The 49,240-nt window shown below is 37.2% G+C and carries 43 protein-coding genes and 1 pseudogene; 29 read left to right on the top strand and 15 right to left on the bottom strand.

Going from position 1 to position 49,240, the window contains the following annotated elements; translation table 11 throughout:
- Nucleotides 1-403 precede the first annotated feature (403 nt).
- From JCM9157_RS16000 to JCM9157_RS16015, 4 genes and pseudogenes are all read left to right on the top strand, one after another.
- Complete coding sequence (locus tag JCM9157_RS16000; protein WP_035666283.1) at nucleotides 404-1,306, top strand: fumarylacetoacetate hydrolase family protein; 903 nt, start codon at nucleotides 404-406, stop codon at nucleotides 1,304-1,306.
- Between the two features lie 45 nt (nucleotides 1,307-1,351).
- A pseudogene (gene gucD / locus JCM9157_RS16005) lies at nucleotides 1,352-2,816 on the top strand (alpha-ketoglutaric semialdehyde dehydrogenase GucD).
- Between the two features lie 111 nt (nucleotides 2,817-2,927).
- Nucleotides 2,928-3,812, top strand: a complete 885-nt coding sequence (locus tag JCM9157_RS16010) for a fumarylacetoacetate hydrolase family protein (protein WP_235715036.1) — start codon at nucleotides 2,928-2,930, stop codon at nucleotides 3,810-3,812.
- Nucleotides 3,813-3,871: 59 nt separating this feature from the next.
- Nucleotides 3,872-4,636 (top strand): IclR family transcriptional regulator, encoded by a 765-nt coding sequence (locus tag JCM9157_RS16015; protein ID WP_035666285.1) that lies wholly within the window; start codon nucleotides 3,872-3,874, stop codon nucleotides 4,634-4,636.
- Between the two features lie 51 nt (nucleotides 4,637-4,687).
- Here JCM9157_RS16015 and JCM9157_RS16020 read toward each other — a convergent pair whose 3' ends face one another.
- Entirely contained in the window at nucleotides 4,688-6,667 is a 1,980-nt protein-coding gene (locus tag JCM9157_RS16020) for a YjhG/YagF family D-xylonate dehydratase (protein ID WP_035666287.1), read from the bottom strand.
- A gap of 307 nt (nucleotides 6,668-6,974) precedes the next feature.
- Here JCM9157_RS16020 and JCM9157_RS16025 point away from each other — a divergent pair, with 307 nt between their 5' ends.
- From JCM9157_RS16025 to JCM9157_RS16065, 9 genes are all read left to right on the top strand, one after another.
- Entirely contained in the window at nucleotides 6,975-8,078 is a 1,104-nt protein-coding gene (locus tag JCM9157_RS16025) for a Gfo/Idh/MocA family protein (RefSeq protein ID WP_035666288.1), read from the top strand.
- A gap of 159 nt (nucleotides 8,079-8,237) precedes the next feature.
- On the top strand, nucleotides 8,238-9,401 hold the full coding sequence (locus tag JCM9157_RS16030; RefSeq protein ID WP_035666290.1) for a Gfo/Idh/MocA family protein: 1,164 nt from the start codon (nucleotides 8,238-8,240) through the stop codon (nucleotides 9,399-9,401).
- A gap of 33 nt (nucleotides 9,402-9,434) precedes the next feature.
- Nucleotides 9,435-9,818: a VOC family protein gene (locus JCM9157_RS16035; protein WP_035666292.1), complete on the top strand. Its 384-nt coding sequence runs from the start codon at nucleotides 9,435-9,437 to the stop codon at nucleotides 9,816-9,818.
- A gap of 177 nt (nucleotides 9,819-9,995) precedes the next feature.
- A complete protein-coding gene (locus JCM9157_RS16040; RefSeq protein ID WP_035666294.1) occupies nucleotides 9,996-10,541 on the top strand; it encodes a D-lyxose/D-mannose family sugar isomerase in 546 nt (181 codons plus the stop codon).
- Between the two features lie 71 nt (nucleotides 10,542-10,612).
- On the top strand, nucleotides 10,613-11,296 hold the full coding sequence (locus tag JCM9157_RS16045; RefSeq protein WP_035666295.1) for a GntR family transcriptional regulator: 684 nt from the start codon (nucleotides 10,613-10,615) through the stop codon (nucleotides 11,294-11,296).
- A gap of 86 nt (nucleotides 11,297-11,382) precedes the next feature.
- The gene (uxaC, locus tag JCM9157_RS16050; RefSeq protein ID WP_035666297.1) at nucleotides 11,383-12,792 is read left to right on the top strand and encodes a glucuronate isomerase; all 1,410 of its coding nucleotides are present in this window, start codon (nucleotides 11,383-11,385) and stop codon (nucleotides 12,790-12,792) included.
- Between the two features lie 4 nt (nucleotides 12,793-12,796).
- Nucleotides 12,797-13,870, top strand: a complete 1,074-nt coding sequence (gene uxuA / locus JCM9157_RS16055; protein WP_035666298.1) for a mannonate dehydratase — start codon at nucleotides 12,797-12,799, stop codon at nucleotides 13,868-13,870.
- Entirely contained in the window at nucleotides 13,870-14,718 is an 849-nt protein-coding gene (locus JCM9157_RS16060; RefSeq protein ID WP_035666299.1) for an SDR family oxidoreductase, read from the top strand. Before uxuA ends, JCM9157_RS16060 begins: the two co-directional genes overlap by 1 nt.
- 238 nt (nucleotides 14,719-14,956) lie before the next feature.
- Nucleotides 14,957-16,558 (top strand): aspartate:alanine exchanger family transporter, encoded by a 1,602-nt coding sequence (locus JCM9157_RS16065; protein WP_035666301.1) that lies wholly within the window; start codon nucleotides 14,957-14,959, stop codon nucleotides 16,556-16,558.
- A gap of 37 nt (nucleotides 16,559-16,595) precedes the next feature.
- Here JCM9157_RS16065 and JCM9157_RS16070 read toward each other — a convergent pair whose 3' ends face one another.
- The 10 genes from JCM9157_RS16070 to JCM9157_RS16105 form a co-directional block, all read right to left on the bottom strand.
- Complete coding sequence (locus JCM9157_RS16070; protein WP_035666303.1) at nucleotides 16,596-16,781, bottom strand: hypothetical protein; 186 nt, start codon at nucleotides 16,779-16,781, stop codon at nucleotides 16,596-16,598.
- Nucleotides 16,782-17,042: 261 nt separating this feature from the next.
- Nucleotides 17,043-18,536, bottom strand: coding sequence for a S8 family serine peptidase (locus JCM9157_RS16075; RefSeq protein ID WP_035666304.1), 1,494 nt, complete (start codon nucleotides 18,534-18,536; stop codon nucleotides 17,043-17,045).
- 269 nt (nucleotides 18,537-18,805) lie between these two features.
- Complete coding sequence (locus JCM9157_RS16080; RefSeq protein ID WP_035666306.1) at nucleotides 18,806-19,906, bottom strand: Gfo/Idh/MocA family protein; 1,101 nt, start codon at nucleotides 19,904-19,906, stop codon at nucleotides 18,806-18,808.
- Nucleotides 19,907-19,936: 30 nt separating this feature from the next.
- Nucleotides 19,937-20,665: a ThuA domain-containing protein gene (locus tag JCM9157_RS16085; RefSeq protein ID WP_035666308.1), complete on the bottom strand. Its 729-nt coding sequence runs from the start codon at nucleotides 20,663-20,665 to the stop codon at nucleotides 19,937-19,939.
- Between the two features lie 21 nt (nucleotides 20,666-20,686).
- Entirely contained in the window at nucleotides 20,687-21,847 is a 1,161-nt protein-coding gene (locus JCM9157_RS16090; RefSeq protein ID WP_035666311.1) for a Gfo/Idh/MocA family protein, read from the bottom strand.
- A 13-nt stretch (nucleotides 21,848-21,860) separates the two neighbouring features.
- Nucleotides 21,861-22,163, bottom strand: a complete 303-nt coding sequence (locus JCM9157_RS25455) for a substrate-binding domain-containing protein (protein ID WP_235715037.1) — start codon at nucleotides 22,161-22,163, stop codon at nucleotides 21,861-21,863.
- A 26-nt stretch (nucleotides 22,164-22,189) separates the two neighbouring features.
- Entirely contained in the window at nucleotides 22,190-22,681 is a 492-nt protein-coding gene (locus tag JCM9157_RS25460; protein ID WP_235715038.1) for a substrate-binding domain-containing protein, read from the bottom strand.
- Nucleotides 22,682-22,755: 74 nt separating this feature from the next.
- A complete protein-coding gene (locus tag JCM9157_RS26125) occupies nucleotides 22,756-22,929 on the bottom strand; it encodes a LacI family DNA-binding transcriptional regulator (RefSeq protein ID WP_369384767.1) in 174 nt (57 codons plus the stop codon).
- Between the two features lie 180 nt (nucleotides 22,930-23,109).
- On the bottom strand, nucleotides 23,110-23,316 hold the full coding sequence (locus JCM9157_RS16100; RefSeq protein ID WP_035666313.1) for a heavy-metal-associated domain-containing protein: 207 nt from the start codon (nucleotides 23,314-23,316) through the stop codon (nucleotides 23,110-23,112).
- A gap of 120 nt (nucleotides 23,317-23,436) precedes the next feature.
- Complete coding sequence (locus tag JCM9157_RS16105; protein ID WP_035666315.1) at nucleotides 23,437-24,807, bottom strand: MATE family efflux transporter; 1,371 nt, start codon at nucleotides 24,805-24,807, stop codon at nucleotides 23,437-23,439.
- A gap of 276 nt (nucleotides 24,808-25,083) precedes the next feature.
- On the opposite strand from JCM9157_RS16105, the gene JCM9157_RS16110 reads away from it, so the two are divergent.
- Genes JCM9157_RS16110 through JCM9157_RS16125 form a run of 4 tightly spaced genes read left to right on the top strand, consistent with a single transcriptional unit; the run spans nucleotide 25,084 to nucleotide 30,528 of the window.
- Nucleotides 25,084-25,770 (top strand): ABC transporter ATP-binding protein, encoded by a 687-nt coding sequence (locus tag JCM9157_RS16110; RefSeq protein WP_035666317.1) that lies wholly within the window; start codon nucleotides 25,084-25,086, stop codon nucleotides 25,768-25,770.
- Complete coding sequence (locus JCM9157_RS16115) at nucleotides 25,754-26,788, top strand: efflux RND transporter periplasmic adaptor subunit (RefSeq protein WP_035666319.1); 1,035 nt, start codon at nucleotides 25,754-25,756, stop codon at nucleotides 26,786-26,788. Before JCM9157_RS16110 ends, JCM9157_RS16115 begins: the two co-directional genes overlap by 17 nt.
- Nucleotides 26,789-26,800: 12 nt before the next feature.
- Nucleotides 26,801-29,650 carry an ABC transporter permease gene (locus tag JCM9157_RS16120; protein ID WP_035666321.1) on the top strand — a complete coding sequence of 950 codons (2,850 nt, stop codon included), beginning with the start codon at nucleotides 26,801-26,803 and terminating at the stop codon, nucleotides 29,648-29,650.
- Nucleotides 29,650-30,528, top strand: coding sequence for an ABC transporter ATP-binding protein (locus JCM9157_RS16125; RefSeq protein WP_035666323.1), 879 nt, complete (start codon nucleotides 29,650-29,652; stop codon nucleotides 30,526-30,528). Before JCM9157_RS16120 ends, JCM9157_RS16125 begins: the two co-directional genes overlap by 1 nt.
- A gap of 61 nt (nucleotides 30,529-30,589) precedes the next feature.
- On the opposite strand, the gene JCM9157_RS16130 is transcribed toward JCM9157_RS16125, so the two are convergent.
- Nucleotides 30,590-31,798: a helix-turn-helix domain-containing protein gene (locus tag JCM9157_RS16130; protein WP_035666326.1), complete on the bottom strand. Its 1,209-nt coding sequence runs from the start codon at nucleotides 31,796-31,798 to the stop codon at nucleotides 30,590-30,592.
- 344 nt (nucleotides 31,799-32,142) lie between these two features.
- On the opposite strand from JCM9157_RS16130, the gene JCM9157_RS16135 reads away from it, so the two are divergent.
- The gene (locus tag JCM9157_RS16135; RefSeq protein WP_035666328.1) at nucleotides 32,143-33,114 is read left to right on the top strand and encodes a LacI family DNA-binding transcriptional regulator; all 972 of its coding nucleotides are present in this window, start codon (nucleotides 32,143-32,145) and stop codon (nucleotides 33,112-33,114) included.
- 86 nt (nucleotides 33,115-33,200) lie between these two features.
- Here JCM9157_RS16135 and JCM9157_RS16140 read toward each other — a convergent pair whose 3' ends face one another.
- Complete coding sequence (locus JCM9157_RS16140) at nucleotides 33,201-33,797, bottom strand: YesL family protein (RefSeq protein ID WP_035666330.1); 597 nt, start codon at nucleotides 33,795-33,797, stop codon at nucleotides 33,201-33,203.
- Nucleotides 33,798-33,978: 181 nt separating this feature from the next.
- On the opposite strand from JCM9157_RS16140, the gene JCM9157_RS16145 reads away from it, so the two are divergent.
- The 9 genes from JCM9157_RS16145 (at nucleotide 33,979) to JCM9157_RS16185 (ending at nucleotide 44,913) form a co-directional block, all read left to right on the top strand.
- Entirely contained in the window at nucleotides 33,979-35,259 is a 1,281-nt protein-coding gene (locus JCM9157_RS16145; RefSeq protein WP_035666332.1) for an ABC transporter substrate-binding protein, read from the top strand.
- A 79-nt stretch (nucleotides 35,260-35,338) separates the two neighbouring features.
- Nucleotides 35,339-36,313, top strand: a complete 975-nt coding sequence (locus JCM9157_RS16150; protein WP_081734215.1) for a carbohydrate ABC transporter permease — start codon at nucleotides 35,339-35,341, stop codon at nucleotides 36,311-36,313.
- A gap of 16 nt (nucleotides 36,314-36,329) precedes the next feature.
- Nucleotides 36,330-37,172 carry a carbohydrate ABC transporter permease gene (locus JCM9157_RS16155; RefSeq protein ID WP_035666335.1) on the top strand — a complete coding sequence of 281 codons (843 nt, stop codon included), beginning with the start codon at nucleotides 36,330-36,332 and terminating at the stop codon, nucleotides 37,170-37,172.
- A gap of 247 nt (nucleotides 37,173-37,419) precedes the next feature.
- Nucleotides 37,420-38,388, top strand: coding sequence for a sugar phosphate isomerase/epimerase family protein (locus JCM9157_RS16160; protein ID WP_035666337.1), 969 nt, complete (start codon nucleotides 37,420-37,422; stop codon nucleotides 38,386-38,388).
- A 33-nt stretch (nucleotides 38,389-38,421) separates the two neighbouring features.
- Nucleotides 38,422-39,447, top strand: a complete 1,026-nt coding sequence (locus JCM9157_RS16165; protein WP_035666339.1) for a Gfo/Idh/MocA family protein — start codon at nucleotides 38,422-38,424, stop codon at nucleotides 39,445-39,447.
- 22 nt (nucleotides 39,448-39,469) lie between these two features.
- Nucleotides 39,470-40,216, top strand: coding sequence for a sugar phosphate isomerase/epimerase family protein (locus JCM9157_RS16170; protein WP_201768903.1), 747 nt, complete (start codon nucleotides 39,470-39,472; stop codon nucleotides 40,214-40,216).
- A gap of 107 nt (nucleotides 40,217-40,323) precedes the next feature.
- Nucleotides 40,324-42,372 carry a beta-galactosidase gene (locus JCM9157_RS16175; RefSeq protein WP_035666341.1) on the top strand — a complete coding sequence of 683 codons (2,049 nt, stop codon included), beginning with the start codon at nucleotides 40,324-40,326 and terminating at the stop codon, nucleotides 42,370-42,372.
- A gap of 414 nt (nucleotides 42,373-42,786) precedes the next feature.
- Nucleotides 42,787-44,253, top strand: a complete 1,467-nt coding sequence (locus JCM9157_RS16180; RefSeq protein WP_035666343.1) for an alanine/glycine:cation symporter family protein — start codon at nucleotides 42,787-42,789, stop codon at nucleotides 44,251-44,253.
- Between the two features lie 177 nt (nucleotides 44,254-44,430).
- Entirely contained in the window at nucleotides 44,431-44,913 is a 483-nt protein-coding gene (locus JCM9157_RS16185; protein WP_052013198.1) for a hypothetical protein, read from the top strand.
- On the opposite strand, the gene JCM9157_RS25810 is transcribed toward JCM9157_RS16185, so the two are convergent.
- Nucleotides 44,914-45,042 (bottom strand): hypothetical protein, encoded by a 129-nt coding sequence (locus tag JCM9157_RS25810; protein WP_268870956.1) that lies wholly within the window; start codon nucleotides 45,040-45,042, stop codon nucleotides 44,914-44,916.
- A 141-nt stretch (nucleotides 45,043-45,183) separates the two neighbouring features.
- Between JCM9157_RS25810 and ppnP the strand changes: the two genes are divergently transcribed.
- Nucleotides 45,184-45,498: a pyrimidine/purine nucleoside phosphorylase gene (gene ppnP, locus JCM9157_RS16190; RefSeq protein WP_035666345.1), complete on the top strand. Its 315-nt coding sequence runs from the start codon at nucleotides 45,184-45,186 to the stop codon at nucleotides 45,496-45,498.
- Nucleotides 45,499-45,558: 60 nt separating this feature from the next.
- Here ppnP and fumC read toward each other — a convergent pair whose 3' ends face one another.
- Nucleotides 45,559-46,947, bottom strand: coding sequence for a class II fumarate hydratase (fumC, locus tag JCM9157_RS16195; protein ID WP_035666347.1), 1,389 nt, complete (start codon nucleotides 46,945-46,947; stop codon nucleotides 45,559-45,561).
- A 614-nt stretch (nucleotides 46,948-47,561) separates the two neighbouring features.
- Between fumC and JCM9157_RS16200 the strand changes: the two genes are divergently transcribed.
- Nucleotides 47,562-49,178 (top strand): flavin monoamine oxidase family protein, encoded by a 1,617-nt coding sequence (locus JCM9157_RS16200; protein WP_035666350.1) that lies wholly within the window; start codon nucleotides 47,562-47,564, stop codon nucleotides 49,176-49,178.
- The last annotated feature ends 62 nt before the right edge of the window (nucleotides 49,179-49,240 follow it).

The raw sequence follows: 49,240 nt of genomic DNA on the forward strand, positions 1-49,240 counted from the left end.
ATTTAGGGGTGCTTTTTTTGTTTCAATTAAACGGTCTTAGGTATTTATGAATTTTAACCTATTATTAAATAATTTTACTAAAATCAAATATTGTTGTTACAACAAAAAAACAGTAGTTTAAATAATTTTCTGCAGAAACTCTTGAGAAAAATTACTAAATCATATAACATAAATGATAAGTGATATTGCCAGACGATTCAGTCATTTTTATCACTTGAGTTTTGTAAGCGCATACGATAAGACATCACTTTAAAACAAAACTGTGTTTTACATTATAAAACAATTGTGAGGGTAGATAAAATAATATCTAGTAACCTTCATAATTAAAAAAATAATGTTAACACCAATATTATCTTTAAAACTACTAAGTTTTCTAACATTTTATTAATAGGAGGATTTAAAAATGAGGATTATTCGTTTCTTACAAGACCAAAAAGCCGTATTAGCAGCCGTGTCAGATGATGAAAAGGTTTTCGTACTGCCTCACAACGATTTGTTAGAACTTGTTAAGGTGGCAGATGATAAGGGTGTAACACCACTTGAAGTGGTCCAGGTCATGATTGCCGATCAATTACCAATCGCAACTAGTTTGGGAGAGTTAGAGTTGCTTGTTCCGATTGAGGCACCAGAGGTTTGGGCAGCTGGAGTCACGTATGAAAAAAGTAAGGAAGCTAGAAACTACGAGGCTACTGGAGGAAAGCTTGATGCGACAACTTTCTATGACAAAGTCTATGACGCTAAGCGCCCAGAGATCTTCTTTAAATCTACACTAGCTAGAACAAAAGGCCCTGATCAAGAAGTGTACATAAGAACAGATTCAAATTGGCAAATTCCTGAACCAGAACTTGGTTTAATTATTAATCATAAAGGAAAGGTCATTGGGTATACAGCCGGTAATGATATGAGCAGTCGCGACATTGAAGGAGAAAATCCACTGTACCTTCCGCAAGCTAAAATATGGAAGCACTCTTGCTCAATTGGACCCGCAGTTCGTTTAGCTGAAACCGTTATTGATCCTTATTCGTTTGAGATTACCTGCCGAATTTATCGAGATAACGAGCAAGTTTTCGAAGGTAAGGCGAGTACTGGTCAATTAAAGAGAAAATTTGATGAACTAGTATCTTATTTGGTGAAAGATAATGAGATCTTTGATGGTACAGTTCTTCTAACGGGAACTTGTATTGTGCCACCAAATGAGTTTACATTAGCAGATGGGGACCTGATTGAAATTGAAATCTCAGATATTGGTATTTTGAAGAACCCAGTGAAAAGTCAGGTAAATAAAGCAATTTCCACATCGAAATAAAAATTCTATTAATCCAGTAATTGATTCTAGAAAGGAAGAGTGTATATGACGGTACAAACAAATGTAGAGACGTTTCTTAATTACGTAAACGGCGAATGGGTTGCAAGTTCAAGTAACGAGGTAACATCTAGTTTAAACCCTGCAAATAAAAATGAAGTGGTTGGCCTTGTACAGAAATCTACGAAAGAGGATTTAGATCAAGCGGTTGCTGCAGCCAAACAAGCACAAATTAGCTGGAGAAAACTCTCAGGAGCTGCACGTGGCGAGTATCTTTATAAAGTAGCAAACATACTTGAAGAAAACCTCGATGATATTGCTATGACAATGACGAAAGAAATGGGGAAAACGTTCCCCGAAGCAAAGGGAGAGACTGCACGTGGTGTGGCTATCCTCCGTTATTATGCAGGGGAGGGTATGAGAAAGGTGGGTGATGTCATCCCGTCAACAGATAGCGATGCGTTAATGTTTACAACTCGCGTCCCTCTAGGTGTTGTTGGGGTAATTACACCTTGGAACTTCCCAGTAGCGATTCCAATTTGGAAAATGGCGCCTGCCCTTGTCTATGGTAATAGTGTTGTATTAAAACCTGCGAGCGAAACTGCTGTAACAGCGGCGAAAGTTGTGGATTGTTTTGCTCAAGCTGGTTTCCCTGAAGGTGTCGTTAATATGGTGACAGGATCTGGATCGGTCATAGGTCAAGGAATTATTGACCACCGTGATATTAATGGTATTACTTTCACTGGGTCCGACCAAGTTGGTAAACAGGTAGGCCTTGGTGCAGTTGCTCGTGGAGCAAAGTATCAATTAGAAATGGGTGGAAAATCCAGTTATTGTGGCTGCAGATGCAGATTTGGATTTAGCTGTTGAGGCGACAATTAGTGGAGGATTACGTTCTACAGGTCAAAAATGTACGGCAACTAGTCGAGTAATTGTTCAACAAGAGGTTTATGATGAGTTTAAAGAAAAACTTCTAGCAAAAGTAAAAGAAATTAAAGTTGGAGACGGACTTGATGGTGAAACATGGATGGGTCCTTGTGCGAGTGAAAGCCAATTAAATACCGTTCTTTCTTATGTTGAAAAAGGTAGAGAGGAAGGAGCAACTCTTTTATTTGGCGGAGAAAGACATAAAGAATTAGGTCTGGAGAATGGATTCTATGTTCAGCCAACAGTCTTTGAGAATGTATCTAGTCAAATGAGTATTGCACAAGAAGAAATTTTTGGTCCAGTACTGGCGCTAATGAAAGTAAATTCGATTGAAGAAGCTCTTGAAGTTGCTAATGACGTAGAATTTGGATTAAGTGCTTCCATTTTCACAACAAATATTTCAAATATGCTTTCGTTCATTAAAGATATGGATGCTGGTCTAGTCCGGATTAATGCAGAGAGTGCCGGAGTTGAGTTACAAGCTCCTTTTGGAGGAATGAAACAATCTAGTTCTCATTCTCGTGAACAAGGTCAGGCTGCAATTGAATTCTTCACAGCAATTAAAACGGTGTTTGTAAAAGGGTAAAAGTTGTATAGAGTTACTTAATGTTTTGAGGTTGGCTCGAAAGGTCATAAACGACTTTTTGTGAGTCAACCTCTTTTTACAGGATGTTTTAAGAGAGAGGGGAAATCACAGGTGATTACAGTAAGTATGGTTAGAGAAGATAAGATGGTTTTAGGTGTGAGAACAGAAAACGGCATTTTTGATGTGGAAAAGGCGGTCGCAAAAATTCCAGAGCAAACAAACATTCCAAGGACTGTTCAAAGTTTGTTAAAGTCAGGAGAACAAGGTCGTTTTGCCCTGGAGAATCTAGTAAAAGAATTAAGTGGAAATCAAGAATTCTTTCTTGAAGAAACTGCCATAACCTTTGGTCCTTGTGTGCCTGACCCAGAGAAGATTATTTGTGTTGGATTAAATTATAAGCAGCATGCAGATGAGTGTCAGATGGATTATCCAGAAACTCCTATTTTATTTAGTAAGTTTGCCAATGCTCTTTCTGGCCATCAGCAAGATATAAAGCTACCAGAGAAGGGAACCCAATTTGATTACGAAGCTGAACTCGTTCTTGTAATAGGGCGAGAGGCGAAAAATGTTTCAGAAGAAGATGCTCTTTCCTATGTGTACGGTTATTGTAATGGCAATGATTTATCTGTCCGTGATTTGCAATTTAAAAGTACACAATGGTTGTTAGGGAAAACGACGGATGGTTTTTGTCCAACTGGTCCATATTTAGTAAGTAAAGATCGAATTGAAGATCCTGATGATCTCAGAGTTACATTAACGTTAAATGGTGAAGTGCGCCAAAACTCCAATACATCGGATATGATTTTTAACTGTTCTCAGATTATTAGTTATATTTCGCAACATATGACACTTAAGCCTGGAGATCTTATATTAACAGGTACTCCAGAGGGGGTCTTGATGGGAATGAAAGAAGAAGAACGAGAGTGGTTAAAAGCAGGCGACGTTGTTACCGTTGAAATAGAAGGGTTAGGAGCACTAACTAATAGGTTTAAGTAGAATTAGATGTTATAGTAAAATAAGAGATAGTGGATTTGTTTATGTAAAGGATGACAGATATGCCAATTATTCAAGCAGTTGAACGCGCCCTCCGAATCGTCGATTTATTTAATGAGTATGAGACGGAATTGAAAATTACCGACATTAGTGAAAGAATGCAGCTTCATAAAAGCACCGTTCATTCCCTATTAAAGACGCTACAAAAGCATCATTATATTGAACAAAACCCTGAGAATGGTAAATATCGTCTAGGTTTAAAGTTATTTGAACGTGGCAATTTTGTTATTCAGAGTTTGGATCTTCGTACCCTGGCAAAAGAGCACCTTGTTGCTCTTTCGAAACAAACTGGAAAAACCGTTCATTTGTGTATCCTTGATGGAAAAGAAGGAGTTTATATCGATAAAGTAGAAAGTGCCAGCTCCATGATTCTGTATTCTAAGATTGGTCGCAGAGTTCCGGTTCATTCAAGTGGAGTTGGTAAGGTGTTAGTTGCATGGAAGACTGAAGAAGAATTACAAGCTATTTTAGAAGCTTACGAGTATACGAAGCAAACACCTTACACAGTTGAAGATAGAGAGAGTTTTTTAAAAGAGCTCGAAAAAACTCGTGAACGGGGTTTTGCCATTGATAATCAAGAGAATGAAGCCGGTGTTATTTGTGTGGCGATTCCAGTTAGAAACTTCACAGGTCAAGTAGAAGCGGCTATAAGTATGTCTACAACCGTGTCAAAAGTTAACGAAGAAGAGTTAAACCAGCATGTTGAACTATTAAAACAGACTGCAAAAGAATTATCACTAAAATGGGGATATGGTGTTACAAGTTAAAAAAACAAAAGCCGAAGACCTTCTATGAATAAAGGTCTTCGGCTTTTTAGTTTATGATTCTTTGCTTAAAGCTCGCTTTCCTGCTTCTAACGTTTCAATGATCATGTCAACATCGTAGACGCTTCCCCGCCATGTTCCGCCACTTACGGATTGAAGGGCTGCCCATAGTCTTGTGTCGTCAGGAAGCTCTGGATCAGGTCTTAAGTCTGGATGAGGATCACGCTCTTCTAAAACTTGAGCTCCTTTTTCAGCACTAAATGTTTTTCCTGCACAACCGATAAAATTAATGCTTCCTTGCAATTCATTACGGTCAACTATGATCTCAACTACATCCCCGTTCCTTAGCTTACCAATGGCTCCTCCTGCGAGCGCTTCAGGTCCGATATGGCCAATACAGGCTCCTGTTGATACGCCAGAAAAACGAGCGTCTGTTATGAGAGAAACGTATTTACCATAAGAAAGGTGCTTAAGTGCAGACGTTAGCTGATAAGTTTCTTCCATTCCTGTACCAGAGGGACCACGTCCAATAACCGCCATAATATCACCTTTTTTGATTTCTCCAGATTTGATAGCTGCGATGGCACTTTTTTCTGTTGTAAATACCTTTACTATACCGGTATGACGATAAACACCATCCGGATCAACAACGGTAGGGTCAATAGACGTAGATTTAATGACGGAACCCTCTGGAGCAATGTTTCCAATTGGAAACGCTACAGTAGATGTTAATCCACGACTTTTAGCTTTTTCAGGAGTCATAATGATATCGTCCGGGTTAATACCATCCTCTTCTTGCAGACGTTTTCTAATTTCTACTCTTCGTTCAGAAGTTTCCCACCAATCAAGAACGGTGCCAAGTGTCTCGCCTGTTACTGTCATAACATGCTCTTTTAGGATATTAAGTTTTCTTAGTTTAAGCATAACCTCCGGAACACCACCAGCTAAAAAGGCACGTACGGTTGGATGATGTTCTGGTCCGTTTGGTAGAACACTTACAATTCTTGGAACTGAACGATTAATTTTATTCCAATCCTCTACCGTTGGAATTTGACACTTCGCTGCATGAGCTACAGCAGGAATGTGAAGCAATAAATTAGTTGATCCACCAAAAGCAGCATGAATGACCATTGCATTATGAATGGCATCATCTGTGACAATATCTTTCGTTTTAATTCCTAACTCCTCCATTTTAATGGCCGCTCGAGCTGACTGTCGCGCCATTTCTTCCCAAATTGGCTGTCCCGAAGGTGCAAGAGCCGAGTGTGGAAGAGACATACCTAATGCTTCAGCGATGACTTGAGCGGTGGCAGCTGTTCCTAGAAATTGACACCCTCCTCCTGGAGTGGCACAAGCACGACAGCCTAGGTCTGCTGCGTCTTGTAATGATAATTCTTCATTTGCAAAACGCGCTCCTATCGTTTGAATTTTCCCAGCATCTTCGCCTTTTGTTGGAGGAAGCGTAACGCCACCTGGTACGATGATAGTAGGAAGATCTAGCATCGCAGCTAATGCTATCATTGTAGCAGGCAGTCCTTTGTCACAAGTTGCTACTCCAATAACAGCTTTTCTGGTTGGGAGAGAACGGATTAACCGTCTGTAAACAATTGCAGCGTCATTACGATAAGGAAAAGAGTCAAACATGCCTGTCGTCCCTTGGGAACGTCCGTCACAAGGATCGCTCACATATCCTGCAAAAGGAACACCACCTTTGGCTTTGATTTCTTCTGAAGCCGCTTTCATAAGTAAACCAACTTCCCAGTGACCAGTATGATAACCTAAAGCAATTGGAGTACCGTCTTCAGCCCTTATCCCACCCTGCGTACTTAATATTAAAAATTGCTTACCGTTTAGTTCGGTTGGTTTCCAGCCCATGCCGACATTTTGAGATAACCCAAACAAATCTCCACTTGGAGAATGAAGTAACATTTCTGGTGTTAACGGAAGAGAGCCAGTCGGACCTTCAGCATGTGTTTGAACCTCATAAATCTCTTTTTTTTCATTTCCGAGTATGTAGTTTAAATTGGAAGTCATGTATTAGCTCCTTTTTATAATTTGTTTAAGAATTTACTAAAAAGAAAGAATATTGAATTTACATATCATTTATTCTATCATAATATTAGCTATAGATGGATATTTCTAAAGAAACCGATGGAGCAATATTTGATAGAAAAGAATAAAAAAACATAATGTTATATGAGAGATGTGGTATGAAAAGATGTTCTATCTCAGCGTATTACACATAGAATAAATATGTTTACATAAAACTACCATACTAGTACGATTAAGATGCTAGTGTCTTAGTTTTTTCAAGTGAATGTTAAAAAAGGGGGCTATACAAATGAGTAAGAACGATGGTATGAATTATGCACCAAAAGGAAAAGTGTCAAAGGTAGTAGCTGAGGGTGAATTTATATTCGCAGCAGTAGGTTTAGATCATGGACATATATATGGAATGTGTAACGGTTTATTGGAAGCAGGTGGAGAATTAGTTGCTGTATTTGATCCTGATCTTAAAAAAGCACAAGCCTTCATTGAAAAATATCCTGGTGTAGAAATTGCTGCTTCTGAAGAGGAGATTTTAAACAATCCTGCTATTCAGTTGATTGCATCAGCGGCAATCCCTGCAAATCGTTGTGAGATCGGACTTAAAGCTTTAGATCACGGGAAACATTATTTTGTGGATAAACCAGCTTTTACTACATTAGAGCAAGTTGAAAAAGCTAGGAAAAAGACAGAAGAAACAGGCCTTAAGTGGGGTATTTATTATAGTGAGCGCCTACATGTGGAAAGTGCCATTTTTGCTGGTCAATTAGTTGAACAAGGGGCAATTGGACGTGTCATCCAAGTAATGGGAACTGGTCCACACCGGGCTAACGCAAAAAGTCGTCCTGACTGGTTCTTTGATCCTGAAGCTTACGGAGGGATCTTATGTGATATTGGAAGTCATCAAATTGAGCAATTTCTTCATTATACAGGAGCGAAGGATGCAAAAGTGCTACATAGTAAAGTCGCAAACTACAATTTTAAGGAGTACCCTAAATTTCAAGACTATGGTGATGCTACACTAGTGGCTGATAATGGGGCAACTTTTTATTTCCGTGTAGATTGGTTCACTCCAGATGGTCTTGGCACTTGGGGAGATGGTCGAGTAACAATACTTGGAACAGAAGGGTATATCGAAGTTCGCAAGTACATTGATATTGGTCGTGATTCTGCAGGTGATCATTTATATTTAGTGAACCAAGAAGGAGAAAAGCATTTCGAGTGTACCGGAAAAATCGGTTACCCTTTCTTTGGAGAATTTATTTTAGACTGTTTAAACGGGACGGAAAATGCAATGACGCAAGATCATGCATTCAAGGCAGCTGCATTATGCATTGAAGCTCAAAATCAAGCTATTTTTGTTGAAACAGCCGAAACACCAGTTCCAACCAAATCATAGGTTTGAAATCTATCTAGTTAATAAAGTAGAAATTTTGAAAACTCGACTGAAGACGTCATAGAGATAAAAAAAATCTGCACTAACTTATTAATGAAAGCGATACCAAGTGATGTTTGATTATCTAGTGTACACTAAATCTATTAAAGAGGAGCTAAAACAATGTTAAAAGTAGCAATTATTGGTGCTGGAGCGATTTCATCTGCACACATTAAAGCGTATCAAGAATTCTCAGATCGTTGTGAAATTATTGCCCTTTGTGATATCTATCCTGAAAAAGCGGAAGAAAAAGCTAGGAAATACAACTTAAATGTAAGTATTTATGAAGATTATAAACAAATTGCTGAAAGAGAAGACATTGACTTGGTTTCTATTTGTACACCACCATACACTCATGCTGAGACTGCAATTACTTTGATGGATGCAGGCAAGCATGTGATCGTTGAGAAACCTATGGCATCGTCTTTAGAAGAGTGTGATGCCATGAATGAAGCAGCAGAGCGTAGCCAAAAAGTCTTGTCAGTTATTGCACAGAATCGTTTCCGAACGCCAATGATGAAGTTGAAGAGTGTGTTGGAAACAAAGCTAATGGGCCCAATTGTTCATACACAAGTAGATTCCTTTTGGTGGAGAGGTCACAGTTATTATGATTTATGGTGGAGAGGAACATGGGAAAAAGAAGGAGGAGGTTGTACGTTAAATCATGCAGTGCATCATATTGATATTTTTCAGTGGATGAACGGAATGCCTTCTGAAATAACGGCAATTACCAGTAATACTTCTCATGATAATGCCGAAGTTGAAGATTTATCAATTGCGATCTGTCGTTATGAAAATGGAAGTTTAGCTCAGTTGACGAGTTCTGTTGTTCATCATGGAGAAGAACAACAATTAATCTTCCAAGGCAAAAATGCTAGAGTCTCTGTTCCATGGAAGCTTAAAGCTTCGAAATCACAGGAAAATGGATTTCCTGCCGACGACCATGAACTTGAGGAAAGGCTCCAATCAGTTTATGATGAACAACCTGAATGTCTATATGAAGGCCATGAAGGGCAAATTAATGACGTACTCCTTGCTATTGAAGGACAGAAAGAAGTATTAGTTGATGGAATTGAAGGAAGAAAGACGTTAGAGTTAATAACGGCTATTTATCAATCATCAAGCTTAGGAGAAAAGGTTACATTACCGTTAACAGGGGATAGTCCATTTTATACTCGTGAAGGTGTCATGAAACATGCAACTCACTTCTACGAAAAGAAAAATAGTATTGAAAACTTTAGTGACAATACAATTACAACTGGTGGGAACTATACAACTGATAAATAAAAAGCTCAATTATTATAGTAAGGGGTAACTTTAATGTTTAAAATTGAAAATATTCATCATGTGAGTCTTTCCATTACCAATTTAGAAAAGGCAAAACATTTTTACAGCAATGTTCTTGGATTTCAAGAGATTAAGCGTCCGGATTTCGATTTTCCGGGAGCTTGGTACCAGATTGGAAATCAACAATTACATTTAATTGTTCATCCTATATCTAACACTTTGCGCGGGGACGCTCCGATTCAGTCTCGAGATGGTCATTTTGCTATTCGAGTTAAAAACTATCATGAAACCCTTGCATATCTGAAACAAACTGGAATGGAATTAGTAGAAAAACCAAACAGTAAAAGTGGATTTGCACAAATTTTTTGTGCTGATCCTGATGGTAATTTAATTGAATTTAACGTAGATCAGAAATAGAAAATGAGGTCGAGGGTTATTCCAAGAACTTTAAGGAGTAACCTTTAAAAAAGGCGTGTAGATTAGCTAAAACGTTTATAGATTAGTTATATTAAAAAGTTCAAAGTGAACAAAGTCTTTTTCAGGGCGTGTTTTATGGGACATTTCTTGAGAAGATTTTAATAGGAGGATACAAATATGGTATCAAAATCAGAATTTCTAGAAGCGCGCGATAAAACAAAGAAATTGTTTGAACAAGCTGGAATTATACTTACAAAAGAAGAACAGGAAAACATTGAAGTCGCTGATTTTGGTTTAGACGAGCTAGAAATACAGGGGTTAGAATTGTTAACTTATATTAATAATGAGTTTTATTGCGCGAAGGAATTAGTGTTATTTCCTAATCAAACATGTCCAGAGCACAAGCACCCACCAATTGGAGAATTAAACGGTAAAACAGAAACGTTTCGTTGTAGAGTTGGAAAAGTTTATCTTTATGTAGAAGGAGAACCAACAAAACATTTGAAAGCTATAATCCCTGAAGAAAGTAAGGCCTATTACACAGTATTTCATGAAATTGAATTAAATCCCGGAGAACAATATACGATTCCACCTAATACACTTCACTGGTTTCAATCTAGTGAAGAAGGAGCGATTGTATCTGAATTCTCAACAACGAGTAGGGATGAATATGATATCTTTACGGATCCACGTATTAAAAGAATACCTGAGATAAAAGGGTAAGAGATTCGCTTTTGAGACTACCATACAACACTACTTGTATGGTAGTATAGGAGTTGAGGGGGTGACGAAAATTGATTCTAGAACTTGGTGAAAGAAGCAAATTTTCTTCAACACGAGATTATGTTTATAACGTTCTAAGAGAAAACATAATATCTTTGAAGCTTGAGCCTGGTTTATCTATATCTGAAAAAGAAATCTCTGAAAAACTACAAGTCAGCAGAACTCCAGTTAGGGAAGCTTTTGTTAAATTAGTTCAGGATGAACTACTTGAGGTTTACCCGCAAAGAGGTTCTTTTGTTGCTTTAATTGATTTAAATCATGTTGAAGAGGCAAGGTTTATTCGCGAACATTTAGAAAAAGCAGCAATTGGTTTGGCTTGTAAAACGTTTTCTCCTGAACATTTAAATCGCTTAGAATTTAATATACATATGCAAAAGCGTTGTGTGGAAATTAAGGATTATAAAAAGTTTTTTGAACTAGATGAAGAGTTTCATGAGACTATTTCAGAAGGTTGTGGGAAAAAACGGATTTGGGGAATTATTCAACAGATGAATGTCCATTTAAATCGAGTTAGAATGTTAAGTTTAACTGAACAACATAATTGGGAAGTTATCTTAAGGCAGCATGAGGAAATGATTGAGGCAATTAAAGATCAAAATGTTAAACGTGCCAAAAAAGTAATTAGGGAACATCTTACACTTGTCAACGATAATCAGTCCCAGCTGAAAAAAGCATTTCCTACGTATTTTAAGTGATTTTAATAAATGACCAGTTTTAACTGGTTGTTTGTTCAAATAGATGAAAGCGTTCTCTTATGAGTTTGCGATAACGAGGTGATAGCATGGTTCCTTTTATGAACAAGGATTTTTTGTTAGAAACTGAAACGGCTAAAAAGCTTTATCATGAATATGCAAAAGAAATGCCAATTATCGATTACCATTGCCATTTAACGGCTAAAGAAATTGCTGAAAATAAACACTTTTCTTCTTTAACCCAAGCGTGGTTAAGTGATGATCATTATAAATGGAGAGCCCTTCGTGCGAATGGTGTGTCAGAAGAATTTGTGACAGGGGAAGAGAACGATTCTGATAAATTTCAAAAATGGGCAGAAACGGTTCCCAATTTAATTGGCAATCCGCTTTATCACTGGACTCATTTAGAATTGCAACGTTGTTTTGGTATTACTGATATATTAACTCCAGAAACAGCTGAATCAATTTGGAATGAATGTAACGCCATGTTACAAAAAGATCAGTTAACCCCAAAAGAAATTATTAAGCAATTTAATGTGAAAGCACTTTGCACAACTGACGATCCAATCGACTCATTAGATCATCATAAATCATTAAAAGAAGATGTTGATTTTCCGGTTCAAGTATTGCCTACTTTTCGTCCGGATGGGGCCTTAAATGTTGATAAAGGTACTTTCGTGGATTGGGTGAAAAAATTAGAGGGTGTTACTGGTATCAAGGTGCAAACTTATTTAGATTTTACAAAGGCGTTAGAACAAAGGGTCGATTACTTTCATGAAGTTGGTTGTAGGTTATCTGATCATGGATTAGATTCAGCTTTCTTCAGTAAGACAACGGTAACGGAAGTTCAGACGATTTTTACGAAAGCGCTCAATCAAGAAGTTTTGAATGAAAAAGAAGTCATACAATTTAAAACAGCTGTTCTCATTTTTCTAGGCAGATTGTACGCACAGAAAGGTTGGGCGATGCAGTTACATATTGGGGGGCTTCGTAATACCAATACTAGAATGATTGAAAAAGTTGGCCCGAACACAGGATATGATTCAATTGCCGATTTCACGTATGCGCGGGATTTAGCTTGTTTTCTAGATGAACTGGAAAAAACGAGCGAATTACCTAAAACGGTGTTGTATTGTTTAAATCCAAGGGATAATTATATGGTCGCTACTTTGGCTGGGAATTTTCAAAGTGAAGTACCGGGAAAAATTCAATTTGGAACAGCGTGGTGGTTTAATGACCAGCGTGATGGCATGGAAGATCAAATCAGAACGTTAGCCAACGTTGGAGTTTTATCCAATTTCGTTGGGATGCTAACCGATTCTAGAAGTCTACTTTCTTATACGAGACATGAATATTTCAGAAGAATTCTTTGTAACGTTATAGGGAAATGGGTAGAGAACGGCGAATATCCAGCTGATTTTGAACACCTAGGGAAAATTGTAAAGGATATTAGTTTTAATAATATAGAGCACTACTTAGCATTGGATAAGGAGATGTAAGCAGATGAGAATGGTATTTCGTTGGTTCGGAGAAGGAAATGATTATATTCCACTAGATCATATTAGACAGATTCCTGGAGTAGAAGGGATTGTTTGGGCTCTTCATGATATTCCTGCAGGAGATGAATGGCCATTAGAGCGAATAAAAGAAGTAAAGGAACAAGCTGATCGCTACAATCTAAATATTGACGTCGTTGAAAGTGTAAATATCCATGAAGATATTAAGTTAGGACTTCCGAGTAGAGATGTATACATTGAAAATTATAAGAAAACGATTGAAAGACTAGCACAAGTTGGTGTAAAAGTAATTTGCTATAATTTTATGCCTGTCTTTGACTGGACCAGAACCGATTTATTTAAAGAGCTGGAAGATGGATCAACGGCATTGTTTTTTGAAAATGCGAAAATTAAAGATATTGACCCAATGGAATTAGTGAAAGAAATCTCTGAGAATTCTAGTCTAACAATGCCTGGTTGGGAGCCTGAGAGATTAAAATCATTATCGAAGTTATTTGAACAATATAAAGAAGTAACTGAAGAAGATTTATGGAACAATCTACAATACTTTTTGGAGCAAATCATCCCTGTTGCCAAAGAACACAATATTAAGATGGCGATTCATCCAGATGATCCTCCTTTTTCGGTTTTTGGCTTACCTAGGCTGATCATTAACAAGGAAAATATTCAGCGCTTTTTAAAGCTTGTTGATGATCCATATAACGGACTTACTCTTTGTAGCGGATCACTTGGTGCAAACTTAAATAATGATGTCGCCGATATGGTGAGAGAATTTGCGGATAGAATTCATTTTGCTCATATTCGTAATGTGAAAACCTATGAAAATGGCGATTTTGTTGAAACATCACACCGTTCCAAAGACGGTACTGTTGATATATTAGAAATAATGAAGGCTTACCATGATATCGGCTTTACAGGGTATGCAAGGCCAGATCATGGTCGACATATTTGGGGAGAGAAGTGCAGACCGGGTTACGGATTGTATGATCGTGGTCTCGGTATTATGTACTTATGGGGAGTATGGGATTCACTAGAAAGACTAAAAAAGGAGGAAGCATAATGTTACCTTTAAATGAAAATTTAAAAGGGAAAGTTGCGGTAATCACAGGTGGGAGTGGTGTCCTTTGTGGAGAGATGGCTCGTGAACTTGGAAGACAAGGAGCAAAAGTAGCAATTTTAAATCGTCAACTTGAAAAAGGAAAAAAAGTAGAACAAGATATCCGTGAAGCTGGTGGTACAGCTCTAGCCGTTACCTGTGATGTGTTGGATGTAGAAAGTGTAAAACAAGCTGAGAAGTTAATTACGGAGGAACTTGGAATCTGTGATATTTTAATCAACGGTGCTGGTGGAAACCATCCTGATGGATCAACAACAAATGAAACATTAAAACTAGAAGATCTAGAAAATAAAGATTTAAAAACGTTCTATGATTTAACAACTGAAGGATTTCAGTTTGTTTTCAATTTAAATTTAATTGGTACGATTATTCCAACTCAAGTATTCTCGAAGAAAATGTTAAATCGCAAGGGCGCTACGGTGATTAATATGTCTTCCATGAGTGCTCCTTCACCAATGACAAAAGTTCCTGCTTACAGTGCTGCAAAAGCGGGCATTGATAACTTTACGCAGTGGTTAGCCGTTCATATGGCTGAAATGGGAATTCGCGTTAATTCAATCGCACCAGGATTCTTCTTAACAGAGCAAAACAAGCGTTTGTTAACAAATGAAGATGGGTCTTTAACTGAGCGCTCTAATAAAATCTTGACTCATACACCGATGAATAGATTTGGAAAGCCTGAAGATCTGTTAGGTACATTAATTTGGCTAGCTGATGAGAACATGTCTGGTTTTGTAACAGGAATTACGGTGCCAGTAGATGGTGGTTTCTTATCGTATTCTGGGGTATAACAATAGAAGTAAATTGAGAAGATCAAATCAACGCTTTATCGTTGGTTTGATCTTTTTATTTGTAAAAGGGTTATTCCTCCATTAACATTTTTCTTAAACTTCAAGAACCTTGATGATTTAATGATTTTTCATTCGCTCACTTCATTTGTGACCTATATCACTTACTCTTAGAAATAAATTCATATAATGAAGGAAACTAATAAGAATAGGAAAGAAGCGACTGTTTCTTAGATGGAGGATGGAAGTGGATTTATTTTCTTTATTAAATGAACCATTATTATTATTATTTATTATTTTATTTTTAGGTTCTCTTCTTGGTCAAGCAAAAATAAAAGGAGTTAGTCTTGGAACCTCAGGGGTGTTATTAGTAGCCATGTTGTTTGGACATTTCGGTTATCAAATTTCACCTACCGTGCAGAATTTAGGATTAAGTTTATTTATAGTAGCAGTAGGATTACAAGCTGGGCCACGTTTCTTTCGAATGATGCGCTCAAGTGGAATCATTTTTGGAATTATAGGTATATTTATTGTATTAATGGCTGCTGTGACAACCATAATTGTCGCAAAAATGTTTCATTTATCGCCAGCTTTAAGTATTGGATTAATGACTGGAGCACTGACGAGCACACCTGGTTTAGCCGCGGCGCTTCAAGCAACAAACGATCCGTTAGCCTCTGTTGGTTATGGTATTGCTTATCCATTTGGAGTCATAGCTGTGGTATTATTTGTACAGCTTTTACCAAGAATGTTGAACGTAGATTTAGTAAAGGACTTAAAAGAGAAAGACGATCCTGCACGAACGGAGGGATCTCCAGAGGTCATGACGATTGAAGTTAACCATTCTTCCGTTCACAAACGAACATTAAAAGAATTAAAATTCAACCGTTATAAATCAGTTGTTATTAGCCGTGTGATTCGAGGAGATCGAAATATTATTGCTTTAAATGATACGGTCATTTTAATAGGAGACCGTTTAGTTGCTGTTGGTTTACGTCCTGATTTAGAGGAACTTTGTCACGATATCGGAAAAGAAGTGAGATCGGACTTCAGCAATTCAGACCACGTTCAACTTCGTAAGGTCGTAGTTGACTCGGAAGAAATGATCGGTAAAAGTTTAAGGGAGCTTGAATTAAGAAGGAGGTATGGTGTAACCGTTACTCGGATGGAAAGAGGTGGGTTTGAATTTAACCAAAGTTCCAAGTGGCGATTAGAGAGAGGAGATACACTTACCCTTGTAAGTAGCGAAGATCGTTTAAATTCAATTGAAAAGCTTTTTAGTAAAAAAACGTTGACTGTAACAAATGTTCATATTTTTTCATTAAGTTTAATTTTATTAATAGGTATTGGAGTTGGAATGATACCGGTTCATTTACCTCATTTAGGCACAATCACGTTTGGAGTCGCTGGAGGCCCATTGTTTGTCGCTTTGATTATAGGCCATTTTGGGAAACTTGGACCTGTAAGGGCGCGGTACTTTCAACCTTCGAATCAAGTTATTCGGGATATTGGACTTGTATTGTTCTTGGCGGGAGCAGGCACAACGGCCGGACAGGGTATTGTCGAAGTCGTTCAAAGAGAAGGAGTAAGTCTTTTAATAGGAGGAGCACTCATAACAATCGTTCCTATTATATGCGGGTTTTTCATAGCTCGAAAATTCTTTCAATTAAGCATGGTCCATTCATTAGGAGCCCTTTGTGGAGGGTTAACAAGTACGCCAGGCCTTGGGGCAGTTAATCAGTTGATTGATTCTGAAGATCCATCTATCGCTTATGCAGCAGCATACCCGTTTGCCTTAATCTTGGTCGCGATCATTTCACAAGTGTTGGTGTTTTTCTTATAATAAAAAACCCGGTTATCTTTACCGGGTTCCTGTTTGTTTATGATCTTTGGATACTTGAGTTGGTATAACTTTGTACCAACTTATGTAAATCTTTGTGAGCTTCTCTTACTTTAAGTGTTTCTTCAAGTATTCGTTGAAACCCTTCTAGATCTTTATCAGATGCGTTTAGAACAGTTTTAGTTAACCCGTCAGCAATTTGTTGAAGTGTGAAATCACGATTCATTATCAATTCAACCTTTCTTAACTTTTTTATTTACCTAGTAGGCGGTGGATAAAAAGGGGGGAGAAATAGAACTGCTTTTTATTCTATTAACTTTATAGTAAGCCTTTTTCTAAAGATCGAATAGGGAACCCGCAACTTTATCATAAGGCTTGTACAATCTTACAAACAATTTGAACCTTTTTGATTATTTTTAATGGAAATGTAAAAAAGGGATATCTAAAAGTTGAAGCTCAACCTGAAGATATCCCTTTTTTGAAATCATTACTTTCTAATATTTAATAAAGCACGTTCAGCATTAACAATTCCATGTCCGTAAAATTCATCATATCCATTTTTTCCTGCATCTACTGCCGTTTGCTGTAGTCTTGCTTGCACTTGGTTCGGAGAAGGCTTTTTACCTGTTTCTGCTAATACTTGAGCAATGTAAGCTGCTGCGACACCAGAAACTTGTGGAGCAGCCATTGATGTACCGCCTTTCCAGCCATAGCCCTTTCCAAATAATGCTTCGGCTTCAGGACCTCTTCCTCCAAATTCCATATATGTTGGAACGGCACTTAAAACTAGATATTTACTTCCTTCTGTACGAGTAGGACCTAAATCTCCACCAGGAGCTCCAAGGTCAATCGCGCCGTTACCGTAATTGGAGTAAAATGCTAAGCGATCTTCCGTACCGAATCCACCACCAGTTGCCGAAACTGTGATAACACCCGGAATTTGAGCTGGCACAAAGAAAACAGCTCCTCTAGCTTCCCAACCATCATTACGATTCGCATTTTGCCAATCTGCAACTTTAGCTGGACTCTTTAAATCTTGTTCAGAGTTACCAGCAGAAGATACCACTGTTACTCCTTTGTTAACCGCATAACGAATTGCGCGAATATAAGCTACAAAATCAGCTGCACTATTTCCACCACGAACTTTCTCGCCTGTCTCAGGATCTGTATAGAACCATTGACCAAGAAGTCTAGTGCCACCTAAGCTCATGTTAATCACATCAGCACCATCATCTGCAGCTGCCATAATAGCATCTGTAATCCAAATTTGCTGAGCTCCACCACTAGCACCGAATACACGGTATGATCTTAAAGTGACTCCAGGAGCAACACCTTTCATGCTACCATCAGCACCAATCGTTCCTGCAACATGTGTACCATGACTGTTATAGTCCCAAGAGTCTGTAACACCTTCAGTTCCAGGGACGAATGTTTTTGAGTTCTCTAGATCTACATTGTCCTTCAAATCAGGATGGTCAAAATCAAAGCCACTATCAATAACCGCTACAACCACTTCACTTCTAGCATCTTTATAAAGGTCATGACTAGCACCATTGTTGGTAACTTGTTCAATATCCCACTGATAGCCAGATTCCCAAATGTTATTTATAGGAGGGGGTGTTTGAGTTGTTTCTTCATTCACTTCATTAAATTCTGGTAAATCAAGGCTAACCTCTTGAGAAGGTCCGATAGATAGAACGTCGCGATTGTTCATCATTTCTTTTAGGAAAGAACCAGGAGAATTTGTTTCTACTTCAATAACTCCAATTTTTGATACTTCATATGTAATTTCACCACCTGCTGCTGCGACGATCTCTTCCACATCACCTGGTAAACTCTCTGATTTAAAAACAACTAAAAGACGTTCGGTGTTTCCTTTTGTTTTAACTGAATCAGTTGCAAACACAGGAAAACTCATAGTGGATAAAGCTAATACAAATACTAGAAATAGGATAGACGTTTTTCTAAGCACTCTGTTCATAATAAAACTCCTTTCAATAGTAGGGTAGTAGTGTTAGTCTGGGCCTCCTTTAAAATGAATTAGTTTAAGTGTAAAGGAAACCTGTTTTTATTTCGCATTACGAAGGACTTAATTTTCTGAATACGATGTTAGGAAAATGGAAAGATATTTTTCTGAATTTTGTCTAAGTATTGATTTAAATAGGAAGGAAGTAGGGCAGAGGTCATAGACTATAAATACCGATAAACATAAAAAACGGAGAGCAGGGGACCCGACTCTCCGTTTATAACTTATGCTTTATTAGGAAACTGAAAATCTGTAGCCAAAGGTTGTGGTTTTGCGCATGTGCTTTCCATTTTATAATACGTACCACTAGCACCAGCATCATGAAAAGCATGCATAGCTTCTAAGGCATGATAAGCAAGCTCACCATTTGCTCTGTGTATACGGCCTTCTTTAATCGCAAGTGCCATATCAGCCACCCCAATACCGCGACTATTATCGTCGTATCCGTGTGTTAAAGGAATCTCGACAAAATGCTTCTCGTCTCTTTTTCTAATTTGAACAGGACCACCAAATGTATTTGGATCTGGAACTAATAAGGTCCCCTCGCTACCGTAAATTTCAATAGGAGGAAGACTAGAGCCACCAAATGCGTCAAAGCTGGTCACGATTGTTCCAATCGCTCCAGAAGTAAATTCCATCACTCCAGAAATATGAGTTGGTGTTTGTACTGTAATTTTTTCGCCAGCTTTTGGTTCACTTGTGATCGTACGTTCTGGATAACTAATTCTAGCAGCGCCAGAAATACGGTCAATAGGGCCAAGCATTGAAATCAAAGCTGTTAAGTAATAAGGACCCATATCAAACATAGGGCCACCACCAACATCATAATAGAAGGCTGGATCTGGATGCCAGTGTTCATGACCACGGTAAATCATAAAAGCGGTGGCCCCAATTGGAGTTCCAATTTCCCCTTTTTCGATTAATTCAATCGCGGTTTGAATTCCGCCACCTAAAAAGGTATCTGGTGCACTGCCAACTAGAAGACCTTTTTCACGAGCAACCGTTAGGATTTGTTGACCTTCTTCACGAGTGACAGCGAGTGGCTTCTCTGTATACACGTGCTTTCCAGCTTCTAATGCTTGAATACAAACTGTTGCATGTGCTTTAGGTATTGTTAAATTGATAATTAAGTCAATGGTAGGATCAGCTAATATATCCTCAACACTATAAGCATTAACATTGTATGTCTCAGCTTGTGCTTTAGCGCGTTCGATATCTAAATCAGCACATCCAACTAAATGAATGTGACCAAATTCTTGGCAGTTTTTTAGGTAAATCGAACTTATATTTCCACAACCAATGATACCAACATTTATTTTCTCCATGACCAATCCTCCAAGTAGACAAGTTTATTGTTACTGACTATCTCCCATACCCGTATAAGATCTGCCATTAGATGATACAGGTTGAGCTCCGTACAATGTTTTTCCTTCTGCAGCCCATAGGAAACCACGGCGCATAATTTTTGAAACTTCTGGCATGGCAACAATGTTTGCTACATGGCCCAGTGAGTTGTAGAATACACGACCTTGGCCCCAACGCTTCGTCCAAACGACAGGCATATCAACTGCTTTGTTCATTGCATGTGGACCATCCACAACCGGGAAGCGAGTGGTGGCTAGAACTTCAACAGCTGGGTCAACATGTAAGTAATACTGTTCACTTACCACTTTAAAATCAGACATACCTTCAAGAAGAGGGCTTGACGAGTGTTTAATATTTACCATATACTCAACCCCATCATTACCAGGGTGAGCAACCCAGTTACCACCGGTCATGAATTGCCAGTCGACATTGTTTCTAAATGAATCGCACATCCCACCGTGGCAGCCCGCTAGACCAACGCCGCTCATAATAGCTTCTGAAATATTTAATACATATTTCTTTTCGATTTCGCCCATTGTCCAGTGGGGGACGATTAAATCAAGTGATTTTAACTTTTCAACATCCGCATACGAATCAAGTGAATGAGACACTTCCACTTGGAAGTTTTCTTCTTCTAGAATTCCTTTAAAAATGTTAGCAATTTGATCAGGTTCGTGACCATCCCAGCCACCCCATACGATTAATGCATTCTTTTTCATTTAAAACAGCCCCTTTTTTAATTAAAGTTTTGAAACGTCAACCCAACTACGTTCGTTTATAGAATGTTCTACAGCTTCTAGTACTTGCTGGCACTTAACTCCATCATGGAAGTTAGGAACCGGTTGGCGATCCTCTTTAAGCGCTTCCATTAGTTCGACAGCTGAATGGATAAATGTGTGCTCATATCCAATCGTATGTCCAGCAGGCCACCATACATCTGAATAAGCGTGAGCAGCATCTGTTGCTAATACTCGACGGAACCCTTGAACATCTTCTTTATCATCGACGAAGTAAACTTGCAATTCATTCATGCGCTCAAAGTCAAAGATGACACTTCCTTTGCTACCGTTAATCTCAAACGAATTCGTACTACGGTGTCCTGTTGCAAAACGTGTAGCTTCAAAACTACCAATTGCTCCATTTGCAAAGCGAGCTAAAAATAACGTGGCATCATCGACGGTCACTGGACCTTTTTCACCACCTTGACTTCCGGTTGCTGTAAGACCAGTCATGTTTGATGGAAGAGGGCGCTCTTTAATAAACGTTTCACTCATCCCCATTACTTCGCTAATATCACCAATTAGATAATGCGCCATGTCAATAAGGTGAGCTCCTAGATCGCCATGTGAACCAGACCCAGCAATTTCTTTTTGTAGACGCCAGACAAGAGGGAAGTCAGGGTCAATAATCCAATCTTGTAGAAACCAAGCACGAAAATGATAAATCTCTCCTAATCTTCCTTCGTCAACGAGTTTCTTAGCCAACATAACGGCAGGGGCAAAACGATAGTTAAAGCCAACCATATGTTTAACACCTGCCGCTTCAACTGCTTCAAGCATTTCTCTAGAATCCTTTAATGTAAGCGCTAACGGTTTTTCGCAAAAAACATGTTTACCTGCCTTTGCCGCTTCAATGGCAATCTCTTTATGTACATCACTAGGTGCATTAATATCAATTAAATCAATATCATCTCGTTTTATTAGTTCTTTCCAATCAGTTGTGTATTCTTGCCAGCCAAACTGAGTCGCCGCTTCAGCAACGTCCTTTGGATTACGACCACAAATCACTTTCATTTCGGGATGAATATGTTTTGGGAAAAACATAGGAAGATCACGGTAAGCATGACTATGAGCTTTACCCATAAACTTATATCCGATCATACCAATATTAATTTTTTCCATTTTATTTACTCCTTTATTTCAATATAGTTCGAACAGATTCCCGTTCCATAATTGTAACAGGTAATCGTACACGAAGTTGCTCCGTTGGTGGCTTTTCTAACATTTCAAGTACTTTCTCAGCGGCAATTTGGCCTAAGTCAAAAAGGGGAACCTTCACAGAGCTTAGTTTTGGAATAGTCATTGTCGCGATGTCTGAATCATCATACCCTATAATTCCGTAATCTTTTCCTGCATGAAAACCGTATTCCACCAATCCTTGCATAAGACCAATAGCCATTCGGTCATTGGCAGTAAAAATAGCATCAATTTGGTCCATCTTTGCGGCAATTTCTTTTGCGGCCTTTAGCCACTTGTTCGACTGTAATTACCTTCAAAAATCAAATCAGAGGTAAGTTTGAGTCCCGACTTCTTCAATGCGTCTTGATATCCGGATAAGCGTTCACTACTGTTAGAGAACCGAATTGGTCCATTTAAGAAAGCAATCCGCTTGAATCCTTTTTGAATAAGCAAAGTAACAGCATCGAAGCTTCCTTCATAATGCATAGCGTCAATTGAATGAAAAGGAAGATTAGCGTAAGTTTGATTAACTAGGCAATAGGGAAAGTGCCTCTCATGTAATTTCTTTAGTTGCTCTAGCTCACCTGGTGTCTCCTTAGCGCCAAGAATAATACATCCATCAACTTTTTGTGTCTGAAAAAGTTGCACGTAATCTTTTGGTTCAGTAGAAGATTGGAAGAGAAGTAGCAAACCGTAATCCTTTTGCCCTAAAGTAAATCCAATCCCACTTAAGATTTCTGAAAAATAATTAGTAGTTAATAAATGTACTTTTGGCATATAAGGAACGATAACACCAATGTTACGGCTTTTTCCTTTTGCAAAACTTTGAGCTATTGCATTAGGGTGGTAATTTAACTCATTAGCAGCTTCAAGAACTTTACGCTTTGTTTCTTCCCGAAGTGTGTAACATTGTTAAAAACTCGTGATACGGTTGCTTCGGAGACTCCGGCTAGGTTGGCAACATCTTTTCTTTTAGCTATGGTAATCTCCTCCAAGTAAGTAGTTAGTAATGTACACGTGTTCATTATATGAGCAATTAATCAAATAATCAATCATTTTTATTAACTTTATAAAATCTTTTAAATTCTTAGAGAGCTAAACCGTGTAAATTGTAAAAAGCATTATAGATCTTGTTAGAAGGTAGAATGAATTTTTTAGAAAAAGCTACTTAGAAAGAACCCTTAGCAGTATGCTAAGGGTTCTTTCTAGATAATTAGGTAACCTGATTCCCGTACGGCATCTTGAAGCTCATATAAATCAGTTATTGTTTCGTCGTATTGCACTTGGACAAGATCATTATTCTCATTTCCTTTTACCATAATAACACCATGAACGGTCATTAATGCCTCTTCAACAGTTGGTATACAATGACCACAACTCATTTTTTCAACTTGCAGTGATACGTTCTTCAAATAGATCTCTCCTTGAGTTCTTTTTCTTATTTTTTTAAAGTTTTTATTTTTCTATACAAGAAATGTGTTGTAAAATAAATCACCCCCACAAGGTCAAGTGTCCTTGTGGGGGTAGATAAATTAACCTGTAACTTCAATCTTTTTCTTCTCATGCTTAACAAGAACTTTTTTCTCCCAGACCCGGCTTCGCCAACGGCGGTATAGTACTAAGCCCCTTAGCCATTCGTCGGCAATAAATGCAATCCAAATGCCGAACAAGCCAAATCCCCAGTGGATGCCTAGGAGGTAGTACATCGGGACGCTAAATCCCCAGATAATGATGAAAGAGCACATCATCACAAAGCGAGCGTCACCTGCCGCTTGAATTGCTTGACCAAGAACAATGTTAAAACACCGACCTGGTTCAAGAAGAAGGCCCATGATTAGTAATGTTGCACCGGTATAAACAATAAGAGGATTATCTGTAAAAATCCCCATTAACTGTTCTCTAAATAAAGCAATCAATGTAGCAGCTCCTAGAGCAAGTAGCATACTTAGCTTTAAATTTCTCATTCCTTCTTTATAGGCTTTATCAAACTCGCCTGCCCCTATTAAATGGCCAACAATAATTTGAGTTCCTCGTCCTAAAGAAAGCGAGAAAATGATAATGAAAAATAAGATATTTAACGTGTAAATTCTAGTCGTTAACAGTTCGGGGCCTAAAACAACAATAAAACCAGTCGTTACAATTTGGCTCATAGAGTAGGATAATTGACCAATAGCTGTAGGAATTCCAACACCTAAAATTTTATAAAAACGGTCCTTTTGCCAATCAATCATGTCTTTAAATTTCAGCTGAATATCAACTCGTTTAAACAAAATCATAAAATTAACGATTAAACCTAAAAATTGACTGACAACAGTTGAAATGGCAACACCAGTTACCCCTAACTGTGGAAAACCAAACACTCCGAATATGAGCACGTAATTACCTATAATATTAATAATATTCATCCCTACGGTTACAAACATCGTATCCCTTGTATATCCATGGGCTTGAATAATAGAAGAGAGTGTTAGCATTAGTGCCTGCAATACCAAACCTCCACCAACAATAACTAAAAAGATTCTTGCTTGATCAAATAACTCTTTCTCAAGCTGAAAGAAACTAAGGAAGAAGCCGCTAAAACAGATCATTATAATACTAATAACTAATCCAAATAAGAAATTAAACGTAATGGCATTCCAGGCCAAACTGCGAATTTCATTATATTTCTTCGCACCTAGATACTGAGCAACTACAACGGCAGCACCAGTTGCCCCAACTTGAAAAAGAAAGAAAAGAAACATAACAATCTGATTAGAAACTCCAACAGCTGCAACGGCGTCATCAGACACTTTACTTAACATAAACGTGTCGGCTGTTCTTAAGGTCATATGGAGGAAGGTTTCAATAAAGATAGGCCATGTAATTGCAAAAAGAGAAAGCTTTTTAACATCTTTTTTATCCATAAAAATCTCCTAAGTTTAATTATAGTTTAATAGAAAACGTTAATCATAAAAGTTAGTTTATTCACTGAACTATGTTATTATTCTTTTAATAGTAATACAGAAAACGGAAATAGCAACAAGAATTTTATATTTAATTCTGTAAAAAAGAATTCTTTAAGCGCCAGATAATGAGTTAGGTGTTATAATACTTACAATTCACAACTAACGAAATATTCTAATATTTATTCAGTGGTGTGGAGAAGAAGATTGATAACTCAAGAGGGGCTGTGATAGCCAGTGGAGACAATTGTAAAAGCAGTAAATCTTACAAAAAGTTTTGAAAGCGCTAACAAAAAAGTGGAGGTGTTAAAGAATCTTGAATTCTCGATCATGCCACATACGTTAACAGCTTTAAAAGGAAGATCAGGATCAGGAAAAACAACATTATTAAATTTAATTGGAGCTTTAGATCAGCCCACTGAAGGAGAGGTCTATTTTGAAGAGACTCCAATAAGTAGATTAAAAGATAAGGAAAGCTCTGAACTCAGAAGAGTAAAGATGGGTTTTATTTTTCAATCGTTTGGTCTTGTTCCTTTACTAAGCGTTGAAGAAAATGTTGAATTTGGACTTCGTGTAGCTGGAGTACCGCGTAATGAGTGGAAGGAAAGAATTCAAGATGCAATTGATTTAGTAGGCCTCAACAAACGGGCAAAGCACAGACCATTTGAATTATCTGGTGGTGAGCAACAAAGAGTTGCAATTGCCAGAGCGATAGCGCCTAAGCCAGTTTTACTATTAGCTGATGAACCAACTGCTGAGCTAGATAGTCGGATGGCTTTTCACATTATTAACGTTTTTCAAGAACTTGTTCAAAACAAAGAAACAACGATTATTATGACGACACATGACCCTGGTATTTTAGACATGCTTGAGAATGTGTACACATTGGAGGATAGGAAGGTTTCTTATGAAAAAAAACTCTAATAAACTAAAAGCGATTGTCCGAGCGAGTTTAGGAACGGTTATATTAATTAGCGCAACAGGTTGTTCACTTCTTCCAAAAGAAGAAGCTGCTCTAGCACCACCTTTAGTAGAACCTGCTCAAATTGAATATGACGTTGCAGAAGTAGAGTTAGGAGACATCACTACAGCAGTAAGAGGAAGCGGGAATTTCATCCCATTGGAGAGCCACGACCTTTTTTATACTCAGGATGGAGGACGTTTAAAAAACATACATATTTCTGAAGGAGAGCTTGTTGAAAAAGGTCAACTTTTAGCGGAAATTGAAACTGGCACCCTGTTATTTGATATTGAGCAGCTAGAAATAGAATTAAAAAAAGCGAAAATTAGACTGCAACAACTTAAAGCACAAAAGGCAGACACGTATTCCTTACAAATAGGGGAATTAGACCTAGAAGGTCTAGAGTTACGATTAGCACAACTTCAATCCATTTTGAATAAATCTAAAATCACCTCACCAATTGATGGAGTAGTTACTTTTGTAACAGATTCAAGACAAGGTGAAATATTAGGTGCCTATCAATCTATTATCCAAGTTGCAGACACAACAAATCTACTGTTTATTTACACAGCACTTTCAGCAGATGTTGTAAATGAAGTGACAATTGGCATGGAAGCAACGATTGATTATCGTGACTCTGAATTGAAGGGAAACGTCGTACAAACACCCAACGACATTCCAAGCGATATTTATGAGACGAATCCAGATTTATATGGGAGAAGTATTTTAGTTCGTCTAGAAGAACTCCCTAATGAGATTGGAGTAGGGGAGCGAGCTGATATTGAACTGATTACAGCAGAAAAAGAAAATGCATTACTCATACCTAAAAGCGCTCTTAGAACAGCAGTGGGTCGTTCTTATGTACAGATAGTGGATGGCCAAACTAAAAAAGAGCAAGACATTGAAGTTGGTATTATATCAACAACCGAAGTTGAAGTAATAAAGGGATTAAATGAAGGTGATAAAGTAATTTTAAGATAGGAGGAGTAAGTGGTGGCTATTTTTAAAGTAATTTTAAGGAAAATGATCAATAACCGTTGGCTCACCGGAAGTTTATTCCTCGGCTTAATTATTACGGTTTCACTTGTCTCAAGCATTCCAACTTACACTTCAAGTATTATGCAGAAGTTACTAATAAATGAATTTGAAGATCATCAAAGAAAAAACAATCAATTTCCAGGAGAATTTTATTTTACTGATAATTTTTCAAAGGATGTGGTTCCTAGTCCTAAGGAGGCACTGTCGGAAGTTGAACAAATAAATGAAAATCTGACACACAAAACCGGTCTCCCTATTTTAACGTCCACACAGGTTGTTTTTACATCACCTTTAAAAATTGAATTTGAACAAGAAGATAGAAATACGACATCGCAAAGACCAGCTAGAATGTTAATGATGACAGGTATTTTTGAACATATTACTTTAACTGATGGAAAATTACCGAGTCCAACATTGGTGGATGGGGTTTTCGAGGCAATAGTGCCCGAATCAGCATTGCTAGAGAGAGAAATGGTCTTAAACACCGTTTTTAAGGCAGGAGAGAACGAAAAATCATTTTTTATTAAACCAGTAGGAACATTTAAATTAAAAGATGAGCAAGATCCATATTGGACAATGAATCCAGATCTTTTTAATCGAGATTTTATTATTCGTGAAGAGTTGTTTCGAGGTGAGTTATTAGAATCGCATGATGAAGTGATTGGTTTAGCGAGGTTTAGCACATCATTTGATTATCATGCAGTAAATAACGAACATATCTCAACTCTGTTACAGCTTGAAGATCAAATTAAAGTCGAAATTGGAAAAGTGAAAAATGGCACGATTATGTTTCATTTTCCAATTAAAGATATTTTAAAGAGGTATGAGACAAAAGGCAACCAATTGACTGTTATGCTCTGGTCATTAAATGTCCCTATCCTAGTTATGTTGGCGATTTACTTATTTATGGTTTCAAGGTTAATTATTAGTAGGCAACTAAATGAGATTGCTATTTTCGCCAGTCGTGGTGCAAAAAGAAGTCAGATATTATGGATTTATTTTATTGAAATCGCGATATTAGGTTTTCTGGCTTTCTTAATTGGACCATATTTAGGCTTATTACTATGTCAATTATTAGGTTCGGCAAATGGATTTCTTGAGTTTGTAGATCGGTCATCGTTACCAATTACTCTCATGCCGAAGTCATACTTGTATGCTTTCCTTGCGGTTTTAGCAGCGATAGTTATGGTTATGATTCCTGTTTTTCAAGCTTCAAGGCAAAGTATTGTTAGCCATAAACAAAAAATGGCAAATAGGAAAGATAAATTCAATTGGTATACAATTTTAATTGATATAGGGTTACTAGCTATATCCTTATATGGTTTAACTACTTTTTATAGAAGACAAGAACAATTATTTTCAATGGGGGGAAATTATAATGAGTTATACATTGACCCACTCTTATTTTTTATCCCAGCTCTTTTTATTATTGGGTTTGGATTGTTCATTTTAAGAATTTATCCATTCTGTCTACAAGCGATTTATAAATTAGGAGAGAAAATATGGTCGTTGTCTTTATATAGTACCTTTCTTCAAGTTAGTAGATCGACAAAACAATATCAATTTTTAATGCTATTTTTAATCATGACGATTGCAATCGGAGTTTTTAGTGCAAGTGCAGCAAGAACGATTAATAGTAATTTAGAAGAACAGCTACGTTATCGAAATGGAGCTGAAGTAACAGTTGATGTCTTATGGCAGAGTAGAAGAGTTTCCTTACCGGCGCTTGCTTCTGCTACGGAAGAAAGCACAGATGTAACTCCAGTTTTAAATCTAGCAGAGGTATCTTATACAGAACCTGCATTTGAGCCATTTATGAATTTAGCAGGGGTAGAAAGTGTTACTAAAGTATTTAAAAAACAAAATGTGACAGCGATTAGTGAGGGAGTTACTCGTCAGTCAATAGAATTTATGGCGATAGAACCAAAGGCATTCGGAGAAACAGCTTGGTTTAAATCATCGCTTCTTCTACACCATTGGTACGAGTATTTGAACCTCCTAGCAAAAGAACCTAGTGCTGTTTTGATTTCAGATACAGTTGCTTCTTCATTGGGGGTTGAGACAGGTGATTATCTGACAGTTCAGTGGGACGGCTCTTCTACTGGGGAATTTGTAGTTTACGGAGTGATTGAGTATTGGCCCACCTTTAATCCGATAAATAGGGATAATGAAGGGGCGGACCCGGCACTACTCGTAGCCAATTTACCTTACGTTCAGAATATGATGGGGTTAGAACCATATCAAGTGTGGATGAAAGTAAAGCCAGAGGTGACTAGATCCTCTATATATGATGAAATTAAAGAACTGAAACTCCCAATTACTCAATTAAGTGATGTGCAACCAAAAATAGTCGAGTTGAAAAATAGTGCCTTGTTATTAGGAATTAACGGAACGATGACTCTTGGCTTCCTGATCTCAATATTAATCACGTTTATTGGATTTCTCCTATACTGGGTGATCACGATTAAATCCCGGACTTTGGAGTATGGGATTTACCGAGCGATGGGAATGCCGATGCCGAAACTGGTTAGCATGATGGTTTGGGAGCAAATTCTGACTTCAGGTATGGCATGTTTGTTAGGAATCGTGATTGGAGGAGTAACAAGTAGGTTATTTGTCCCTCTATTTAAATTGTCATTAAATCCCACCGAGATGGTTCCACCATTTTCGGTAGTGTTCGATCCTCAAGATGAACTTAAAATTTACTTGTTTGTTTTATTTATGTTAACGGTGGGCCTAGTGGTATTAGTAATGTTCCTTAAGAAAGTAAAAATTCATCAAGCGATAAAGTTGGGTGAGGACTAATGATTGATTGTCAAAATTTAGTTAAAATTTATAAAGTAGATGATGATACAGAAGTAATGGCCCTGCAAGGTCTTGATCTAAAAGTTGAAAAAGGGGAATTAATGGGGATCATTGGCAACAGCGGTAGTGGAAAATCAACACTCTTAAACATGCTTGGAGGCTTGGACAGACCAACAGCTGGAAAATTGCTTGTTGACGGCAAAGACTTACTTAGAATGTCTGATAAGGAGTTGGTTCAGTATAAACTTGAAACAGTAGGTTTTGTATGGCAAAACAATGCTAGAAATTTAATTCCATATTTAACCGCAGTTGAGAATGTTGAGCTTCCTATGCTGTTTAAGGGGAGACGTAAACGTGACCATGCGATTGCCTTACTTGAGCAGGTTGGAATGGGTCATCGCTTACACAGTCGATTAACGGCTTTATCTGGAGGAGAACAACAACGAGTAGCGATTGCCATCTCCCTTGCCAATAATCCAAGTCTCTTACTAGCGGATGAACCAACAGGCAGTGTCGATACAAAAACAGCTGATATCATTTTAGATGTATTTAGAGATTTAAATAGAAACTTAGGAGTAACTATAATCATTGTTACACATGATACACAATTAACAAGAAAAATGGACAGAGTTGTTGCGATAAGAGACGGGAAAACGTCTAGTGAAATACTTAGACGCTCATTTTTTCTTGAAGAGGAAGTTAACCAAGGTCAAGAAGAATTTGAGGATACACATGTTGAACTGACCGTTGTAGACAGCGCTGGTCGTATCCAAGTGCCAAGAGATTATCTTGATGCAATTGGAATGAAAGGTGCCAATAAATTACGCGTAGAATTGAAAGAAGGGAAAATCTTATTAGTAAATCCAGATGAAAAATAAAAAATAATAAATTCAAGCAACGCAGTTGGGTTACTCAACTGCGTTTTCTCATGAGATCTCATTAAGTATGTACGGAGTGTAAGATTCGGTATTGTTTAGGGGTTAAACCAGTAAATTTTTTAAATATTTTAGTGAAATAGCTCTGATCCGTGAAATTTAACCAAGCATAAATCTCAGTTAGGGAATCATTTGTTAAAGTAAGTAGATTTTTAGCTTCTTCAATTTTCGATTTTTGAATGAACTCAGTTAAAGATATTCCTACTTCCTTTTTAAATAAAACAGATAGATAACAAGGGTTTAAGTCAACTAGATCGGAAAGATCTTTAAGAGTAATTTCCTCATATAAATGTTTAAAAATGTAATTTTGACAAGTGGTAACTGCTATAGAATAAGTTTGCCCTTTTTCCTCAGCCACCCGTTCGGCAAACGTACACAATGCATTTTCCATTAATTTTTCTATGTCTTTTATTTCTTTGAATTCTTCAAGACTTTGAATAAACAAGTCACTTAGGGTATAAGCCAATTCAGGATTTACCCCACCTTCCATTGCAGCTCGTGTTGCTAGTGTGATCGCGGCAATGCAAATGTTCTTTTGATTACGTACAAAACTTTTTTTGGACAAGGTTCCAAAGCTACCATTTTCAGGAAGATTAAGGAGGCAATTTAGAACTTGATCTTTCTTACCATCTTTAATGGCTTGGAGGAGCTTCTTTTCAAAACATCTTCCATAGTGAAACGTCACATTTTGTCTTTTTTCAGAAAGAGATAAGGCAGTTTGTTCTGGGGGTATACAAGGTTCGAGCATCTTATTTTGTTTCATAATGGTTTCTACATCTAAATGACGTTTAAATAACACAAAGTAAAATAGGGCACTTGTTTGGATCAACTTTTGCTTATTGAGAACTGGGAGTGATTGATAGTAGCCAATAAATCTATTGGTATTGGTAATAGGTAGATCATTGATTAAACTAAGTAGATGGTCTTCAGACAATTTTGAGTAAACAGAAGGTCCAACAATTACGGTTCCTTTTAAAGGTTTGTTCAGATGAATAAAGAAATAATTCTCTAATGTATCAGTTGAGTGAATAATAGGTACATGAAACGCATTATGACATGCGCTAGTGGCTAAAACAGGGGATGGAGTAAAATCAATTGGATATTTCCATAATACATTACCATTATTATCTAAAAGTTGAATAGGGATTTCAAAAGTATCGTATAAAACTCTAAAAGTCATTTGTAATTCTTCGGTATCTGAAATAACGAACATATCAAATCACCCCTAAATTGAAATCGCTTTCATTATTTTTAATGATAAATAAATAAACTTCTAAACTTCTATAAATAATACCATAATTTCTTTTGGAAAAGGAATAAGATAATTTTGAAATTAAAAATTGTTAGTTGTCAGTACTATTTTAAGTTCCGAAGTGTTATTTTTACAAAAAAATATCATTTATCAATTATTACAGCGGAATTCGAACTAAACATTTTGAATTTTGTTAATTTTCTAAAAGTGTATTGACGAACGCCGTAACTAAGCTGTAATATAACAAATGTAAGCGCTATCTTAAAAGAGAAAGGATCTTTCAAATGTAAAGGATAGTGAAGGAAATGGCGACAATGAAAGACGTCTCGAAAAAAGCTGGGGTTTCTGTAATAACTGTTTCAAGAGTGATAAATACACCAGAAAAGGTAAAAGAGTCTACTAGAAAAAAAGTTGAGAAAGTTATGAAGGAAATTGGTTTTCAACCAAATCATACGGCTAAAGCGCTGGTAACAAACAAAACGAGAACTATACATCTTTTTCATCCACAAGTGTTTGATACCTCTGATCCGTTTATAACAAAGTTAATAGGTGGAATAAGCTGTGAATTAAGTCATAATCACTACTCCTTGTTGTTTCGAAAAGATTGGGATTTTCCTTATAAGTGTGACGGAGTCATAGCGATGGGATTAGGAAAAGGGGATGACTTACTCTTAAAAGAGAAGATGAAGGTACCATGTGTTTTATTCGGAGAAACGAAAGGGATAGATTGGGTTAACGTAAATGATGTGAAAGGCGCTTATAAAATGGCCCAATACATCATAAGCCAAGGTCATACACAAATCGGAATGCTTGTCATTGATTCCCCTGAACCGTTTGCTGAACAACGTTTTGAGGGTTACCTCTTAGCTCTAGAAGAACATGGAATACCTGTAAACCTTAATTACATAAGATACACATCAACCTTAGAAAAAGACGGTTACCAAGCAACACTAGATCTACTGACTAAAACAGACATCACTGCTTTATTTTGTTCTACGGACCTAATTGCTCTCGGTGCTATCCGAGCAGCTCGAGAACTAGGTAAAGATATACCAAGTGAATTTTCAGTTAGTGGATATGATGGTGTATGGTTAGATAAAATTGCAGAACCACAACTGACAACAATTCGACAACCTGTTTTTGAAATTGGTCAGAATCTTGCAAGACTACTAATTGCGAGAATTGAGTGTCCAGATAAATCGGTTGAAAACATCTTATATGATCCTGAGATCATTATTCGAAACTCAATCAGTTTCAATCAACAGCAAAAATGTTAGCGTTATCATCAGTGACCATTCATTATAATTAATAATGTTAACGCTAACATCGACTGTTTATAATGTTAACGTTAACAAAGTTCAACCTAGGAATTTTCAACTGGGAATGTTTTATGACATACTCGGTAAACAAAATAAGCAACTAAGCTAAAAGAGATTAGGATAGTAAGTGTATAAATAAGAAATAAAGCAACTCCAGCAGCTACAAAAAGTAAACACAAAAGACAAACATGTAGTTTACTTAATGAATATAAAAAGGAATTCTTAATTACTCCAACTATTGGAAGCTTGAAGTGTACCATAACTGGAAACAGGTAAAAGCTAGTAAACAGAAAGAGAATACTAAAGATAGCTAAAAAAGGTAGCATGATCGTATTTAATGTAGGTGTTTCAATTGAAGCGAGCAGCTGAAAGTTAAACACGATTGAGTAAAGGACAGCAAACCAAATAATTCCAATAAGAAAACTTTGTTTAAAGTTATCTTTAAAATGAACAAAGAAAGGCTTAAACACACTAGAAGAGTCTTCTTGTCTAATCCATTGACGAACAACAGCAAACATAGCTGCTGTTGCTGGGAATATCGTTACAATTGGAATACACATGAATAACCAGAGAATGTTTAATAGAAAGAAACTAGTGAATTTTTCTAAAACGAACATGAAGCGACTTTGAAAAAGATCCATAATATCACCTAGAATTTTAAATTTTATGTTAATAAAAGCTATCATACCATGTAACCCAAAAAAAGATAACTTCTTTTCACACTTTGAGAGGGGGGATGCCCTACCTTATAGAGCTAATGCAAGTCTGTTGGTTGAGTTTTTGAGTTCAAATTGTAAGCGATTACAAAAGGGGGATCTTAAAATGAGTAGACAAGTTAAAAAGGTTTTATTCGCTTCACTAGCCTTATTCATGATGATTGCTTTAACTGCGTGTGGTGGTTCTAATTCATCATCTTCATCTTCGGATGGAAAAGTAGAGTTAACAATGTGGATTTGGCCAGGAATGGGGTTAGAAGAATTAATCGCACAGTATGAAGAAGAAAATGAAAACATTAAAGTTAACATTCAAACTGCAGAATTCAATGATGTTCATACTAACTTGACAACAGCTTTAGCGGCAGGTAGCGGGGCTCCTGACATCTCAGCAATTGAAGTTAAAGGAATTGACCGTATGAAAGGTACGCCTCAACATTTCAATAACTTATATGACCTTGGAGCTGAGGAGTTAAAAGGTGATTACTTAGATTGGAAATGGCAACAAGGCGAAACAATGGATGGAGAAACTTTACTAGGTATTCCTACAGATATTGGTCCTCAAGCTATGGTATATAACCTTGAAATTTTTGAAGCAGCGGGATTACCAACTGATCGTGAAGAGGTTGAAGCTCTTATTCAAACATGGGATGACTATGTAAGAGTAGCTGAGCAAGTAAAAGAAACAACTGGTAAATACATGCTAGATGCTGCAACTGGTATGTTCGCAGTAATGAAAGGTCAAGGGAAAGAAAAGTATTTCAACGCAGATGGTGAGCTAATTATCGATAGCAATCCTCAAATTGAAAAAGCTTGGAACTATACGCTTCAAATGATTGAAAAAGATCTTGTAACTCCTTTTGACCAATGGTCAACTGAGTGGAGTACTGGTATTGCAAATGGTGATTTCGCTACTATCTTAGCACCAGCTTGGATGATGAACACGATTCAAGATAACGCTCCTGATGGCGCAGGTAAATGGGACATTGCAGCTCTACCTGAGGGTTCTGGTAACTGGGGTGGATCATTCTTAACAATTCCTAAAGAGTCAAAGCATCCAGAAGAAGCATATGCGTTAATCAAATGGTTACTTTCACCTGAACAACAATTAAAAACATTTGAAATTTATGGTAATTTCCCTTCAACTCCTTCAGTTTTTGACTCTGAAGCAATGGTAAATTACACAAACGATTACTTTAACGGTGCTCCTGTAGGACAAATCTATGCAAAAGCTGCAGAGCAAGTGCAACATGTAATTGAAGGTCCTGAGTCTATTCAAGTTGAGTCTATTTTGAATGACGCAGTTAACCGAGTAAGAGATGGGCAGCAAGATCCTACAACAAGTTGGCAAACAGCGTTAGATCAACTTGAAAGAGAAATCGGACGTTAATTAAAAAATTTAGGGTGACTAAGACGAAATATTACTTTCGAGTCACCCTTCATTTATAAGTTGATAGGAGGGGAGCTTTATGGAGCAAAATGCTAGAGTTGAAAGTCAAAATCATTCTATCGTTCCTAAGCAAAAGAAACAAAGTCCAATTGAGCCAAAACCTAAAAAACATTGGAAGCAAAGTACAAAAGATCATATTTCAGGCTATCTTTACATTTCTCCTTTCTTTGTACTGTTTGGTATTTTTGGTGTATTTCCTATTATCTTCACGGCCTATATTTCATTTCATAGATGGAACATACTCGGTGAAAGAGAGTTTATAGGATTAGGAAACTATGCAAATCTAATGAATGATCCGCTATTTTGGAAAGCACTTGGTAACACCTTAAGTATTTGGGTCTTATCAACGGTTCCTCAGCTAATAATGGCATTAACTCTAGCTTTTATTCTTAATCAGGCGTTTTTGAAAGGGAAACAATTTTTCCGTTTAGCGGTGTTTGTACCTAATATCACTTCAGTAGTAGCTGTTTCAATTGTATTTGGAGCGATTTTTGGTCAGCATTACGGAATTATTAACTATGTCCTATCATTTGTTGGGATTGATCCGATTAACTGGAGAAGTTCTTATCTTGGGGCACATGTCGCAATCGCAACAATGGTCATGTGGAGATGGGTTGGCTACAACGCTATCATTTATTTAGCAGCACTTCAAAGTATCCCAAATGATCTGTATGAGGCAGCTACCATAGATGGAGCTACTAAGTTTCAACAATTCCTTCATATAACGATTCCGATGATTCGCCCAATGATTATATTTACGGTTATCTTATCAACTATTGGTGGAATGCAAATCTTCGCTGAGCCGCAAACGTTTTTAGGTGGTGGTGGTGGTGCAATCAATCAAGGTCTTACTTTAACGCTATACTTATATGAGGAAGCATTTGTAAGAAATGCCTTTGGTTACGCATCATCTATTGCTTGGTTATTGTTTATCATTATCGTTATTTTCTCTTTAATCAATTTGTTCTTCTCTAACAAAATAAAGTCGGCATAGTTAGGAGTGAAGTTATATGAAAGAGGTTGGAGTTAAGCCATATAGTTTAAGTCGAATACTAGTATACGTAGGTCTTGTGTTGTTTACATTCTTCTCTGTATTTCCATTCTATTGGATGTTTGTTATTGGTTCCAACACAACAGCTGCTATCAATAAATTTCCTCCAGCTATGTTACCAGGAACGAATTTTATTGGAAATATGAATAATGTCTTCTCGAATATACAATTCTTCCAAGCGCTAGTAAATTCATTTATCGCTGCGAGTGCGATTACACTATGTGTTTTATTTTTCTGTTCATTAGCAGGATTTGCATTTGCTAAGTTACAGTTTAAAGGGAAAAATGGACTGTTCTTCTTTATTATTGCGACAATGATGGTTCCAGTTCAACTAGGATTAATTCCGTCGTATATGATTATTGCTAAATTAGGGTGGATCAATAGTTTAAGTGCCCTTATCGTTCCCGCCATGGTAAATGCGTTTGGAGTCTTTTGGATGAGGCAGTACATTTCTTCTACCATTCCAAACGAGTTAGTTGATGCAGGACGTATTGACGGTTGCTCTAACTTCCGCTTGTACTGGGCAGTTGTTCTACCTGTTGTAAAACCAGCATTAGCTACTCTTGGTTTAATTACGTTTATGAATGTTTGGAATGACTATTTGTGGCCGTTAGTCGTTTTAAAAGATCGTAGTATGCACACAATTCAAGTGGCTTTAAGAACGCTAAATGGGGCTTATTCACAAGACTTTGGAATGATTTTAAATGGTACATTCCTAGCAACATTACCTTTACTTGTTGTTTTCTTACTATTCAGTAAACAGGTTATTGCGGGTCTAACAGAAGGATCTGTTAAGCACTAGGGGGTAAACAGACGGATGTCAATTGGTAGTAGGTTCGGCTAATCCATAGGAAATCTTACCTGTTGGATATGGATTAGCCAATATAAACTTCAACTTTGTTTACAAAACCTATTACAAGTGTTTGATGGCTTTATATTTTAATTGTTTCTATTTAAACGGGTGTGTTCAATAGGAAATTATTAATTTACTATTCGAAATTTTGATCAAGCAGTCTAAGTAGAATCTCACTTAATTTAGGAGGGTTATTATGAAATTAGGCGTATTTACGGTTCTATTCTCAGAGAAGCCATTTGAGGAAATGTTAGATTATGTAAAAGAAGCTGGAGTTGAAACGATTGAGTTAGGAACAGGAGGTTATCCTGGCAATGCTCATTGTAATCTCGATGAATTACTAAATGACCCTGCAAAATTAAAAAAATTTAAGAAGGCCGTCGATGATAGAGGGTTAACGATTAGTAGTTTAAGCTGCCATGGTAACGCTCTTACTCCTGACAAAGAATTCGCTTCTCAATGTCATGACACATTTGTGAAATCTGTACAACTAGCAGAGCAGCTTGAAGTTCCAGTTGTCACTACTTTCTCAGGTACTCCTGGAGCTTATGAAGGAGCTCAAGTTCCAAGCTGGTCACTTGCGCCATGGCCAACGGAATACGCAGAAATTTTAAAATGGCAGTGGGAAGAGAAGTTGATTCCATATTGGCAAAAATGGGGACAGTTCGCGAAAGATCATCATGTTAAAGTTGCTTTAGAATTACATGGGGGCTTCTTAGTACATACACCTGCAACATTATTAAAGTTAAGAGAAGCAACGTCTGAAGCGATCGGAGCAAACCTTGATCCAAGTCATTTGTGGTGGCAGGGTATTGATCCAGTAGAAGCAATTAAAATATTAGGTAAGAAAAATGCGATTCACTTCTTCCATGCTAAAGACACTTATATTGACCAGAATAACGTAAACATGCATGGTTTAATGGATATGCAATCATATGCAAATATGCAGGATCGTGCTTGGACTTTTAGAACGGTTGGCTTCGGCCACGATATGAAAACATGGGCTGATATTATAAGCGCCTTACGGTTAGTTGGCTATGATGGCGCAGTGAGCATTGAACATGAGGACGGTCTAATGTCAATTGAAGAAGGATTTAATCGTGCGGTTCAAAACTTAAAACCAGTTATTATGAGAGAACCATTAGCTGAGATGTGGTGGGTTTAATTTAAGCTCAAAAATTTTGAGAGGGGTAAAAGAATGACAAAAATTAAAGTGGCTGTAATAGGTTGTGGTAGTATCGCAAAATACCGTCATATTCCAGAATATGCAGCTAATCCAAATGTTGAATTTGTAGCGTTTTGTGATTTTAATAAAGAGCTCGCATCAGAATATGCAGAAATATATGGAGCTAATGCTTACACCGATTATGAGGAACTACTTGCTAATGAGCAAGTAGATGCAGTTAGTGTTTGTACACAAAATGTCGATCACGCGAAAGTATCAATAGCTGCTGCAAATTCAGGAGCACATGTATTATGTGAGAAGCCAATGGCTACTTCGTTAGAAGAAGCAGAAGCGATGATCAAGGCCGCATATGAGAATAAGGTGTATTTGATGATTGGTCATAATCAACGACTAATGCCCCCTCACGTAAAAGCTAAAGAAATACTTGATTCTGGCAAACTTGGAAAGGTGTTAACCTTTAAGACTACTTTCGGGCATGGTGGTCCGGAGCGTTGGAGTATTCAAGGTAAAGACAGCTGGTTTTTTAAAAAAGACAAAGCGATTGTAGGCGCAATGGGGGATTTAGGAGTTCATAAAACGGACTTGATGCGCTACCTGTTAGGGGAAGAAGTAGTGGAAGTTGGGGCCTTTGTTGAGACGCTACATAAGCATGGGGATGTAGACGATAACGCTACTTGCATTTTAAGAATGGAAAGTGGAGCAATCGGAACAATGGCTGCAAGTTGGACGTATTACAAGGGAGAAGATAACACAACAACAATTTATTGTGAAAATGGTGTGTTAGAGATAAAAGATGATCCTAATGTTCAAGTGGTCGTAAAATTACTTAATGGTGCTGTAGAGCAATATAAGGTAGGGGGAATTGCGACGAATGAGGAAGGTGGACAACTGGCAAGTGGCGTTATTGATGAATTTGTTGAAGCCATCGTTACTCGAACACCACCAAGTATCTCAGGTGAAGAAGGAATGAAATCATTACATGTTGTTTTAGCTGCTCTTGAATCAGCCAAGAAGCGAGTATTTGTTTCTTTACAATAATCCGGTTAAGAGGTGTCCTAAAATGATATCGTTACCACTTGGAATCCAGCTTTTTACATTACGAGAGGAAATGGAAACTGATTTTCTTGGAACTTTAAAAAAAGTAAAAGAAATAGGTTATGAAGGAGTTGAATTTGCAGGATTTGGCGACTATTCTGCAGCGCAAATAAAAAACGTATTAAATGGCATTGATTTATTAGGTTTTTCAAGTCACGTTCCTTTAACTCAATTAGAAAACAATCTCTCAAATGTAATTGATTTTCATTCGGAACTGGGTGTCAATCATATCGTTTGCCCTTATATTCCAGAAGAGTATTGGAAGTCTAAAGATAAATATCTGGAGCTTGCTTCGTTGTTTAATCAAGTCGGAGAACAATGTAAACAAGCTGGAATTGAGTTTAGCTATCATCATCATGCTTTCGAATTTGAACAATTTGACGGTGAGTTTGCGTTAGATATTTTGCTCTCAAACACGGAACCGGATTTTGTTCAATTAGAATGCGATGTTTATTGGGTGCAATATGCAGACCTTTCGCCTACTGACTATATGAGGAAATATGAAGGGCGTTGTCCGATGGTTCACCTAAAAGATATGAAGGTTGAGCCTAAGAAGTTTTTTGCACCGGTCGGAACAGGTGTGATTGATATTGATGCTGTAGTGAAAACAGCAGAAGAAATTGGAGTGAAATGGCTCATCGTTGAGCAAGATCAATGTGATGGACCTGCTCTTGAAAGTATTAAAATAAGCTATAACAACCTAATGAAATAATAATACAAAAAAAGGGGAGTGGATTTGAATCATGACATTCCTCTTTTTAGTGTAGTCTCTAAAGGGCTTTAATTTTAATTAGTAGTAGATTATGGAGGGTTAGGATTATGGGTTTAGAACTGAACGAATTTCATTTAGGGGTATGTTATTATCCAGAACAGTGGCCTGAACAAAATTGGAGTAAGGATTACAGGGACATGCACAATCTTGGATTTAATGTCATTCGAGTGGGTGAGTTTGCTTGGTCCATTTTTGAGCCTGAAGAAGGAAATTTTGAATTTGATTTATTTGACAGAGCTCTTGATCTAGCGCATAGTTATGGGCTTAAAGTTATACTCGGCACACCTACTGCGACACCACCAGCATGGTTAACTTATAAGTACCCTGAGGTGTTAAATGTGTCTAAATCAGGGGTGCAATTTCAACACGGAGAAAGACGCCATTACAACTATAATTCACCTGTTTATAAAAAAATGTGTGCTCGAATCGTTGAACGGATGACCAAGCATTATCGACATCATCCGGCTGTAATTGGTTGGCAAATTGATAACGAGTTAAATTGTCATATTGCAGATTTTTATTCTAATTCTGACCATGAAGAATTTAGGGAATGGTTGAAAGATAAATATGTATCTCTTGAAGCTTTAAACACAGCGTGGGGGGCTACGTTTTGGAATCAAACTTATAACGACTGGGAGCAAGTTCACCTTACCAGAGAAGGGACATGTCAATCACCTAACCCTCATCAGAGACTAGACGAAATTATATTTTTCTCGGAGAGTACGATTTCCTTTGCAAAATTTCAAGCCGAGATAATCCGGAAAGAGGCACCGGAGCATTGGATTACGACGAATGGAATGTTTGATCATTTAGATAATCATCGCTTAACTCGTGAATGCCTTGATTTTTACTCATATGATTCTTATCCAAACTTTAGTACGATTTATCCTGATTCGGAGGAGTTTCCTCTACTAGACCGGAAATGGAGCTGGAATCTAACGAAAACGAGAAGTGTTTCTTCTCAATTTGCTGTAATGGAACAGCAGTCAGGTTCTGGTGGCTGGAATAATCAAATGATTATGCCTTCTCCTAAGCCTGGTCAAATGAGATTATGGACCTATCAATCCATTGCTCATGGGGCAGATATGCTTCTTTATTTTAGATGGAGAACTGCGCCATATGGCACTGAAATGTATTGGCACGGGTTAAACAATCCACATGGTCAACCGAATAGACAAATGGAGGAAGCGAAAAAAATCGGTCAAGAAATGAAAATGATTGGCACTTCCATTATAGGGAGTCATTATGAAGCAGAAGTAGCTATCATCCGTGATTATCCAAATGAATGGGATGGGGAACTAGATCAATGGCATGGTAAATTGCAAAATCAAAGCGTTCTTTCATGGTTTAAAGTTCTTCAATATCAGCATATCCCTGTCGATGCTTTGTATATGAATGAACAAACTACCATTGACGATCTAATGGCTTATAATGTCGTTATTTATCCGCATGCTGCAATTATGACAGAAAATACGGCATTTTTATTAGAGCAATATGTGAAACAAGGTGGTAAAGTCATATTCGGATGTAGAACCGGCTATAAAACAATTGAAGGTCATTATTCGACAGAAGTGCCTCCAGGGGGTGTATCTCAACTTACAGGGGTTGCTTTACAGGACTTTACAGTTATCGGTCCTAATGAAAAAGCACCTACTATTCATTTTGGTAGGAATGGCTATACTGAATGCATAGCAGAGCAATTTGTAGATATAGTTACGATACATGCTGAGTCTGTCCAAGTATTGGGGACGTTTTCTGAAGGGTACTTTAAAGGATCTCCAGCTTTAACTATGAATCAAGTAGGGAATGGGTGTGTGTACTATTATTGTAGTGCCTTTAATTATAAAATAGCATTACAATTGCTTGATGAAATGAATATGGTCTCTCCTGTAGAAGAAGTAATGGAACCTCCGCAGCAGATTGAGTTGTCAATTAGAGCACAAGTAAACGGAGACCGTTATGCCTTTCTACTAAATTACTCAAGCGAAAAGCAAGACCTTTATCTTAAGGTGAAACGAATAGAATTATTAAGTAATGTTGAGTTAGATGGAAAAATACAAATTGAACCATTTGGAGTGTATGTCGTTAAATTATGATGTTTAAATAGATTTAGACAATTAAAGAGAGTATTTAATTTGAGTGAACGAATTAAAAATGTAAGAGATGAGATGATTTTAGAAGAAAAGGCTAGTTTACGTTCTGGCGGAGGTAACCTGGTAGGTGAAGCTTTTGTGGAAGATGTAAAATAATCCTTTTTCTCTTCTTTTTTATGGATAAAGGTGAGAATTTATAAACAAATAATAAAGAATTAATTATATCTGACAATAAAGCTACATAATTTGTACTGATATTACTAAAAGTTAAAAATCAAGTAGGAAATATGGCAAAATGTCGAACGATTTTGTAACAATTTCCATTTTGCTATATTGTCATAATGTGATAGCTACATTATAATTCAAATTAGAGTTAAGATTCTAAAAAATAAAAATACAGATTTAGGGGGAATTCATTTGGAGCAATTCGTCAATTGGCTTAATGGTGTTCTGTGGAGTACACCAATGATCTATTTTTGTCTTGGAGTAGGACTTTTATTTACCATTCTTACAAGATTCTCTCAAGTTAGACATCTGAAAAACATGGTTAAATTGACATTTACCGGTAAAAGCTCTTCTGCTGGTATATCTTCGTTCCAAGCATTAGCTATTGCCTTGTCTGGACGAGTCGGAACAGGTAATATCGCTGGGACGGCAACAGCGATCGCTTTTGGTGGGCCAGGAGCTGTATTTTGGATGTGGACTATTGCCTTCATCGGTGCATCAAGTGCTTTTATTGAATCAACACTTGCACAGATGTACAAGGTGAAGCAAGACGGTCAATACCGTGGTGGACCTGCTTACTATATTGAAAAAGGAATTGGGTGGAAATGGTACGCGGTAATCTTTGCAATTGCTACACTTTTAGCAATGAGCTTACTCATGCCAGGAATTCAAGCCAATTCAATCGCTATTGCTGTGGAGAATGCATTCTCAGTTAATACGTATGTTACCGCTTCCATTTTGATTGCTATTATCGGTATTATCATTTTTGGGGGAGTAAAACGAATTGCAACTGTTGCTCAATATGTTGTGCCGTTTATGGCTATAGCTTATATCCTCTTATCTTTAATCATTGTATTAGTAAATATTACGTCGTTACCTGCTGTAATCGGATTAATTGTTAGTAGTGCCTTTGGTGCTGACGCTGCATTCGGTGGTATCATTGGTTTAGCTATTTCATGGGGCGTAAAACGTGGTATTTACTCAAATGAAGCGGGACAAGGAACTGGTCCTCATGCTGCGGCAGCTGCGGAGGTCTCTCATCCTGCGAAACAAGGACTAGTACAATCTTTTTCCGTTTATATTGATACATTGCTTGTATGTTCGGCAACCGCATTTATGATTTTATTTACAGGCATGTATAATACAGAGAGCCCTAATGGTGGTTTCATTGTGAATAATTTAGGAAGTGAAATCCCAGCAGGAGCAGGCTATACACAAGCTGCGATTGAATCAGTCCTACCTGGATTTGGAGCTGCATTCGTTGCAGTAGCGTTGTTCTTCTTCGCTTTTACAACTATTATGGCTTATTACTACATGGCAGAAACGAACATTGCATACCTGATTCGCGGTAAATTTAGAAAATCGGGAATGTTAGTGTTGAAAGTTGTGTTATTGTTAGCTGTATTCTTTGGTTCAGTACGTGAAGCAGACCTTGCGTGGGCGCTAGGGGATGTTGGACTTGGCTTAATGGTTTGGCTTAACTTAATTGCGATTTTAATTCTAGCAAAACCAGCCCTTCGTACTTTAAAGGACTATGAGGAGCAGAAGAAACAAGGACTTGATCCTGTTTTTGATCCTAAAAAGCTTGGCATTAAAAACGCTGACTATTGGGAAGAAGAATACAAAAAAGATCAAGAAAAAGATAAGCTTTCAAGTTAAGTTAAAAGGAATTCTAACATGGGGGTTATTTCAATAGGTCACAGACCTTTGGAATAACCTTTTTCTATCTCTTTTAGGGAAAATTAGTTTGTAATTATGTAAAATATTACATAACAAAGGAAAAAAACAACGTTGTCTATAATAAATTAAAGAAGGGAAGGAGGTGTATGGGCAAAAATGAATTGGAATTCTCAACAGGTTGATCAACTAGGGGAAGGTAATCTTCATACATATGGAAGAAAAAAGGAGTTTAATGGTGAATTTATCGTTTCGATTACACATGCTATGGGTTTAAATCTTGCGCGACTTATTCCTTTTATTATTATGACTAACATTGTCCGAAAACAAGTAACTAAAAATAAAGATATCTTGTATGCAGAAGTCCAAGGTCAACTCGAGGCGGGGGTTGGTCAGACTATCACAGTTTGGCGTAAAGGTAAAGATATGGTTTCATTTAGAGACTCAGGATGGCATAAAATTGCGTTAATGTTTTTTGGTTGGACGTTAAATGGTAAAAATGTGCACTCATATTTTATTACTTATAAAACATCAGAAATTCCACTGGGAGAAGAAGCAGAGGAAATTGCTAAAACATACGGCACATATATGCATAAGGGAGAAAAAATAAGGAAGTCTAATAGACCCCCTGTCTCCATTTAATTACTTTAATAGACCTCGTTTTTTAGCTAGTTGGATTTTTGCTTCGTTGTATGAAAGTCCTGACTCTGCATTAAGCTTTTTAACTTTTTCGATATTTGTTCCTGTGATGGTTTGTATATTTTTCTTCAAGTGAACTAAACCCCTTTCGTTCAATATATTGAATATCTTTTACTAAAATAAATAAAATATTCATTTCATTATTCTAAAAATTCTATTTAATTAACTGGTAAATTGTGATAAATTATTGTTAAAACCGAGAGGACGAACACAATGACACAAATTGAAAATATAACACTAATAAAAAAAGCTAATGTTTATTTTGATGGCAGGGTAACTAGTAGAGCGATCATCTTAAAAGACGGAACAAAGAAAACGTTAGGGATAATGCTTCCTGGGGAATATGAATTTTCAACGGAAGTCAAAGAAGAGATGGAAATTATAGCTGGGAAGCTTGAATATAAGCTAGAACAAGAAGACTGGAAAATGATCGAAGGTAGTGGAGTTTTTTATGTACCTGGGAAACAATCATTTAAATTAAAGGTTTATTCAGTAACGGATTATTGTTGTTCCTATTTAAATGAATAACTGGATTAAAGAGACTATCGAGTGAATTTTCGATAGTCTCTTTATTTAGGTTGAATCGTCTTACTCTTTAGGTGTGATCATTTCCTCTGGTTTTACAAGTCGATCGAATTCATTTTCTGAGAGCAATCCAGATTTTTGAGCCGCCTCTTTTAATGTAATACCATCCTGATGAGCGAGTTTGGCGATAGTAGCTGCATTCTCATAGCCAATATGAGGATTAAGAGCTGTAACAAGCATAAGAGACTGGTTGAGATTACGTTTAATAACCTCCATGTTAGGCTCAATTCCTACTGCACAATGATCGTTAAATGATATCATTGAATCACTAAGTAATGTAATAGATTGAAGGAGGTTGTAGATAATAACAGGCTTGAAGACGTTCAGTTCAAAATTACCTTGACTTGCTGCGAAGCCAATCGTAGCGTCATTGCCCATGACTTGACAAGCCACCATCGTTAACGCCTCGCTTTGAGTCGGATTGACTTTTCCGGGCATAATTGAACTGCCTGGTTCATTTGCTGGAATCGTGATCTCTCCAATACCAGATCGTGGCCCACTTGCTAACCACCTCACATCGTTTGCGATCTTCATTAAATCAGCAGCTAGGGCTTTACAAGCTCCGTGTATGTAGACAATTTCATCATGACTTGTTAGGGCGTGAAATTTATTTTCAGCAGATTTAAACGATTTACCCGTGGATTTACTAATGTCTTCAGCTACCAACTTACCGAACTGAGGATGAGCATTAATACCAGTTCCAACAGCGGTTCCTCCAATAGCGAGTTCTCTTGCAGTTTCTAAACTTTGTTGAATCATTTTTTCTGTCTTTTCGAGCATTCGTACCCAACCACTAATTTCTTGTCCGAGTGTTAGAGGAGTGGCATCCTGTAAATGCGTCCTTCCTATTTTAATGACATCTTTATATGTTTCGGCTTTCTTATTGAAAGTCCGTTTTAATTTTGCTAAAGCTGGCAGGAGAGTATCTTCAATTTTAATGACAGTTGCTACATGCATCGCAGTTGGGAACGTATCATTAGAACTTTGAGATTTATTGACGTCGTCGTTTGGATGGACTTTTTCTTTACTTCCTTGTTCTTGTAATAGTTCATTGGCGCGGTTTGCTATCACTTCATTTACGTTCATATTTGATTGAGTTCCGCTACCTGTTTGCCAAACTTTTAAAGGGAAATGTTCGTTAAACTTTTCAGCTATTATTTCATCAGCAGCTGTAATAATAACGTTTTTTTTAGCAGTAGATAATGTACCTAGTGCGTGATTGACAAGAGCTGCACTTTTTTTCAGTTGAGCAAACGCGATAATTACTTCGATTGGCATATTCTCTTTACCAATATTGAAATTTTCACTACTTCTTTGTGTTTGTGCTCCCCATCTTTTATCTGCTAAAACTTTGATTTCGCCAATTGTATCTTTTTCTATGCGATAATTCACATTTCTCACACTCCTTTGAAAGAATTAGACTTAATGAATATATAGAAGCTCTTTGAACAGTTTATACATTATATTTAAAAGTTACTCGTTCTTTTGCTTTTGAAAATTAGAGATAATCTAACAATATTTTTAATAAGTGAATAAGTCAAAATGCCTATGTTTCACTAAGTATGAAAGTTGTTACTCATTTTAATAAATCGTGCAGTAAGAGCGTTTAGAAGAAAGAAAGGTTGAACTAAAGAAGGTATTCAACTTTTTTGAATATTCCTGATTTCGTAGATAGAAGCAAAATAGAAAATGTAGAATCGTATTTTTGAGTAGTTAGACTCTTTTTTTTTTACTAAAAAGTTTATTGATAAGTAGGCTACCTTTCTATTTAAAACAAGAAAAAGGCAATAAGTATCATGTTTTCAATAGTTTACCTTATAGAATGCTAGAGTCCTGGATAGTCCATAATACTGCTCTAATTCTAACTGAAAACCAGTAAAATTTAACCAATATAGTAAACAATGTAAGAATTTGTAACAAAATTAGTAGTTTTCAGAAAAAATAAAATATATGATTTTCATGGGAACACCAATTACTAGATTTTGAAAAATGAGGAGTGGATGCTAATGGCGAGTAACAAAGGAAAGATTCTTACAAGAAGAGATTTTCTTAATCAAGTAGGTAAAGTTGGTGGCGCAGTTGCCGTGTTTGGGGCAATGGATACCTTGGGCCTGTTTGGATCTTCTGTTTCGGCTAACTCAGATTTTAGAGCTCCTAAAAAGAGTGACTTAACTAGTAAGAAAATCGGTAAGAAAGTTGTAATTTTAGGTGCGGGAATTGCTGGCTTATGTGCAGCTTATGAATTAGGAAAAGCAGGTTATGATTGTCAAATTTTAGAGGCTAGGGAACGAACGGGCGGTCGTAACTGGACGGTAAGAGGTGGAACAACGGAAACGGAAATAGGGGGAGTATCTCAAACTGCTAAATTTGATAAAGACCAGTATTTTAACGCTGGACCAGCGCGTATTCCTCAGCATCACATTACAATCGACTATTGTCGAGAGTTAGGTGTTCCGTTAGAAGTTTTTACAAATACGAATGAAACAGCTTACTTTTATCAAGAAAATGTAGGAGCACTTGCAAATACTAAAGTGAGAAAGCAAGTAATTAAAGCAGACATTCGCGGACAAACTTCAGAACTACTGGCAAAGGCTGTTAATCAAACTGCCCTTGATATGCCTTTATCAAGTGATGATAAAGAAAGGTTACTTGTTTATTTACGAAGAGAAGGAGATTTAAATGCTAGTTTCTCTTATACAGGTTCTTCAAGAAGAGGATATAAAGAGTTACCAGGAGCTGGTTTAGCGCCAGGTACGCTTGACTCTATTTATTCGCTAAGTGAAGTATTAAAGTCTGAAATGGCCAATCATATCTCTTCAGAGTACAGCTTTGATCAACAAGTGTTAATGTTCCAACCAGTAGGAGGGATGGATGCGATTCCAAGAGCGCTTGAAAAGCAACTACCAGGTAAAATAACATTTGGAGCAGAGGTTCAGGAAATCAGACAAACTGCTGAAGGAGTCCGAATTGTTTATAAAGGAAAAGGGGCAAGCAAGGAAATTACCGGTGACTATTGCATATGTACAATTCCATTACCAGTGCTTAAAAATATTCCTGCTGATTTCACATCAGAAATGCAAAATGCTATTAAGAGCATTGGGTATGCAACGACTGGAAAAATTGGTTTACAGTTTAAAAGTAGGTTCTGGGAAGATGAAAGAATCTATGGTGGAATGACTACAACCAATATGGATATTTCCCAAATTTGGTATCCGTCATCTGGATATGGTACGAAGAAAGGATTACTTGTAGGGTATTATAATTTCGGTGGAAATGCCGTTAGTCTAGGGAATATGTCACTTGCGCAACGCGAAGCTCACGCTCTTTCCCAAGGAGCTAAAATTCATGAGAGATACAAGAGTGAATTTGAAACGTCCTTCTCTCTTGCTTGGCATAAGATAAAGTATAACGAAGGTGGCTGGGCTTCTTATTCTGCGTCTGATCGTCAAAACTATTATCCGATTTTAAATAAGCCACAAGGACGTATCTACTTAGCTGGTGAACATTTAAGCTATATGACAGGTTGGATGTCTGGAGCTTTTGAGTCGGCCCGAATAGCTGTAAGTGATATTCATGAGAAAGTAGTAAAGGAAAGTGAAAAAGTCACAACTAAAGTCGGATAATTCAAAATAATAAGAAAGAGGAGTTGGTTAGTATGAAAAAAACAGACTAAAAAATTATCGTA

The sequence above is a fragment of the Halalkalibacter akibai JCM 9157 genome (assembly GCF_000513135.1).
Classification (GTDB): domain Bacteria; phylum Bacillota; class Bacilli; order Bacillales; family Bacillaceae_D; genus Halalkalibacter; species Halalkalibacter akibai.

What these genes read in the sequence shown, in the direction of transcription:
- JCM9157_RS16030 (WP_035666290.1), top strand. Translation starts at nt 8,238, where the DNA reads ATGTTAAAAGTAGCAATTATTGGTGCTGGAGCGATTTCATCTGCACAC.
- JCM9157_RS16155 (WP_035666335.1), top strand. Translation starts at nt 36,330, where the DNA reads ATGAAAGAGGTTGGAGTTAAGCCATATAGTTTAAGTCGAATACTAGTA.
- JCM9157_RS16150 (WP_081734215.1), top strand. Translation starts at nt 35,339, where the DNA reads ATGGAGCAAAATGCTAGAGTTGAAAGTCAAAATCATTCTATCGTTCCT.
- JCM9157_RS16105 (WP_035666315.1), bottom strand. Translation starts at nt 24,807, where the DNA reads ATGGATAAAAAAGATGTTAAAAAGCTTTCTCTTTTTGCAATTACATGG.
- JCM9157_RS16060 (WP_035666299.1), top strand. Translation starts at nt 13,870, where the DNA reads ATGTTACCTTTAAATGAAAATTTAAAAGGGAAAGTTGCGGTAATCACA.
- JCM9157_RS16165 (WP_035666339.1), top strand. Translation starts at nt 38,422, where the DNA reads ATGACAAAAATTAAAGTGGCTGTAATAGGTTGTGGTAGTATCGCAAAA.
- JCM9157_RS16115 (WP_035666319.1), top strand. Translation starts at nt 25,754, where the DNA reads ATGAAAAAAAACTCTAATAAACTAAAAGCGATTGTCCGAGCGAGTTTA.
- JCM9157_RS16040 (WP_035666294.1), top strand. Translation starts at nt 9,996, where the DNA reads ATGGTATCAAAATCAGAATTTCTAGAAGCGCGCGATAAAACAAAGAAA.
- JCM9157_RS16090 (WP_035666311.1), bottom strand. Translation starts at nt 21,847, where the DNA reads ATGGAAAAAATTAATATTGGTATGATCGGATATAAGTTTATGGGTAAA.
- JCM9157_RS16140 (WP_035666330.1), bottom strand. Translation starts at nt 33,797, where the DNA reads ATGGATCTTTTTCAAAGTCGCTTCATGTTCGTTTTAGAAAAATTCACT.
- JCM9157_RS16160 (WP_035666337.1), top strand. Translation starts at nt 37,420, where the DNA reads ATGAAATTAGGCGTATTTACGGTTCTATTCTCAGAGAAGCCATTTGAG.
- JCM9157_RS16080 (WP_035666306.1), bottom strand. Translation starts at nt 19,906, where the DNA reads ATGGAGAAAATAAATGTTGGTATCATTGGTTGTGGAAATATAAGTTCG.
- uxuA (WP_035666298.1), top strand. Translation starts at nt 12,797, where the DNA reads ATGAGAATGGTATTTCGTTGGTTCGGAGAAGGAAATGATTATATTCCA.
- JCM9157_RS25455 (WP_235715037.1), bottom strand. Translation starts at nt 22,163, where the DNA reads ATGGACCAAATTGATGCTATTTTTACTGCCAATGACCGAATGGCTATT.
- uxaC (WP_035666297.1), top strand. Translation starts at nt 11,383, where the DNA reads ATGGTTCCTTTTATGAACAAGGATTTTTTGTTAGAAACTGAAACGGCT.
- JCM9157_RS16170 (WP_201768903.1), top strand. Translation starts at nt 39,470, where the DNA reads ATGATATCGTTACCACTTGGAATCCAGCTTTTTACATTACGAGAGGAA.
- JCM9157_RS16070 (WP_035666303.1), bottom strand. Translation starts at nt 16,781, where the DNA reads ATGAATCGTGATTTCACACTTCAACAAATTGCTGACGGGTTAACTAAA.
- JCM9157_RS25460 (WP_235715038.1), bottom strand. Translation starts at nt 22,681, where the DNA reads ATGCCAAAAGTACATTTATTAACTACTAATTATTTTTCAGAAATCTTA.
- JCM9157_RS26125 (WP_369384767.1), bottom strand. Translation starts at nt 22,929, where the DNA reads ATGAACACGTGTACATTACTAACTACTTACTTGGAGGAGATTACCATA.
- JCM9157_RS16185 (WP_052013198.1), top strand. Translation starts at nt 44,431, where the DNA reads ATGAATTGGAATTCTCAACAGGTTGATCAACTAGGGGAAGGTAATCTT.
- JCM9157_RS16145 (WP_035666332.1), top strand. Translation starts at nt 33,979, where the DNA reads ATGAGTAGACAAGTTAAAAAGGTTTTATTCGCTTCACTAGCCTTATTC.
- JCM9157_RS16015 (WP_035666285.1), top strand. Translation starts at nt 3,872, where the DNA reads ATGCCAATTATTCAAGCAGTTGAACGCGCCCTCCGAATCGTCGATTTA.
- JCM9157_RS16065 (WP_035666301.1), top strand. Translation starts at nt 14,957, where the DNA reads ATGGAAGTGGATTTATTTTCTTTATTAAATGAACCATTATTATTATTA.
- JCM9157_RS16085 (WP_035666308.1), bottom strand. Translation starts at nt 20,665, where the DNA reads ATGAAAAAGAATGCATTAATCGTATGGGGTGGCTGGGATGGTCACGAA.
- ppnP (WP_035666345.1), top strand. Translation starts at nt 45,184, where the DNA reads ATGACACAAATTGAAAATATAACACTAATAAAAAAAGCTAATGTTTAT.
- JCM9157_RS16025 (WP_035666288.1), top strand. Translation starts at nt 6,975, where the DNA reads ATGAGTAAGAACGATGGTATGAATTATGCACCAAAAGGAAAAGTGTCA.
- JCM9157_RS16075 (WP_035666304.1), bottom strand. Translation starts at nt 18,536, where the DNA reads ATGAACAGAGTGCTTAGAAAAACGTCTATCCTATTTCTAGTATTTGTA.
- JCM9157_RS16130 (WP_035666326.1), bottom strand. Translation starts at nt 31,798, where the DNA reads ATGTTCGTTATTTCAGATACCGAAGAATTACAAATGACTTTTAGAGTT.
- JCM9157_RS16175 (WP_035666341.1), top strand. Translation starts at nt 40,324, where the DNA reads ATGGGTTTAGAACTGAACGAATTTCATTTAGGGGTATGTTATTATCCA.
- JCM9157_RS16125 (WP_035666323.1), top strand. Translation starts at nt 29,650, where the DNA reads ATGATTGATTGTCAAAATTTAGTTAAAATTTATAAAGTAGATGATGAT.
- JCM9157_RS16020 (WP_035666287.1), bottom strand. Translation starts at nt 6,667, where the DNA reads ATGACTTCCAATTTAAACTACATACTCGGAAATGAAAAAAAAGAGATT.
- JCM9157_RS16135 (WP_035666328.1), top strand. Translation starts at nt 32,143, where the DNA reads ATGGCGACAATGAAAGACGTCTCGAAAAAAGCTGGGGTTTCTGTAATA.
- JCM9157_RS16035 (WP_035666292.1), top strand. Translation starts at nt 9,435, where the DNA reads ATGTTTAAAATTGAAAATATTCATCATGTGAGTCTTTCCATTACCAAT.
- JCM9157_RS16200 (WP_035666350.1), top strand. Translation starts at nt 47,562, where the DNA reads ATGGCGAGTAACAAAGGAAAGATTCTTACAAGAAGAGATTTTCTTAAT.
- JCM9157_RS16000 (WP_035666283.1), top strand. Translation starts at nt 404, where the DNA reads ATGAGGATTATTCGTTTCTTACAAGACCAAAAAGCCGTATTAGCAGCC.